This window comes from Heyndrickxia camelliae, from assembly GCF_002844575.1.
GTDB lineage: Bacteria > Bacillota > Bacilli > Bacillales > Bacillaceae_C > Margalitia > Margalitia camelliae.
This window is the reverse complement of record NZ_PIQO01000001.1, coordinates 1-57,671: the sequence shown is the minus strand read 5'-3', so window position 1 is coordinate 57,671 and position 57,671 is coordinate 1. Positions and strand designations below refer to the sequence as shown.

At 37.2% G+C, this 57,671-nt stretch carries 58 protein-coding genes, 1 tRNA gene and 2 riboswitches (1 of these 61 running past the window's edge); of the genes, 11 read left to right on the top strand and 48 right to left on the bottom strand.

Going from position 1 to position 57,671, the window contains the following annotated elements; genetic code table 11:
- The 4 genes from CWO92_RS00295 to CWO92_RS00280 all read right to left on the bottom strand — a co-directional run.
- Window positions 1-654, bottom strand: the 5' portion of a protein-coding gene (locus tag CWO92_RS00295) for a metallophosphoesterase family protein (RefSeq protein ID WP_101352196.1). The gene continues 66 nt to the left of window position 1, outside the view; only the first 654 of its 720 coding nucleotides appear in the window; it begins with the start codon at window positions 652-654; its stop codon lies beyond the left edge, outside the window.
- A 273-nt stretch (window positions 655-927) separates the two neighbouring features.
- Window positions 928-1,491, bottom strand: coding sequence for a GNAT family N-acetyltransferase (locus tag CWO92_RS00290; protein ID WP_101352195.1), 564 nt, complete (start codon window positions 1,489-1,491; stop codon window positions 928-930).
- 666 nt (window positions 1,492-2,157) lie between these two features.
- Window positions 2,158-2,367, bottom strand: a complete 210-nt coding sequence (locus CWO92_RS00285; RefSeq protein WP_101352194.1) for a hypothetical protein — start codon at window positions 2,365-2,367, stop codon at window positions 2,158-2,160.
- 138 nt (window positions 2,368-2,505) lie between these two features.
- A complete protein-coding gene (locus CWO92_RS00280) occupies window positions 2,506-2,883 on the bottom strand; it encodes an SET domain-containing protein (RefSeq protein ID WP_101352193.1) in 378 nt (125 codons plus the stop codon).
- A 298-nt stretch (window positions 2,884-3,181) separates the two neighbouring features.
- Between CWO92_RS00280 and CWO92_RS00275 the strand changes: the two genes are divergently transcribed.
- Window positions 3,182-3,391 (top strand): cold-shock protein, encoded by a 210-nt coding sequence (locus CWO92_RS00275; protein ID WP_101352192.1) that lies wholly within the window; start codon window positions 3,182-3,184, stop codon window positions 3,389-3,391.
- Window positions 3,392-3,650: 259 nt separating this feature from the next.
- On the opposite strand, the gene yhbH is transcribed toward CWO92_RS00275, so the two are convergent.
- From yhbH to CWO92_RS00200, 14 genes are all read right to left on the bottom strand, one after another.
- Window positions 3,651-4,817, bottom strand: a complete 1,167-nt coding sequence (gene yhbH, locus CWO92_RS00270) for a sporulation protein YhbH (RefSeq protein ID WP_101352191.1) — start codon at window positions 4,815-4,817, stop codon at window positions 3,651-3,653.
- Between the two features lie 285 nt (window positions 4,818-5,102).
- Complete coding sequence (locus CWO92_RS00265; RefSeq protein ID WP_101352190.1) at window positions 5,103-6,998, bottom strand: PrkA family serine protein kinase; 1,896 nt, start codon at window positions 6,996-6,998, stop codon at window positions 5,103-5,105.
- A 539-nt stretch (window positions 6,999-7,537) separates the two neighbouring features.
- Window positions 7,538-8,011, bottom strand: a complete 474-nt coding sequence (gene trmL, locus CWO92_RS00260; RefSeq protein ID WP_101352189.1) for a tRNA (uridine(34)/cytosine(34)/5-carboxymethylaminomethyluridine(34)-2'-O)-methyltransferase TrmL — start codon at window positions 8,009-8,011, stop codon at window positions 7,538-7,540.
- A 27-nt stretch (window positions 8,012-8,038) separates the two neighbouring features.
- Window positions 8,039-8,551, bottom strand: coding sequence for a hypothetical protein (locus CWO92_RS00255; protein ID WP_101352188.1), 513 nt, complete (start codon window positions 8,549-8,551; stop codon window positions 8,039-8,041).
- A 13-nt stretch (window positions 8,552-8,564) separates the two neighbouring features.
- Window positions 8,565-8,825, bottom strand: a complete 261-nt coding sequence (locus tag CWO92_RS00250) for a hypothetical protein (RefSeq protein WP_101352187.1) — start codon at window positions 8,823-8,825, stop codon at window positions 8,565-8,567.
- Entirely contained in the window at window positions 8,804-9,085 is a 282-nt protein-coding gene (locus CWO92_RS00245; protein WP_101352186.1) for a hypothetical protein, read from the bottom strand. The genes CWO92_RS00250 and CWO92_RS00245 overlap by 22 nt, the downstream gene beginning before the upstream one ends.
- Window positions 9,064-9,747 (bottom strand): hypothetical protein, encoded by a 684-nt coding sequence (locus CWO92_RS00240; protein ID WP_101352185.1) that lies wholly within the window; start codon window positions 9,745-9,747, stop codon window positions 9,064-9,066. The genes CWO92_RS00245 and CWO92_RS00240 overlap by 22 nt, the downstream gene beginning before the upstream one ends.
- Window positions 9,748-10,020: 273 nt before the next feature.
- Window positions 10,021-10,887 carry an amidase domain-containing protein gene (locus tag CWO92_RS00230; protein WP_101352183.1) on the bottom strand — a complete coding sequence of 289 codons (867 nt, stop codon included), beginning with the start codon at window positions 10,885-10,887 and terminating at the stop codon, window positions 10,021-10,023.
- Between the two features lie 611 nt (window positions 10,888-11,498).
- On the bottom strand, window positions 11,499-11,945 hold the full coding sequence (locus CWO92_RS00225) for an SgcJ/EcaC family oxidoreductase (RefSeq protein ID WP_101352182.1): 447 nt from the start codon (window positions 11,943-11,945) through the stop codon (window positions 11,499-11,501).
- A 22-nt stretch (window positions 11,946-11,967) separates the two neighbouring features.
- Window positions 11,968-12,537, bottom strand: a complete 570-nt coding sequence (locus CWO92_RS00220) for a PadR family transcriptional regulator (protein WP_101352181.1) — start codon at window positions 12,535-12,537, stop codon at window positions 11,968-11,970.
- Between the two features lie 404 nt (window positions 12,538-12,941).
- Entirely contained in the window at window positions 12,942-14,084 is a 1,143-nt protein-coding gene (queG, locus tag CWO92_RS00215; protein ID WP_158176849.1) for a tRNA epoxyqueuosine(34) reductase QueG, read from the bottom strand.
- 105 nt (window positions 14,085-14,189) lie between these two features.
- A tRNA-Gly gene (locus CWO92_RS00210) sits at window positions 14,190-14,263 on the bottom strand.
- A 298-nt stretch (window positions 14,264-14,561) separates the two neighbouring features.
- Window positions 14,562-15,311, bottom strand: coding sequence for a GTP cyclohydrolase II (locus tag CWO92_RS00205; protein ID WP_101352179.1), 750 nt, complete (start codon window positions 15,309-15,311; stop codon window positions 14,562-14,564).
- Window positions 15,312-15,480: 169 nt separating this feature from the next.
- A complete protein-coding gene (locus tag CWO92_RS00200; RefSeq protein ID WP_101352178.1) occupies window positions 15,481-15,780 on the bottom strand; it encodes an iron-sulfur cluster biosynthesis family protein in 300 nt (99 codons plus the stop codon).
- 213 nt (window positions 15,781-15,993) lie between these two features.
- Between CWO92_RS00200 and CWO92_RS00195 the strand changes: the two genes are divergently transcribed.
- Window positions 15,994-16,323, top strand: coding sequence for a hypothetical protein (locus CWO92_RS00195; RefSeq protein ID WP_133120508.1), 330 nt, complete (start codon window positions 15,994-15,996; stop codon window positions 16,321-16,323).
- Window positions 16,324-16,362: 39 nt separating this feature from the next.
- Here the strand turns inward: CWO92_RS00195 and CWO92_RS00190 are convergent, their stop codons facing one another.
- From CWO92_RS00190 to CWO92_RS00170, 5 genes are all read right to left on the bottom strand, one after another.
- Window positions 16,363-17,343: an ABC transporter permease gene (locus tag CWO92_RS00190; RefSeq protein WP_101352176.1), complete on the bottom strand. Its 981-nt coding sequence runs from the start codon at window positions 17,341-17,343 to the stop codon at window positions 16,363-16,365.
- Window positions 17,336-18,250 carry an ABC transporter ATP-binding protein gene (locus tag CWO92_RS00185; protein ID WP_101352175.1) on the bottom strand — a complete coding sequence of 305 codons (915 nt, stop codon included), beginning with the start codon at window positions 18,248-18,250 and terminating at the stop codon, window positions 17,336-17,338. The genes CWO92_RS00190 and CWO92_RS00185 overlap by 8 nt, the downstream gene beginning before the upstream one ends.
- Window positions 18,247-19,050 (bottom strand): SGNH/GDSL hydrolase family protein, encoded by an 804-nt coding sequence (locus CWO92_RS00180; RefSeq protein ID WP_101352174.1) that lies wholly within the window; start codon window positions 19,048-19,050, stop codon window positions 18,247-18,249. Before CWO92_RS00180 ends, CWO92_RS00185 begins: the two co-directional genes overlap by 4 nt.
- 320 nt (window positions 19,051-19,370) lie before the next feature.
- Window positions 19,371-20,636, bottom strand: coding sequence for a glycosyl hydrolase family 18 protein (locus CWO92_RS00175; protein WP_101352173.1), 1,266 nt, complete (start codon window positions 20,634-20,636; stop codon window positions 19,371-19,373).
- Between the two features lie 122 nt (window positions 20,637-20,758).
- Window positions 20,759-21,946: a sensor domain-containing diguanylate cyclase gene (locus CWO92_RS00170; protein WP_101352172.1), complete on the bottom strand. Its 1,188-nt coding sequence runs from the start codon at window positions 21,944-21,946 to the stop codon at window positions 20,759-20,761.
- 251 nt (window positions 21,947-22,197) lie between these two features.
- On the opposite strand from CWO92_RS00170, the gene CWO92_RS00165 reads away from it, so the two are divergent.
- Window positions 22,198-22,989: an ABC transporter ATP-binding protein gene (locus tag CWO92_RS00165; protein WP_207767775.1), complete on the top strand. Its 792-nt coding sequence runs from the start codon at window positions 22,198-22,200 to the stop codon at window positions 22,987-22,989.
- A 41-nt stretch (window positions 22,990-23,030) separates the two neighbouring features.
- On the opposite strand, the gene CWO92_RS00160 is transcribed toward CWO92_RS00165, so the two are convergent.
- The 12 genes from CWO92_RS00160 to lepB form a co-directional block, all read right to left on the bottom strand.
- Window positions 23,031-24,029 carry a DUF3231 family protein gene (locus tag CWO92_RS00160; RefSeq protein WP_101352171.1) on the bottom strand — a complete coding sequence of 333 codons (999 nt, stop codon included), beginning with the start codon at window positions 24,027-24,029 and terminating at the stop codon, window positions 23,031-23,033.
- Window positions 24,030-24,112: 83 nt separating this feature from the next.
- Window positions 24,113-25,150 carry a DUF3231 family protein gene (locus CWO92_RS00155; protein ID WP_101352170.1) on the bottom strand — a complete coding sequence of 346 codons (1,038 nt, stop codon included), beginning with the start codon at window positions 25,148-25,150 and terminating at the stop codon, window positions 24,113-24,115.
- A 161-nt stretch (window positions 25,151-25,311) separates the two neighbouring features.
- Window positions 25,312-26,337: a Gfo/Idh/MocA family protein gene (locus CWO92_RS00150; RefSeq protein WP_101352169.1), complete on the bottom strand. Its 1,026-nt coding sequence runs from the start codon at window positions 26,335-26,337 to the stop codon at window positions 25,312-25,314.
- Between the two features lie 29 nt (window positions 26,338-26,366).
- The gene (locus tag CWO92_RS00145) at window positions 26,367-27,125 is read right to left on the bottom strand and encodes a sugar phosphate isomerase/epimerase family protein (protein WP_101352168.1); all 759 of its coding nucleotides are present in this window, start codon (window positions 27,123-27,125) and stop codon (window positions 26,367-26,369) included.
- A 19-nt stretch (window positions 27,126-27,144) separates the two neighbouring features.
- Window positions 27,145-28,479 carry a GH1 family beta-glucosidase gene (locus CWO92_RS00140; RefSeq protein WP_101352755.1) on the bottom strand — a complete coding sequence of 445 codons (1,335 nt, stop codon included), beginning with the start codon at window positions 28,477-28,479 and terminating at the stop codon, window positions 27,145-27,147.
- A 5-nt stretch (window positions 28,480-28,484) separates the two neighbouring features.
- Window positions 28,485-29,495: an ABC transporter ATP-binding protein gene (locus CWO92_RS00135; RefSeq protein ID WP_101352167.1), complete on the bottom strand. Its 1,011-nt coding sequence runs from the start codon at window positions 29,493-29,495 to the stop codon at window positions 28,485-28,487.
- A gap of 3 nt (window positions 29,496-29,498) precedes the next feature.
- Window positions 29,499-30,485, bottom strand: a complete 987-nt coding sequence (locus CWO92_RS00130; RefSeq protein ID WP_199256918.1) for an ABC transporter ATP-binding protein — start codon at window positions 30,483-30,485, stop codon at window positions 29,499-29,501.
- The gene (locus tag CWO92_RS25165; protein WP_165786581.1) at window positions 30,460-31,401 is read right to left on the bottom strand and encodes an ABC transporter permease; all 942 of its coding nucleotides are present in this window, start codon (window positions 31,399-31,401) and stop codon (window positions 30,460-30,462) included. The genes CWO92_RS00130 and CWO92_RS25165 overlap by 26 nt, the downstream gene beginning before the upstream one ends.
- 6 nt (window positions 31,402-31,407) lie before the next feature.
- Window positions 31,408-32,391: an ABC transporter permease gene (locus CWO92_RS00125; protein ID WP_101352166.1), complete on the bottom strand. Its 984-nt coding sequence runs from the start codon at window positions 32,389-32,391 to the stop codon at window positions 31,408-31,410.
- 153 nt (window positions 32,392-32,544) lie between these two features.
- Window positions 32,545-34,215 carry an ABC transporter substrate-binding protein gene (locus CWO92_RS00120; protein WP_101352165.1) on the bottom strand — a complete coding sequence of 557 codons (1,671 nt, stop codon included), beginning with the start codon at window positions 34,213-34,215 and terminating at the stop codon, window positions 32,545-32,547.
- A 127-nt stretch (window positions 34,216-34,342) separates the two neighbouring features.
- The gene (locus CWO92_RS00115) at window positions 34,343-35,362 is read right to left on the bottom strand and encodes a LacI family DNA-binding transcriptional regulator (protein ID WP_101352164.1); all 1,020 of its coding nucleotides are present in this window, start codon (window positions 35,360-35,362) and stop codon (window positions 34,343-34,345) included.
- A 185-nt stretch (window positions 35,363-35,547) separates the two neighbouring features.
- A complete protein-coding gene (gene lepB, locus CWO92_RS00110) occupies window positions 35,548-36,087 on the bottom strand; it encodes a signal peptidase I (RefSeq protein WP_101352753.1) in 540 nt (179 codons plus the stop codon).
- An 892-nt stretch (window positions 36,088-36,979) separates the two neighbouring features.
- Here lepB and CWO92_RS00105 point away from each other — a divergent pair.
- Window positions 36,980-37,489: a DUF3231 family protein gene (locus CWO92_RS00105; RefSeq protein WP_101352163.1), complete on the top strand. Its 510-nt coding sequence runs from the start codon at window positions 36,980-36,982 to the stop codon at window positions 37,487-37,489.
- Window positions 37,490-37,664: 175 nt separating this feature from the next.
- Window positions 37,665-37,850 carry a type Z 30S ribosomal protein S14 gene (locus CWO92_RS00100; RefSeq protein ID WP_101352162.1) on the top strand — a complete coding sequence of 62 codons (186 nt, stop codon included), beginning with the start codon at window positions 37,665-37,667 and terminating at the stop codon, window positions 37,848-37,850.
- 201 nt (window positions 37,851-38,051) lie between these two features.
- Here the strand turns inward: CWO92_RS00100 and CWO92_RS00095 are convergent, their stop codons facing one another.
- Window positions 38,052-39,725 (bottom strand): ribonuclease J, encoded by a 1,674-nt coding sequence (locus CWO92_RS00095; protein WP_101352161.1) that lies wholly within the window; start codon window positions 39,723-39,725, stop codon window positions 38,052-38,054.
- Between the two features lie 126 nt (window positions 39,726-39,851).
- Window positions 39,852-41,012, bottom strand: coding sequence for a DUF4317 domain-containing protein (locus CWO92_RS00090; protein ID WP_101352160.1), 1,161 nt, complete (start codon window positions 41,010-41,012; stop codon window positions 39,852-39,854).
- Between the two features lie 173 nt (window positions 41,013-41,185).
- On the opposite strand from CWO92_RS00090, the gene CWO92_RS00085 reads away from it, so the two are divergent.
- Window positions 41,186-41,359 carry a YjfB family protein gene (locus tag CWO92_RS00085; protein ID WP_101352159.1) on the top strand — a complete coding sequence of 58 codons (174 nt, stop codon included), beginning with the start codon at window positions 41,186-41,188 and terminating at the stop codon, window positions 41,357-41,359.
- 218 nt (window positions 41,360-41,577) lie between these two features.
- On the opposite strand, the gene CWO92_RS00080 is transcribed toward CWO92_RS00085, so the two are convergent.
- From CWO92_RS00080 to CWO92_RS00035, 10 genes are all read right to left on the bottom strand, one after another.
- A complete protein-coding gene (locus tag CWO92_RS00080) occupies window positions 41,578-42,015 on the bottom strand; it encodes a dUTP diphosphatase (RefSeq protein WP_101352158.1) in 438 nt (145 codons plus the stop codon).
- A gap of 63 nt (window positions 42,016-42,078) precedes the next feature.
- Window positions 42,079-43,035, bottom strand: coding sequence for a class 1b ribonucleoside-diphosphate reductase subunit beta (nrdF, locus tag CWO92_RS00075; RefSeq protein WP_101352157.1), 957 nt, complete (start codon window positions 43,033-43,035; stop codon window positions 42,079-42,081).
- Window positions 43,036-43,051: 16 nt separating this feature from the next.
- The gene (gene nrdE, locus CWO92_RS00070; RefSeq protein ID WP_101352156.1) at window positions 43,052-45,238 is read right to left on the bottom strand and encodes a class 1b ribonucleoside-diphosphate reductase subunit alpha; all 2,187 of its coding nucleotides are present in this window, start codon (window positions 45,236-45,238) and stop codon (window positions 43,052-43,054) included.
- Window positions 45,216-45,596, bottom strand: a complete 381-nt coding sequence (gene nrdI / locus CWO92_RS00065) for a class Ib ribonucleoside-diphosphate reductase assembly flavoprotein NrdI (protein WP_101352155.1) — start codon at window positions 45,594-45,596, stop codon at window positions 45,216-45,218. The genes nrdE and nrdI overlap by 23 nt, the downstream gene beginning before the upstream one ends.
- On the bottom strand, window positions 45,590-45,829 hold the full coding sequence (locus tag CWO92_RS00060) for a glutaredoxin domain-containing protein (protein ID WP_101352154.1): 240 nt from the start codon (window positions 45,827-45,829) through the stop codon (window positions 45,590-45,592). The genes nrdI and CWO92_RS00060 overlap by 7 nt, the downstream gene beginning before the upstream one ends.
- 349 nt (window positions 45,830-46,178) lie before the next feature.
- The gene (locus tag CWO92_RS00055; RefSeq protein WP_101352153.1) at window positions 46,179-47,828 is read right to left on the bottom strand and encodes a pyridoxal phosphate-dependent decarboxylase family protein; all 1,650 of its coding nucleotides are present in this window, start codon (window positions 47,826-47,828) and stop codon (window positions 46,179-46,181) included.
- A 38-nt stretch (window positions 47,829-47,866) separates the two neighbouring features.
- Window positions 47,867-49,234 (bottom strand): sodium-dependent transporter, encoded by a 1,368-nt coding sequence (locus tag CWO92_RS00050; protein ID WP_101352152.1) that lies wholly within the window; start codon window positions 49,232-49,234, stop codon window positions 47,867-47,869.
- A 114-nt stretch (window positions 49,235-49,348) separates the two neighbouring features.
- Window positions 49,349-49,432: riboswitch (cyclic di-GMP riboswitch) on the bottom strand.
- 167 nt (window positions 49,433-49,599) lie between these two features.
- On the bottom strand, window positions 49,600-50,754 hold the full coding sequence (locus tag CWO92_RS00045) for a methyl-accepting chemotaxis protein (RefSeq protein ID WP_101352151.1): 1,155 nt from the start codon (window positions 50,752-50,754) through the stop codon (window positions 49,600-49,602).
- 44 nt (window positions 50,755-50,798) lie between these two features.
- The gene (locus CWO92_RS00040; protein WP_101352150.1) at window positions 50,799-51,509 is read right to left on the bottom strand and encodes a hypothetical protein; all 711 of its coding nucleotides are present in this window, start codon (window positions 51,507-51,509) and stop codon (window positions 50,799-50,801) included.
- Between the two features lie 57 nt (window positions 51,510-51,566).
- A complete protein-coding gene (locus CWO92_RS00035) occupies window positions 51,567-51,935 on the bottom strand; it encodes a hypothetical protein (protein ID WP_101352149.1) in 369 nt (122 codons plus the stop codon).
- Window positions 51,936-52,073: 138 nt separating this feature from the next.
- Window positions 52,074-52,160, bottom strand: a riboswitch (cyclic di-GMP riboswitch).
- A gap of 290 nt (window positions 52,161-52,450) precedes the next feature.
- Here CWO92_RS00035 and CWO92_RS00030 point away from each other — a divergent pair.
- The 3 genes from CWO92_RS00030 to CWO92_RS00020 all read left to right on the top strand — a co-directional run bounded on the left by CWO92_RS00030 (window position 52,451) and on the right by CWO92_RS00020 (window position 54,404).
- Window positions 52,451-52,930 (top strand): GyrI-like domain-containing protein, encoded by a 480-nt coding sequence (locus tag CWO92_RS00030; RefSeq protein ID WP_101352148.1) that lies wholly within the window; start codon window positions 52,451-52,453, stop codon window positions 52,928-52,930.
- A gap of 324 nt (window positions 52,931-53,254) precedes the next feature.
- Entirely contained in the window at window positions 53,255-53,692 is a 438-nt protein-coding gene (locus CWO92_RS00025; RefSeq protein WP_437177486.1) for a DoxX family protein, read from the top strand.
- A gap of 292 nt (window positions 53,693-53,984) precedes the next feature.
- Window positions 53,985-54,404, top strand: a complete 420-nt coding sequence (locus tag CWO92_RS00020) for an HIT family protein (RefSeq protein WP_101352146.1) — start codon at window positions 53,985-53,987, stop codon at window positions 54,402-54,404.
- A 379-nt stretch (window positions 54,405-54,783) separates the two neighbouring features.
- On the opposite strand, the gene CWO92_RS00015 is transcribed toward CWO92_RS00020, so the two are convergent.
- Window positions 54,784-55,671 (bottom strand): LysR family transcriptional regulator, encoded by an 888-nt coding sequence (locus CWO92_RS00015; protein ID WP_101352145.1) that lies wholly within the window; start codon window positions 55,669-55,671, stop codon window positions 54,784-54,786.
- Window positions 55,672-55,835: 164 nt separating this feature from the next.
- Here CWO92_RS00015 and CWO92_RS00010 point away from each other — a divergent pair, with 164 nt between their 5' ends.
- Window positions 55,836-56,582, top strand: coding sequence for an acetoacetate decarboxylase (locus CWO92_RS00010; RefSeq protein ID WP_101352144.1), 747 nt, complete (start codon window positions 55,836-55,838; stop codon window positions 56,580-56,582).
- A 13-nt stretch (window positions 56,583-56,595) separates the two neighbouring features.
- Complete coding sequence (locus tag CWO92_RS00005; RefSeq protein WP_101352143.1) at window positions 56,596-57,627, top strand: ketopantoate reductase family protein; 1,032 nt, start codon at window positions 56,596-56,598, stop codon at window positions 57,625-57,627.
- The last annotated feature ends 44 nt before the right edge of the window (window positions 57,628-57,671 follow it).

Here is a 57,671-nt window from a genome sequence, read left to right as displayed (position 1 = left end):
TAGTTCCCTTGCAGCCCTAAGCTCTGCTTCTCTATCATAAGGAACACGTACAAAGTTAATCGAATTCGTTCCGTGCGAACCATCCACAATTACATATGTTGCATCAACTATATCTAACCCTATACTTCCTACATTGCAAAGTATCCCGATTTCATAACTTCTTAATAAAGTTAAGTGAATATCTCCATAAAATACAATGTCTGGAGTACGTTTCGAATGAAGAGATTCGGTTTCTTTACTATTCTCAAAAAGAGACAAACATTTTTCTATTGGGTGATATTCAGGTGCAATTCGCTCAAAAACACTTCTCGGTGATGCATGAAAACAACGAATTAGCTTGGAGTTTAACTCAAATTCAATATAGAAAGGTAAGGTGGCCAAGTAGTTAAAATCATCATCTGTTAGCTGGCTTTGCGTCCACTTAAGAATTTCATTATCTGTCTCCTCTCGGATAAATACATCCCAATTCCCACGAATGACCTTGTCACAATGTTTTCTTACAAGTTTAATACACTCCGAACCACGTGGCCCTTTCCCCACCAAATCTCCCAAACAAAATATCTGGTCCACATCACGTTTTTCAATATCCTTTAACACCGCTTCTAACGCAGTTAAATTACCATGAATATCTGAAATAATTGCTATCCTCGACAAACAGACATCCCCTTTTAAATAATATATGACCAAAAAGGATGACATGAGTGACATAGGAACAGGTTGAAAATTAGAATCAAATGTCCCTTTGTCGTCATGCCTCTATATGTAACCAAAATATCTAAAAATGAATTCCAAACCCTCTTTCAAAAATCAATTCTACATGTTCTGTCTTTAATCCTTCCTCCACTATTCTCCATTGTCAGCCGAAAAAAAAGCCACCTAATTGGCAGCTGGTCTAAAACTTATTAGGTTAAGTTAATGGTCACAATGTCACTTGATTATTGAATATAGACAAGTGTCCGTCAGATTGCAGCCATCAGCGGATAAATCATCATTTCTTAAAATTCCTTCTAACACAAACCCAAGTTTTTCTGGGATAGCACGACTCTTAACATTAGTTGATTCACATTTTATTTCCATTCTTCTAAATTTGATGTAATTTAACCCAAAGTGAGCTAATTCCTTTACTGCTTCTGTCATATACCCATTCCCGCTATATTTTGTATGAATCCAATATCCAATTTCACATTTAGGAATGTTCCAGTCAATCCCTTGAAGGCTCGCAGTTCCTATAAAATCATTGCCATCCTTACAGAAGATAAGAAAACGAAAACTGTGTCTCTTTAAAAAATGTATATGGGCATTTCTTAAATTTATTTCGGTTTCCTCAACAGTAGGAAGTTCTTGGGCAAATGGCAACCACGCTTTTAATTCATGAATGGAATCTCTAATTGCTTCGTTTACAATTTCTCCGTCTCCCTTTAGATGCGGTGCGCGAAGAACTAGTCTTTCTGTTTCTAGTTGTAAAGGAACATCTAACATGATTGGATTCATTTGTTTTTCCCCTTTCTTTGAACTTTTTGATTATAATTAGAAAAATAGAGCAAAAAAAACTCTCACCTCAAAGAAATAATTCTTGAGAACAAGCGTTGTATCTTCGCGGCCACCTCAGTTTATTGATACGTCATCATTCTTCAGGTACTTTAATACCTTATCATTCATCGGGTTGAACCATTTTACTATCCCAAAATCTCATTAGAGAATGCTGGTATGAATTTTCTTAAAATAATTGCCTTATATTTTTTTATAATTATAGTGTGTTATTGGATTTTTACAAGAAAATTATCAATAGGTCAGTGGTTAATGTTAATTGGGGGTAATCATAATTGGATAGGACATAAACTTAAGGTCTATTGCAATGCTGGTTAGGAATTATTTTATTGAAAGTCACTGTCTCTATAATTTACAAATCAATAGGTGTTAATTGAGTAAAGTTTCTCCTTCGTAAACACAAAAATTTTTGCTTTTTAAGCTAATCCCCCGTTAGAATCAGTACATTACTTCACATACTTTTCGGTGATTGTAAAAAAAAAGCAACAAAAAATCACCTCACAACTAATTAGACAATTGGCAGTAAAGTGATTTTAGTCATTTTTTTAAATACTCAAGCTTGAAAATTTCCTAAAATGAGATAAAGCAAGCTCGTATGGAGATATACGTTTAGCGCGATGCTTTTGGCGGTTGGCATACTTCACATTTACGTTGGTGATTATTTTTGAATTTCGTAAATGTTTTTTCAAAATTGCTGCCACATGCACATTTAAATAGTAACTTTTGAGAAAAACCGTGATATTCTGTCGTTAACAACTTACTATCCGAGTTGTTCTCAACAAATTCTTTAATTTTGTCGATTGTCCATCGTTTATTCATATCTCTTACACCTCCATATTTATCGCTAGACGGAGGCTCTTTACGCGCATCCGTTCAATTAAGAGCAAAAATCTTAATTATTCGAAATTCTAATTATAACTGATCTGGCACGCAATTAATTACATTGTTATTTTGATTTTAGTCCTGATCAAACCACAGTTGATCTTTGTCATCAACATCGCCATTATAATTGATAAAAATCTCATCCCCTGCTTTTATATCTGTGTAAGCATAGAAGTCAAATGTATGATTCTTAAAATTAATCTCATAATTTGCATTAGGTTCATAAGAATGGTTAAACAGCATTCCATAACCTAAAAGGATTGCAGAATGATTTATCCCATACTCAAAAGCGTAATCAGCGAGTATGGTTTGCTCAATGTATTGATGCTGGTCGTTCGGATAAGCAATGACAGGTGCTTCATGTATAAGCTGTCCTTTTTTAATATCACATGTAGCAAATACCCCTCTATTGAATTCTCCATTACTTATTGGAGATGTTTTTACCTCAATCATGTTGTTCACCTACTAAATTTTAAAATTTACTTTCTAACTGTAACATTAATTTTAACAATAAGCTCATTTTATTTAGAAAAAGGAATTTCCGAAATACTCAAACTTTGTTTCAGTTTCTCAACTAATTAACTAGGTTAGAAAGGTTTAACGATAGTATTGCTGCCTTTTTTATTTATGTTCTAATATAGAATTATTTTTGTTCGGTGTAAAGGAGCGTATTAGTATCGACTTTTCGTCTTGATGGTCACTTTGAGCAGAGATAGTACCACATAGTGTGATTACACACTAGGAGGCAACCATGGAACAAGGTACAACTAAATGGTTTCCCTCAGAAAAAGGCTTCGGCTTTATTAAACGTGAAAATGGAAATGCTGTTTTCGTACACTTTTCTGCTATTCAAAGTAAAGGGTACAAGTATTTAGACGAAAGTAAACAAGTAACAGAGAAGGGTCCTCGTGTGGATAAGCAATTAGCGTTCAAAAAGCTTAATTTAAAACAGACCTATTAAAATAAGGCGATGTGATTCCTTAGAATACTAATCCAACTTAGAGTTTTTAAATGTTTCTGGAAAAATCATGAATAAAAAAACCTACTCAACGAGCAAGTAGGTAATGAATACAAATACCGTAAAATGATTTATAGCTTAAAAGGTTGAATACAGTATAACACACTGATTAAATAATATGCTGAGTTTTTCAAAACAAATTCAGATATTATAATTCCTAATACACAAAAACTACAAGCCAACTATGACTTGTAGTTTTTTTCTAAATATATGCCTTATCTTGTTCCTTCTGAAAAAAGCTTCTCATCGCATAAAAGACATCAGATTTTTGTTTTAAAATATAATATCGGAACTTTTCATCTTTGACGTTTTTATAGGCGGTCATGAGAGTCGAATGCCTGTTATATTGATTTACCTCACCATAGCCAAACATATTGGATACCTTCATTAATTCTTCTACAAGCTTAACACAACGAGCATTATCAGATGTAAGGTTATCGCCGTCCGAAAAATGAAATGGGTAAATATTAAATCTTGCTGGATCATATTTTTCTTCGATCAACCCAAGAGCTTTGCGGTAAGCAGATGAACAAATCGTACCACCGCTTTCCCCTTTGGAAAAGAAATCTTCCTCCGATACTACCTTTGCTTCTGTATGATGGGCAATAAATTCGATATCAACGGATTGATATCTGGTTCTTAGGAAACGTGTCATCCAAAAGAAGAAGCTTCTTGCTATATATTTTTCCCAGACCCCCATGGATCCGCTTGTATCCATCATCGCCAAAACAACAGCCTTTGATTCTGGTTTTTCGACTTCGTTCCATGTCCTGAATTTTAAATCCTCTGGAACGATTGGATAAAAGCTTGGTTTGCCATGAATGGCGTTTCGTTTAAAGGCAGACATCATCGTTCTTTTCTTGTCGATATTTCCCATTAAACCAGTCTTACGGATATCATTAAATTCGATATCCTCGACGGTATTAAGATCCTGCTCCTTTCGTTGCAGGTTAGGTAGCTCCAGTTGCTTAAATAATGCCTCCTCCAGCTCCATTAAGGACACTTCCGCTTCGTAGTAGTCCTCACCTGGCTGGTCTCCAGCACCTTCGCCTTTGCCCGGACCTTTCTGCGGATTTCCGTCCCTTGCTACTACATCTCCCACTTTACTGTCGCCGTCCCCCTGGCCGACATGCTTGTTTTTGTCATAATTATAGCGAATTTTATATTCATCTAATGAACGAATCGGAATCTTGACCACATCACGGCCATCTGACATGATGATGCTTTCTTCTGTTATGAGATCTGGCAAATTATTTCGAATGGCTTCCTGTACTTTTTCCTGATGCCGTTTTTGATCATCATGTCCTTTTCGATGGAGGGACCAATCTTCATTTGAAATCACAAATTGTTGATGTTCTGATTGAGACATGGAAACTTTTCCCCTCCTATAAAAATTTTTTTTAAAAGTGTCACCAAATAAGTGTTTATGACATACAATATTTTGGTTACCAAAATCACGATAAAGAAAAATATTGATACTCTATCCTATGCAGAAATTTTTAATTATTTACAAGTAATTGCGAGAAATGTGTTGCTGCCTAACGATGGACAAGCTTATTTTTCGATAAAAGACAAAGGTAGGAATTACTCCTACCTTGTTTTTTGTACTGTTTAGATCCAACGACTCGATGAGTAGGTCGCTTTCACTTTATGTTTATCGATTCAATAGGCTTCCTACATATCGTAATAAATCATTAGCTGAAGTAGAATTATAGCCATGCTCATCAATGAGACGAGCGACCACTTCATTAATTTTCTTCAATTGTGTTTCATCCGGTGTTTTGGTGGATGTAGTAATTTTTACAACATCTTTTAAATCAGCGAATAGCTTTTTCTGAATTGCTTCACGGAGGCGATCGTGCGAATTGTAGTCGAATCGCTTACCTTTTCTTGCATATGCAGAAATTCGGATTAAAATTTCTTCTCTGAATGCTTTTTTTGCATTTTCAGAGATTCCAATTTGTTCTTCAATGGATCTCATTAATTTTTCATCTGGATTAATTTCTTCTCCTGTTAATGGGTCACGAAGCTTCACTTTATTGCAATATGCCTCCACATTGTCTAAATAATTATCCATAAGGGTTTTAGCTGATTCCTCGTACGAGTATACAAATGCTTTTTGAACTTCTTTCTTAGCCAATTCATCATATTCTTTACGAGCCAGGGAAATATAGTTTAAATACTTCTCCTTCAACTCGGATGTAATTGATGGATGCTGATCCAAGCCTTCTTTTAAGGAACGGAGAACATCAAGCGCATTGATGGATTGTACTTCCTTGCGAATAATCGTGGAGGAAATCCTGTTAATGACATAACGCGGATCAATGCCGCTCATTCCTTCTTCCGGATATTCTTTTTTCAGCTCTTCTACATCTGCAGAGTTAAATCCTTCGACATTTTCACCATCATATAATCTCATTTTCTTTAAAAGGTCAATGTCGCCGCGCTTTGGCTCTTTTAAACGGGTTAGGATTGTAAACATTGCAGCCACTTTTAAGGTATGTGGAGCAATATGAACATCTGCCACATCACTTTCATTAATCATCTTTTCGTAAATTTTTTCTTCTTGGGAAACTTTTAAATTATACGGAACAGGCATAACGATGATACGTGAATGCAAGGCTTCATTTTTCTTATTGGCAATAAAGGAGCGATATTCTGTTTCATTTGTGTGGGCAACAATTAATTCGTCTGCGCTGATTAAAGCAAATCTGCCTGCTTTAAAGTTCCCCTCTTGTGTTAATGATAACAGATGCCATAAGAACTTCTCATCACATTTTAGCATCTCTTGGAATTCCATTAATCCGCGGTTTGCTTTATTTAATTCCCCATCAAATCGGTAGGCACGCGGATCGGATTCAGAACCATATTCAGCAATAGTGGAAAAATCAATACTTCCGGTTAGATCAGCAATATCCTGTGACTTAGGATCAGAGGGGCTGAAGGTTCCGATTCCAACACGGCGATCCTCTGAGAAGAAGACACGCTCGATGATCACATCTTCAATTCTTCCACCATATTCCTGTTCCAGCCTCATTAAATTAAGCGGAGATAGATTTCCTTCAACACGAATACCATATTCTTCAAAGAAATCCTGTCTTAGATGACTTGGAATTAAATGCAGTGGATCCTCATGCATCGGGCATCCTTTGATAGCATATACTGCCCCTTTATCTGTACGTGAATAGGCCTCCAGCCCTCTTTTGAGCATAGTTACTAATGTTGATTTACCGCCACTGACTGGCCCCATTAATAGTAAAACCCGCTTTCGCACATCTAAACGTCTTGCTGCGGGGTGAAAATACTCTTCAACTAGTTTTTCCAGAGCTTCTTCTAAGCCAAATAATTGCCGGCTAAAAAACTCATATTTTTTCTTTCCATTTACTTCGCTTACCCCAGCATCCTTAATCATATTGTAAACACGGGAATGAGCCGACTGAGCAATCCATGGTCTTTCTTTTAATAACTCCAAATAATCAGCAAATGTCCCTTCCCAATATAACTTCTCTTCTTCTTCACGGTAATGTGAAAGTCGTTTTAAAATGTCCATATAGACCTCCCCTTGTCACTTGTTAAGAGACACGATTTATATACTTTATGCTTTTAGAGAAGTGAACATGAATGAAATAGACAAGAATAATCTGACAAAAATTATGGAAATATAGTGATAACCTATTCGGCAAGATTGTCAAACAATTGATACAAATGAAATGAAAGAGCATTCACATTTTCAAAAAATTGGGCTATAATAACTGGTAGACATGTAATTTGGGGCGAAGGAGGCGTACATATCAATGAAAACATTAATCATTTTGCTTGGAATTATAGCATTCCTAGCTGCGATCTTTACTGCGGGGTATGAAGATAAGCCGGGTGTTAACAAATAATTAGAAAAGTGCATGCGCCTTACTTATCAGTAGTATGGAATTCGGAGTCTTTGACCGGGATAGCGGAAGAGGTAGTTCACTGAACATTGCACCACAGTGTAATTTTACCTGATGTTGACTTATCGTAGGGAGAAGACGCAGAATCCGATTGGTGCAGGAACTAGATAATGAAATAAAAAAATCTTCCATCGGGAAGATTTTTTTATTTTAGATTTGGATATCCTTGTTGTCTTAATGCTTCGTACACTAGGATTGCTGCTGTATTTGACAGGTTCAAAGAACGGACATTATCATTCATTGGTATTCTTAAAAAATGATCTTTATTTTTTTCCAATAAATCCTTCGGTAATCCTGTCGTTTCTTTTCCGAACATAAAGTAATGCTCTTTCTTCACATCACTAAAATCGAAAGATGAGTGAGGCTTTTCACCATATGTTTCAATATAATAAAACTCTCCATTTTGATTTTTAGAAAAAAAGTCATCCAAAGAATCATAATAAGTTATATTTACAGCATGCCAATAGTCCAGTCCCGCTCTTTTTAACATTTTATCATCCGTTGAAAAACCAAGCGGGCGAATTAAATGCAGTTTTGTATCAGTTGCAGCACATGTACGAGCAATATTGCCAGTGTTTGCCGGAATTTCTGGTTGATATAATACAACGTGTATTGCCAAGAATGGTCACCTCTATCTTTATTTTCCTTACCCATTATAGCATACATAGATTTTTCTCAAGATTTCGGGCACGTGCCTTCCTCCATTGTGACCGTTCTCCTGATTTTCTCGCGACTTCGGGCACTTTCTTACCTCCATTGTGACCGTTCTCCTGATTTTCTCACGACTTCGGGCACTTTCCTTCCTCCATTGTGACCGTTCTCCTGATTTTCTCACAACTTCGGGCACTTTCCTTCCTCCATTGTGACCGTTCTCCTGATTTTCTCGCGACTTCGGGCACTTTCCTTCCTCCATTGTGACCGTTCTCCTGATTTTCTCACGACTTCGGGCACTTTCCTTCCTCCATTGTGACCGTTCTCCTGATTTTCTCACAACTTCGGGCACTTTCCTTCCTCCATTGTGACCGTTCTCCTGATTTTCTCGCGACTTCGGGCACTTTCCTTCCTCCATTGTGACCGTTCTCCTGATTTTCTCACGACTTCGGGCACTTTCCTTCCTCCATTGTGACCGTTCTCCTGATTTTCTCGCGACTTCGGGCACTTTCCTTCCTCCATTATGACCGTTCTCCTGATTTTCTCACGACTTCGGGCACTTTCCTTCCTCCATTATGACCGTTCTCCTGATTTTCTCGCGACTTCGGGCACTTTCCTTCCCCGAATGTGACCGTTCTTCTGATTTTTTCACCACTTCGGGCACTTTCCTTCCCCGAATGTGACCGTTCTTCTGATTTTTTCACCACTTCGGGCACTTTCCTTCCTTCAACGTGACCGTTCTCCTGATTTTCTCGTGACTTTAGGCACGTTCCTTCCTCCATTGTGACCGTTCTTCTGACTTTTTCACAACTTCGGGCACTTTCCTTCCTCCATTGTGACCGTTCTCCTGATTTTCTCGCGACTTCGGGCACTTTCCTTCCCCGAATGTGACCGTTCTTCTGATTTTTTCACCACTTCGGGCACTTTCCTTCCCCGAATGTGACCGTTCTTCTGATTTTTTCACCACTTCGGGCACTTTCCTTCCTTCAACGTGACCGTTCTCCTGATTTTCTCGTGACTTTAGGCACGTTCCTTCCTCCATTGTGACCGTTCTTCTGACTTTTTCACAACTTCGGGCACTTTCCTTCCTCCATTGTGACCGTTCTCCTGATTTTCTCGCGACTTCGGGCACTTTCCTTCCTCCATTGTGACCGTTCTTCTGATTTTTTCACAACTTCGGGCACTTTCCTTCCTCCATTGTGACCGTTCTCCTGATTTTCTCACAACTTCGGGCACTTTCCTTCCTCCATTGTGACCGTTCTCCTGATTTTCTCGCAACTTCGGGCACTTTCCTTCCTCCATTGTGACCGTTCTTCTGATTTTCTCGCAACTTCGGGCACTTTCCTTCCTCCATTGTGACCGTTCTTCTGATTTTCTCGCAACTTCGGGCACTTTCCTTCCTCCATTGTGACCGTTCTTCTGATTTTCTCGCAACTTCGGGCACTTTCCTTCCTCCATTGTGACCGTTCTCCTGATTTTCTCGCGACTTCGGGCACGTTCCTTCCTCCATTGTGACCGTTCTCCTGATTTTCTCGCGACTTTGGGCACTTTCTTACCTACAACGTGACCGTTCTTCTGATTTTCTCGTAACTTCGGGCACTTTCCTTCCTTCAACGTGACCGTTCTCCTGATTTTCTCGTAACTTCGGGCACTTTCCTTCCTCCATTGTGACCGTTCTTCTGATTTTCTCGCGACTTCGGGCACTTTCCTTCCTCCATTGTTACCGTTCTTCTGATTTTTTCACAACTTCGGGCACTTTCCTTCCTCCATTGTTACCGTTCTCCTGATTTTCTCGTAACTTCGGGCACTTTCCTTCCTTCAACGTGACCGTTCTCCTGATTTTCTCGTAACTTCGGGCACTTTCCTTCCTCCATTGTGACCATTCTTCTGATTTTTTCACAACTTCGGGTACGTTAACTTCCTTGATTGTGACCGTTCCCAATTAATATTAGCATTTAGGTCATCCGCCTATCCCTATTAACCATCCACAATCGTAAAAAACTTATACTGAATATTAGGTGTGTAGGCTGAAGAATCTTCATATGCCCAGTAACGGTTACGACTATTATACGTGTGGGCATTGACAAGCGGCATCCCATACGCATCCTTCGCCGTTACAATCGTATTATGGTCAAAACGGCCATCTCCCTGAAAATCCAGACATATAATATCTCCTAATTTCAATTCTAGCGGGGAACCAACTTGTTTGGCTCGTAATCCAGATTTTGAGGTACTTAAGTACTGCATTAAACCATGAGCTAATGCCCAACTATAACTATAATTATTATTTTGCATCCACCACCCCTGTCCTCTATTCGGATAGCCCCTCATTGGTCCGCCTCCTTCATGCAGGCATTGGGAGATAAAATTAGTGCAATCGTTGGTAAACTTTCGATATTTCGGATTATAACTATTCCACCACGTTTCAGCATACTGCACTGCTTTTAGACGGTCATAATAGTAACTCAGTCTTGCCTCATTAGCATTTGCTTCTGCCTCCAGATTTAGGGGTTGATTATCTGGAACATTCAAATCAATAAGGACTTCCTGATCACTGTATATTCTTTTACGATAAAAGGAGGCTTTGCGATTTTCGACTTCTTCCTCCATATACATTTTATCTTTTTGCTTGATTAAATACTTTAAATGCACCTGATAAAGAAGAATGGTCTGACCGTCTTCTTCCTGCCTATCCTTAACCGCTGCGCTAGCTTGCACCTTAACAATTTCTGCATTGCGCCGAGACATAAGATCCTTTTTTCTATTTATTTTTTCATCATCGCCAGAGTTATTGACCAATTGCTCTATACGTGATTCCAATTGTTTTTGAAGCTGAGATTTCATGTGAGCTCCCTCCTTCATATGGCCCTTTTCTTATAATTTGTTGCCTACGTGAAACGAAAATCCTCGCTAACAACCTAAATGTGGTTAACTATGAATAAGAAAAGATTCCCAGAACCATGACTGCTAAGGATGAATGACGAAAGGTAACGGTGGTTAACATATGCAGCCTTTATACAAAGATATGAAGGAAGAAAGAAAAACAAAACAAAATGGCCTATCCTAATTTGTAACAGGAAGTACAAGTGTATCTTTTTAATGTTAGAACACCGCGTGAAAGACGTGAATTCAATAATAGGTTGATAAAGAGGATAATAAAAGGGATCAATTACATTATTTGTACAGGTTGGTGACTACCAGAAAAAGCAAGTACATTTTGTTCCGTACCTTACTAGAGTAATACCAACTGCTAAAAAAAATTTAAAAGCGGAAGGGTATTGCAAATAGATATGTCTACATAACCGCGAAAATAAATATCAAATTTAAAACTCAACAAATAGAGCCACCATTTAAAAGCTTTCCTGAGCGAGAGGCAATTATTTATACTCTATGCATTGTAAAAAAAATAAAAACCATTGGTTCAATAACCAATGGCATACAATTATGGGAAAGAGTTATTTTTCGTGTTTTTTCATCATCCATCTTATAAAAAAATTCGGCTCTTTAATGCGGCAATTATGGAATGCAGAGATCTTCCAAAAACCATTTTGTTTCACTATTATATTCGTATTGATCGATTCTCTATTCTTCGAGTAATTTTTTTGCCGGGGCATTTTTGTATTACCAATACAGTGTACAATTGCTATATTCTCATTAAGAAAGCGGATGTTTGTTATTCTTCCTTGCATTTGTGAGCCTTTTAATACTCCTTTGAATAATTGTCGGTGAGACGTTTCCACTTCTTCTATACCTTTCAAATGTTGCCCAAAAAAAGTGATATAATCTACATCCTCGGTAAAGCAACCTGCAAAGGCTTTAGCATCACCTTGGCTCCAGGCTGAAAACAGTTGATTAAACAATGCTTCTATCCTTTCTTTTTCACTGCCCCATTCTTGTGTCATTTGATTATTCCTCTCCCTTATATTAATTTTTTATTCCATTTTTTACTTGTTCCATTAATTGAGAACACCATTTCTTCTCAAGTTCCCATTGGTTTTTTTGAAGCACCATTAAACTCCATATAGTTTTATAAAAAGGGGTCTCTTTCATCGGCTCTACTTGTTCAGGATTTTGATTAAATTCCAATTGCTGTTGCTTAATATGATGGATGGCTTGTTGACAATGTTTTAGATAATGATTAACCAAATATATTTGATCCTCATAGGTTAAAAATTCCAAAAAAATCACTTTAATATGAAAAATCTTCTGATAGTTACCGGGGTTTTTTTCAATGTCTAACATTAATTCATAGAAACGTTCCCTTCCTTTAGAAGTTATTTCAAAAGTTTTAGAAGATCTCTCTGTCGGAAAAGGTACTTCTTTAGAATCTGTTTCTTGGATAAGCCCTGTTCTATCTAGTTTGTTTAGAAGTGTGGAAAGCGTACCTCTGCTAACTTTTTCCCATGGACCTAATGTATCGTTGGCTATTTTCGAAATAAGATAGGCATGCAAAGGAAATTTCATTAAAAGGGAAAGAACAAAAAGTTCATACAATTTAAATATCCCTCCTTCATTTAGTTTTCATGAAATAGTTTTAATAAAACTGTATTCGATAATTTAATTTTTGTCAAAGAAAATTTTAAAAAGCTTTAAAAAATATTTAATCTGATGTGATATCAATGATTACTACTGGTTTCAGCTTTTTATGCGAACAATTGGAACACATCGACAATATAGCTGCTTGAGGCAATTGAATAGTTCGTATTCCTCCGAAATCACAAACATCAAAAAATATGTAGCAAAACAATAACAGCGATGAAAAAACTGTGGCAAAAGCGATTAAAAGGGGGTTATTCAACTTTGGTATGGTAGGTACCGCAAAATTATTTTCGTACAAAAAAAGGATAGGTCGGTGCAATACTTCTGCTCCTAACCTATCCTTTTTTTCATTTGATTATTTAAATATCTTCATTAATTAATTTAGATAGACCTTCTATAACTTCCTTTAAAACCTCTTCATCTGATTCATTTGCTTTCGCCTCAAGGAGTGCGTTCTTCGCTTCATCTCCGCCGATTTTTCCTAATGCCCATGCGGCTGTTCCACGCAATACTGGTCTTGGATCATTTTTTAACACTGTAATGATATCAGGTACTGCGGACGTTTCCTTAAAATGTGCAAGTGCAATTAAGGCATTTCTTTGGATCGGCTTTTTCCCTCTCCAAGATCCGGACATCTTTCCAAAGCTATCATTGAACTCGCGATTGCTAATAGATAGAAGGGGAGTCAGTTCCGGCTTTACTAGGTTTGGCTCAGGCTCCATTTCCTCATGAAAATGAAAATCTATTCCCTTATTTTTAGGGCAAACAGATTGACATGTATCACAGCCATATAAACGATTCCCTAATTTTACACGAAACTCTTCGGCTAGGAATCCTTTTGTCTGCGTTAAAAAAGCAATGCATTTTTGTGCGTTTAATTGTCCCCCTTGAACTAGAGCACCAGTTGGACAAGCGTCTAAACATTTTGTACAGCTGCCACATTGATCTTCCATCGGCGTGTCTGGTTCAAATGGAATATTGGTAATCATTTCTCCTAGATATACATATGATCCAAATTCCGGTGTGATAATGGAACAGTTTTTTCCGCTCCAACCAATCCCTGCCCGTTCGGCAACGGCACGATCGACAAGCTCCCCTGTATCCACCATTGATTTGCATCGAGCCTCAGGATTGTATTCCATAATGAATGCCTCTAGTTCCGAAAGTTTTCTTCTTAATATATGGTGGTAATCCTCTCCCCAGGATGCTTTGCAAAAAATCCCACGTCTTTCACCTACTTTTCCTTTCGGTGCATTTTCCATTTTCGAAGGATAGGCAAGTGCAATAGATATAATAGACTGAGGTTTATCGAAAATTAACGAAGGATTGGTTCTTTTGTCGATATCCTTCTCCTCAAATCCCGACTGATATTGAAGCTCCTGTTGTTTCAACAGTCGGTTCTTCATTTCAGTAAAAGGATCAGCGGTAGTAAATCCAATTTTGTCGATACCGATTGATTTACTATATTGTATAAGATCTTCTTTAAATTGTAGTAAGTCCATTATCATCACCTCGATTCTCTTTTTTACTCTCAAGACCAAAATATAAAAACGCAATATCCCGTTCTTCTGGCAAACGAAATACTGCGTTGATTCTAATGTTATGTATGGAGCGGGTGATGGGAATCGAACCCACGACAACAGCTTGGAAGGCTGTAGTTTTACCACTAAACTACACCCGCATTAGGTTTCAAATATTTTTCGACAACCTTTTGTCGACTTTTTTATTATACATGCCTTTAGGAGGATTTTCAAGTATTTTTATTAATTTTTTTCTGATGACTTTTTTTATGATTTAGAATGATTGCGTTTGTGCGGTTTCCTTGATGCAATTTCCTGTGTTTTTTTGTCCTAGCCCTTTTTTTACTTCCAAACGTAACGTTTCACCATTACCGCTTTAACTCGAGATGTATGCAATCCCCATCGCACCAAATAAAAAGTGTCCCTATCCAGTTAATCCGGATGGAACACTTCTTATCCTTATATACTTGTGCTACTTAATTTTTTTGCCGGGATATGTCCTGATTTATTTACCTTTGTTTCTAAATACCGTTTATTAAATTCGGAAACATCTCCCCAAAGTGGAATGTGGTTGTCTACTGATAAACCATGCTTTTTCAATGCTTCCAGTTTCTTTGGGTTATTGGTGATTAATGTTACAGGTTTAGAACGCAGGAATTCTAGAACTCTTATCGGTTCTTCATAACTGCGGATATCATCAGCAAATCCGATTGCGTGATTTGCTTCTACTGTATCCAACCCCTCTTGTTGAAGAAGATAGGCGAATGATTTCGTAAATAATCCAATTCCTCTTCCTTCATGGTTGGCAAGATAGAAAATAGCACCGGATTTATTTTCCACAATCATCCTCATTGATTGTCGTAATTGAAAACCGCAGTCGCAGCGTTTGCTTCCAAAAATATCCCCTGTATGGCATATGCTATGCATTCTAATTAAAGCATTTTCATCATGCTCAAAATCCCCGTAAACTAGTACAGAAGATTGTTGGGCGGAAGCAAGATTCAAAGATGGTAAAGCATTTAAAATAGCCTCTTTATCAGAGGAAATATTATCTAAAACCAACCAGGTATACCATTTAAAATGAAAAACCTGATCATCCAGTTGAATAGGTAAATTAATGGGACCCACTACACATATATCCTTTTGATCTGCTCTCGAAAGGATTGTCATTTTATCTGTAAGAAGTTCTTTTACTTCTGGTGAAATCATATTTATCTCCTCTTTTTGCTATACAGTTAAAATCTTCAACCGTATTATTTTGACGAGCGAGTGTATTATAGCATATTTTCGAAATGAATATGAATTTTTTGTTTTATCATTTTTACCCGTTTAAGCGGTTGAGCCTTTCATATTAGAAATTCATGATAAAAAGGCTCATTCATCCATTTAATATTTGTTGAGGACTTATTAAACGAAAACAATTGGCTTCATTTGAAAAGTCAATTTTCATTTTCTCATCATAGAAAACTGCCTTTGCTTTCTCTATATAAAGATTCCATTTATTTGTTTCAATTGCTATCTCATTGTCCTCTGTTTCCGGTGTAAACCATAGTTCGACTACACCATTTACAGCGCATCCACAACCATCCGTATTATACTTCAGTTTCAAAAAGCCTTTCTTTCCTTTTATCTTTTCCTCTATTTTAAGTACTGCTTGATCTGTTATTGTAATTTCCATTTATGAAACTCCTCTCTGTTACAGTGATGAGTATTTGTTTGCTTTTCATTTCTATTTCAGATTACTCCTTCATCTTTTATAAGTAAAATAAAGATAATAAAAAAGGAAGGATTTCTGTAAAATTTGCAGAATTATGAAATATATAAAAGGAGGTTGATTATTATGTTTACAAAAATCGATTCTTTCATGGTGACATTAAACTAAAACGAAAAGGTGGAGAATCACATAATAACATCCATTTATATTAATGTGAAGACGAACGAAGTATTTACGGAAAAAGAAAAAAGTATGATGCATTCCATGCTGCTGCATACTTGTGCATGGTCGGCGAATGGCGGCGTCTTTTTAAATCCTCCGCAACAAGAGGACGAGGAGCCAAGCTGTATTTTTGAATTAGACTTAGTGTTTGAGAAGGCAATCTCAATGGAAGACGGAGAGCAAATATTAAAGGTGCTTCCAATAAAAATAAATTCATTATTCAGAAATGCAAAGCTTGAGGAGCCAACGGTAGAATTAAAGGAACATATTGTATCGGTTAAATAAGTGCAAAGAGGAAGAAGTACAAACCTCCTTCCTCTTTTTTTAATATACATCCCTTCTATTAAACACTGTAAATGCAACAATTAACGATGCTATCATCCATACAAGAAGCACGGTAATGGAAAATCCCAGTGTCATTCCCTCAATTGGCGGTTTTGTACCGTTCACATAATCTGTCAGCTGCAAATTCACCATAAATAAGTATTTGGCGCTTTGCCAGGAAGAAACCATGTTCACTAAAATGGCACCCGCAATTAAGGCAGCAAGCATGATGCCCATGACTGCTGCAGTAGATCGAATGAGAACAGACAGCATAAAGGTAAGGGTGCCCACTACCACACAAACAAACCAGACGAGCCCAAATTCCATCAGTATGTATTTCCATTGGGAAATCAGATGAACATGGGTAGTAATTAAATCTTCCCCTTTCGTGATAAACCCTGTCAGCATCGGCATATTCCAACCCTTATAGCCAAATACAATTCCTGAAATGGCATAAGAAAGAATGGCGACGCAAAGGATGATCAATGAAATAGCAAACAATAGAGCGATATACTTGCTTAATAATATTTTCCACCGTTTTACCGGTCTTGTCAGCAAGAGTTTGATGGTCCCTCCGCTCGCCTCCGAAGAAACTAAATCGGCCGCAACGACCATAACCAATAAAGGCAATAATAAATCAATCGCATTTTCCGCGAAAATTCTCATAAAAGTTGGGGCACCAGGAGAATTTGGATTGATATTATGATTCAAATAATATTGTTCCTGTGTTAATTCAATCTTTAAATACTGTGCAAAATCCTCTGGAAGTTGGCTGGAACTTAATCGGTTTTGTGTATCGACGATTGATTGTTGTAGTTGGACGCGCCAATCTTTGGTTCCTAATTTCTCTTCTGCTGTCTTGTCTTGTTTGTATTGAGCATATGTAATAATCGGTACGAGAATTGCAATGATCAACATAATTACAAATAAACGTTTCTTACGGAAAATCTTTAGTTGTTCATTATAAACAAGGTTAATCACGATGCGTTCCCCCTGTTAATTCAAGGAATAAATCTTCAAGAGCCGGTAATTTTGCCTCCATTTCCTTCACTTTAATGCCTGCATTTACCAGTTTCTTGTTCCAATCAGCAATTTGTTCTTCTATGTATGGTGTAATTAAAGTTTGATCTTCCCCTTCTTTTACATCTGTTTCTTCTTGTAAAAGCTTTTTTGCCGCTTGGATTGGCTCCACTTTCCAAATAACCCTCTCTTGTTCAGCAAGTAAAGACTCTACCGTATCAGTACGAATGATTTTGCCGTCTAATATAATAGCTACCCTGTCACATAGAAGCTGTATCTCACTTAATAAATGGGACGATACGAGAACACTTAATCCTTCATTTTTGGCAAGGAAGCGAATGAATTCCCGCATTTCTCTTATTCCTGCAGGATCAAGTCCATTTGTCGGTTCATCTAGAATCAGAAGATGGGGATTCCCCAATAAAGCCTGCGCAATACCTAGTCTTTGCCTCATTCCCAGCGAGTAAGTTCCTACTCGGTCATGAATACGATCCGTTAATCTCACCATTTTTGCCACTTCACCCAGTCGATCTTGTGTAATGGAAGGATCCATTCGTGCAAAATATTCAAGGTTTTCCCATCCTGAAAGATAGGGATATAATTCTGGATTTTCGACAATACATCCAAGTTTTTTCATTGCTTCTTTAAATTGTGTTTGCACATTTTTACCGGATATTAAAATCGTTCCAGATGTTGGCTTAATTAAACCAACAAGCATGCGAATCGTAGTCGTTTTCCCTGCACCATTCGGTCCGAGAAAACCGAAGACTTCTCCGCGATAAAGTGTAAAGGATAATCCTTTAATAATTTCCCTTTTTCGAATCGTTTTACGTAAATCCCTTACTTCCAATGCCGGAACTTCCTTCATTTTGTTCCCCCCTCGCTAAAGGTGATTAATGAAGCGACACGTTCACCTATTAATTTATATCCGGCAGCATTCGGATGAAATTTATCGCTAAATAAATAATCGTTTACATGTAATTCAAATAAATCAAAGGTTGGTACATATATAATTTTTTTATAATTTGCAGCTAGATTTGCGGAATCATAATTCCACGTACGGACAATCGATGATGTTAGTTTGGACTTTTCTAAGTCAATAAAAGGATTGTATAGGCCCACATGGAATACAGTAGCGTCGGGATTAATAGAGCGTATCGTAGAATAGATTTTTTTTAAATTTGCAAGATATGGTTTTTCCGCCTTTTTCATATAGGCGGTATCCAGATGGCCTAAAACCTCACCACCTTGAAAGAGGTCATTGCCTCCGATGGTTAACAGTATAATATCTGCGGATTGGAGCTGGCGCTTCATTTCCGGTCCTTTTAGTTGTGTGATTAATTGCGAAGATGTTTGTCCCTTTATCGCGCTGTTCGATACAAGGATTGATTTTTTTGTTTTTTTTCTTAAACTGTCTTTTAGATAACCGATATAACCCTTCCCCTCCGGATCCCCAGTACCTCTCGTCAAAGAATCACCCAAAGCAGCAATTTGCAGCTGACTTTTTGATTTTTTCATCGTATCAGACGGATTAGTCTGCCTCGTTACCGATTGTTTTCCCTTGCCATCTATTAATTGGTCTTTCAACACCCAGCCAAAACCGAAAAGAAATAGCAGAGTTGAGAAAATAGAAATAATAGAGACAATAGTAATCGTATATTTTTTCATACTGCCATTCCTTTCATTTTTATAGTCGTTATCTTTTCTCCTTCATTTATAACCAATAGGTGATGATTTCAGTCTGTTAAAAGTAAAAATATATATTTCTATTTTCAACCATTGTAAGTGCTTTTACAAATAATTGAATTTGTCATCATAGTGAAAATTAAGGAATTAAAAAACGCAGGTTCTATGAACCCACGCCATTATTTATAGTTCTTTTTATCAAAATTGGGCATTTCAAATGTTGGTCCATTGATGAGGGACCCCGGGCCGTTGACCAGTAATTTCGAGCTATTTGCTTCCGTACCCTTTCAAAATGCTTCCGCCTAGATTTTGCTTACATTAATATTTCGCTGCACAAATGCCCAGTTTTGTGGGGCAGAAAGACTAATTTGCCAATATGTTGCTCCAGCTATGCCATAGAGATCTATTAGTCTATATTTTGCTATATAGCTTCTGATATCCTCAAACCAAACAATACGTTCTTGCGCATTTTGAAAATAGCGATACCATGGAGAATATGCAGTTTGGTCAAATTGAATGGTGGATCCGGTGGTTATCGCTTGATTCTGCGAGCTCTGCACAGATAATGCTCGTGTTTGATTGTTTGTAACGGCTTTATCATATCCATATAAAGCCATCGCGATTTGTAATTTTGCAGGGTTCATTTGTGATACGGCGTAGCTAATCACTTGTTCCACCCACCATATAGGAGCAACTGGGTCTGGTGGGCCTCCTGGGTATCCATAATCTATTGTCATGACTGTCATATAATCCGCTATTTCTCCTATTGCTGCGTAATTATAGGCACCGACAATTCGATTGGTTGGCAAATCTGCTGCTTTAGCATGAACATTTACATGTAATAAAAGATTTCCCAATGAATTTTTCAAGGCCGATAGGAATGTTATAAAATCATTGCGGTGCTCTGGAGGAATAAATTCAAAGTCAATACTCACTCCGCTAAATCCTCTTTCTCGTGTTAGATTCACAATACTTGTTACAAGGTTTTGGCGATAAGCAGCATTGCCAAGCACGTCTCCCACCAAATCGGCACTAAATTGTTCGCTCATTAAATTTCTAATCATTAATAATGGTCTAATATTCAATTTATGACAAGTTTCAATAATAGCGGTATCGTCTGTTAGATTATAGGCATTGCCTTGTTCCCTAAAGGAATAGGCAACAATAGCTAAATAGGTTAACTGCTTGGATAAAGATGTAAGGATCGGGGTAATGGAACTGATAGATGAAGGAAAAATAAACCCAAGTGTCGTTATTTCTAATTTAATTGGTGAAGGAATGTTTATGATTTGCCCGATAGATAGCTGTTGCGGATGAACATTGGGATTCATGGAGAGTATGTAGGAAAGCTCTGTGTTAAATTTTTGGCTAAGAAGATTTAGCTGATCCCCTTTTTTAATACGGTAAGTACGGATTGGCAATAAATTATCTGGGGCATAAAGAGCCAGACCAGGGACTAGTGAAGTGGTTGTTAATCCATTCAGATTAATAAGCGTTTGCATATTAACACGATATTTATTTGCAATTCCCCATAAATTTTCACCATGCTTAACGACATGCACCGCCACTTTCATCCCCTCCTTTTTTATCATAATATGGGGTTTTTCTATGAATATACTTCTTATATAACAACCATGTAAAACAAAAAATCGCTCCCTTAAAATATAAGAGAACGTCAGGTTCTTTATTTTTATGTGGTAAAGACAATTTGGTTTCCGCCTTGTTTTTTTGCGGTATAAAGGGCAGTATCTGCAGATTTTTTTAATAAATCTACTGTATTCCCATGTTTCGGATATTCCGATACACCAGTACTAATAGAAACATATATTTGTTCTGATCCAATCGTAATGGGGTGATGTTCATAGTATTCCTTTATTTTCTCATACAATGGCATTATTTTCTGGGCTGACTTTACGATGACCATAAATTCATCACCTGCATAACGATATCCTTCTATGTTTTTATCGCAAATGGTTTTAATTCCATCTGCCAGTACTTTTAAATATCTGTCACCAATATCGTGTCCAAACCGGTCATTTACTCTTTTTAAGGAATCAGAATCAAGCATGATAAGCTGAATGATTTGATTACTTTGACTGATTAAAGAGGATAAATCTTCGTGAAAGGCACGATAATTCTTTAAGTCAGTAAGTTCATCCAGCTGTGAAATTTTATAAATATGTTCATATAGCCTTATAGAATCAATGGAACTAAAAACCTGTGTGCCTATGATTTGCAGCAATTCTTCATGCTCTTTACGGTAAGCAAACTCTGCATAGCTTTGTGCAGAAATAACCCCTTTTACTTGATTATCAATAATTACCGGGACAAAAAGGCAAGAGCTTGTTAAGCCTGCATCCTCGTCTCCCAAATAAACATCATATTCATCCCCCATTCTGGACTCTTTATGATGGATAATCTCTCTTGTTTTGATTGCCTGAGAAGTGTGATTTTCTCCTAGTCCAATGGTAACAGAAGGATATTTTTTCCCCCTGTCTATCATAAAAGGCACTTGAATTTCGGAATCCCCTTCATTATAGGTGGCTATATAGAAGGAATCAGTCGGCATTACTTGTGACACCATTTGATATGTTTCTTTAAAAAGAATCTCTTCGCTTAGTGTTTTACTGCAAATTTGTGCAAAATTATGCAGGATTCGATAGTGACTATTTAACCAATTTAAACGCTCCATCTGATCCTGTATTTCATCTAGTTGAGAGAAGATGTGTTCCATCAACTTATCACGATGATTCTCATTCCATTGATTTTTTATAGTGGAATAATCTTCTTTTGATTCACGTCCATGTTCCGTGCTAATTCTTTTTAACGACTCATACACGATTTCCAATGCAGCATTTCTAACGTCATAATTTACCATGCCAACACTTCCACAACATATTTTAATCTACTAATTCTAAAGTCCCTCTATCATATATTATATGTTTTTCAAAATATTCTTTCAAGTAGTGGTGCCTGGCACCACAGATGGACAAATGGGATATTTGTATTTCTGGGGTGGACAGTTCTTCTGTACTAACGTGGTAAAAAAGCTTGTCAAGGATAGAAAAAGTGTTATTATTGATGTATATTTCTGAAATATCAGTCAACTAATAGAAGGAGTTTTTGCAGATGATTATCGATATGAAGAATGTTTCATGGCAAAGAGGAGATCAGTGGATTCTAAATAATATTTCCTGGCAGGTGAAAGAGAAAGAGCATTGTTGTCTATTAGGACTGAATGGTTCCGGAAAAACAACATTGCTTAACATGATCAATGGGTATATTTGGCCAACAAAAGGGGAAATTCAAGTTTTAGGAAATACATTTGGACAGGTAAATCTTCGAGAGCTTCGCAAGTCAATAGGATGGGTCAGTTCCTCGCTCCAGCAACAACTGCGAGAAGATGAAAATATCCAGGACATTGTCGTCAGTGGCAAATTTGCGAGCATTGGGATATATGATAAGATATCTGCTGAGGATTATGAAAGAGCCAATGAAATATTAAATATGCTGGGCTGTGAGTATTTAAGCGAGAAAAGCTATCGAACCTTGTCACAAGGGGAGAAACAAAGGATTTTAATCGCGCGGGCTCTAATGGCGAATCCGAAATTGCTTATACTGGATGAACCTTGTACAGGCCTTGATATATTAGCACGTGAGCATTTATTGCAAATGATTTCAAGTTTAACGGAAAACCCCGAAGCCCCGACAATTATTTATGTTACCCACCATGTGGAAGAAATTCTTCCTTGCTTTCAAAAAGTATTATTACTACGTAAGGGAGAGATTTACAAAGAGGGATTAACAGGTCAAATGTTAACTTCGGATACAATGTCAGAGTTTTTCCAAGCCCCCATACATGTAGAGATAAAAAAGGAAAGGGCATGGCTCTCACTAAATGAGGTTGTCATTCAGCATTAAAATGTTCCAAGGGGGGAATTCCCCCCCTAAAAATGTTATGTTCAATCACTCAAATGACTGCGATCCACTGCTACGGGAGGACGTTCGAACCATTCCTGATCAATCATAATATTCGCCCCGTCTTCCACGTACATGGACACATCCGCTTGACATTTAGCATACATGATTCCAAGATCACGCCTGCCATTTAGAGAAGCTCCATTTGCATATTCTCTTATTTTCATCGCAAACATATCAATTTTATGCGCCACTTTCAGCCTGTCCGAAAATGGAGAAGTGGTAGATGTTGTTACTAAATGATCAAGAAGGGACGGAGCAGGCAAATCGCTATCTGTCAATTTTTTCGACATAATTTCAATATGTTTTTGATTAATTTTCTTTCCTCGTTCCAAATACTTTTTGACCTTCTCCATTTTCACTCCTTGAAGAAAGCCAGTGATTAGAGCTTTACTAGTAATATCATTATTCAGGTTTCCGTATAGATGAGCAATTTCCAGCCCATGAAGAGATCTTCTCTCCCCAAAATAACCGTCTAGAAAACTCTGTTTATGAATATATTCTATCTTCACCGGTGTCGGGATAGGCGGTGGATTCATGATGACACCCTTCATCTTCAAAACTTCATTCACACCATCCATTAATTTTACCGTTTCCCTTAAACAATCAATAAAAAAATTTCGGATATCTTTTCGGGTAACCAATGGTATGGCTACACTGTAGATACTCATACCTGCTTTTCCTAAATAATCCAAATAATGAAGGTAAAATTGATCTTGAAATAATCGCGGTGCATCTAAGTTGACATCATCTTTGGTATATCCAACGGGTATAGGGAATTTATGTTCATGAAAGATTTCTTGTATTCTCCGAATAAAGGTCTCACTTAAACTGTATGCATATTCTAAGATGCTCTTAATATCCTGGTCATCCACATGCCTAAGATAATAACTTAGTACACATTTCCCTAACGAATTACCCATATAGGAAGCCCAGAGCTTCCCCATTTCTGCCGCAGTTAAATGTTTGTCACCCATAACCATATAATATATCCCCTTTTGATCATTTAATTCTAGATAGTTTTACTTTTTTATGTATAGATATTTATAAATGCTTAACAAAACCATCACTTGGGTTGGTTTACAAGCGCTTGACGGTCGTCCGCTTGCGGAGGTTCTTCCAACCATCCATGTTTAATAACGATATTTGCTCCATCCTCAGCAAAGAGTGCAATTTCTGCTGAAAGACGAGTATATATAGCACTTAAATCCAAGCGCTCACACGTTCCTGCAGCCATTCCATAATTACCGATTCCTGTTGCGATCATTCCTGTCGTATGATACATCATTAACTTATCGGAAAAAGGAGTAACCGTACTGTCCAATACATGGGAATCCCATGACATTGGTGCAGGTAAATCACTATCCTCTAATAAAGTACTAAATTTTTTCATATGCTTAGTGGCTAAATTTTTTCCTTCCATAAAAAATTGCTTCACATCTTCGCCTTTACATACTTGGGCAAATCCAATCATCATCGCTTTTCCTAATGCATTTGTTTGGATATTAATATAAAGATGAGTTATTTCAATTGCTGTTAATGGACGTTTGGATTTTCCTAAAAAATCAAATAAAAACCGCTGCTTAGAAACAAACTGAACTTTATCAGAAGCTGTAATGTATGGTGGTCTGACATATGTCCCCTTTGATAAGGAAGTCTTTCTCGCCATATCATGCAACTCTTTGCTTTGAATAAGAATTTCTTGAAAAAATTTATTTATATCTTCACGAGTTGTTACACCAATTCCAATACCTGCTCCGGACATGCCAACCATCGCCATATTTTGAATATAATAAAGCATAAAGGTATCAGTAAATAATTTTGGTGCGTTAATATGTACATCTTCATCTGTAAAACCGACAGGCACCGGAATTTTTTCATTGGTAAAAATATCGCTGATTGTTTGGACATGCTCTTCTGAAAAATTTAGAGCTGTTTTAATAATAGGAAGTATTTCTTCATCCTCACATTTATTTGCGAAGTATTTTAAAACACATATCGCCATGGAGTCATTCTCATACTGAGTCCAAAGAAAGCCCATTTCAGATGCAGTCAGACGAATATTATGGTTGGTCATTACCTTCTTGTCATCATTATTCAACACGGATGTCCTCCTTACAGATGAATACAATAAGTTCAAGACAATATATCTTTATCATGGTAATGGGAAAGTAAAATTATTCATGTTGTACAAACCTTTACGAGCCTTTTGGTTAAAATAAAAAGCTGCCGACCCTCGACAGCTTCTACGTTTTATTCATTGATTTATTCCATTTTTATAAACTGCCCTTTCTCATTTGATTCAAGTGCAGCTAATATGACATCCAGCGATTTCATGCCTTCCTCACCTGTAATAAGTGGTGTTTTATTTTGTTGAACCGCATCTACAAAATGGTCTATTACATGAGAAGCAGTCTGCCCCCCGTCTTCATTGGTTTGAATTTTATCCAGCTGATAGCGGACTGTTTCGCCATTTTTATAATGGATGATAAGAGAATAAGTTGGATCATCTTCTAGACGGACTACTGCTTTTTCTGTATATATCACTGTTGAATTATCGCCACCGGCAACGTAGGACCAACTAGCCGTTAACGTCCCGATTGTTCCATTCTCCATTTTCACTATACAAACAGCGTTATCGTCCACTTCGGTGTTTTGCTTCGCACTTGTTTCCACAAATGCGCCTACTTCCTTCACTTCACCGAGAAGATAACGGATTAAGTCTGCTTTATGAACACCAAGATCCCCTAATGCTCCGATAAAAGCTTTCTCTTTATCAAAAAACCAGCTATTCCTGCCATCAATGCTCCAGCCTTCTGGACCACCATGGCTAAAAGTCGTTCTAAAGCTATAAACCTTTCCGAACTCCCCTTCCTCCAACATCTTCTTCACCTTCTGATGTGAAGCAACAAATCGCTGATTATGACCGATCATTAATATTTTCCCATTCTCTTTAGCAGCCTCAATCATTGCCAATGCTTCTTCATGGGAGGTAGCCATCGGTTTTTCACAGAGCACATGATTTCCAGCACGAAGAGCTGCTATGGAAACAGGTGCATGCAAATAATTGGGAAGGCAAACACTGATAACATCCGTTTCTATCGAGTTTAATAATTGCTCGTAATCCGTAAACGCTTCAGCACCATATTGTTCTGCTGTTGCTTTGGCACGCTCTTCCACTGCATCACAAACCGCTACAATTTCAACATTTGGATTCGCTGCATATTCCGGTAGGTGCCGATATTTAGCAATCGATCCGCAGCCAATAACCCCAACTTTTAGTTTCTCCATACTAGAATCCCCTTTCTTGCTTGGTTTCTTTATAAAATCCCTTTTTGCTTGAGATAACTGCTGCTTATTTCTACACTCTCAAGCGGCAAACGCCTGCTGTCATCTTGTTCGACAATCCACCATTTCACATCGCATTCATTCCCCAATGCAAGTATCGAGTCAATATCCACTCCGCCTGTACCCAGTTCCGCAAAAAATTGCTCTCCATCTGTAGTCATATCCTTCAAATGCACAAGCGGTGTTCTGCCTTTGTAACGTTTTAACCACTCTGTTGGTTGTTCTCCCGCTTTCGTCAGCCAGTATACATCAAATTCGGCTTTTACCCACTCTGGATTTGTTTCATGGAGAATCCACTCAAGGGGTTTCTTTCCATTTTCAAGTGTTACCAACTCAAAATCATGATTGTGATAGGAGAAAGTAATCCCTTCCTTGTGGCATATTTCCCCCACTTGATTCAAAGTAGAAATGAGCTCAGTATAGAAATCTTGATTCCGTTGATCAGGCATTAAAAATGGACAGACAATATGAGTATTTTCTATTGATTGCTGATACTGAATGACCTCTGATAACTGATTTTTCAACATATCAAGCGGGACATGACTGGAGGCTGCACGGAGTCCTAATTGATCCAATACCTTCTTTAACTCTGTTGCTTTCATCCCGCCATAACCAGCAAATTCAACGCCGGCGTAGCCTAGTTTTGCTACCTTTTCAAGTGTTCCGGTAAAATCTTTTTCACTCTCATTTCGAAGCGAATACATTTGAAGAGCAACTGGTATGTTTGTCATCATTGTTCCCCCTATTTTTTTAATCGATGGCATTCTTTTGAATAACCTTTTGATACCATTTATAGCTTTCTTTTGGTGTCCGCTCCAGTGTTTCAAAGTCCACATAAATAATGCCAAACCGCTTGGAGTAGCCATAGGACCATTCGTAGTTATCCATTAACGACCAAACATAGTATCCTTTTAAATTCCCACCTTCCTGTATAAACTGATGGGCAGCAGCAAAATGATCATGGAGGTAGTGAATACGTTTCAGATCCTCGATTCTTCCATCCTCTAATTGATCAGGAAATGCTGCTCCGTTCTCCGTGATATAAAGTGGAATGTCCGTATACTCCTCTTTAATGCGAGTTAGTAAATCGTATAAGGATGCTGGATGGATTCCCCACCCCATATCTGTTACATTTTCTGTTTCATTAATGACAGAGGATTTCAAAACATCATCTTTCTCGTCATCCTCTATAATATTGTGAGAATAATAGTTAATACCAAGGAAATCTATTTTTTCAGAGATAGTTTCAAGATCCCCTTCTTTTATAAAAGATAGCGGACCAAATCTATTTTCAAAGAGAGTCATCATATCTGCTGGATATTTTCCTTTAAAGACAGGATCGAGAAACCATCTGTTGGAAAATCCATCCGAACGCTTGGCTGCCGCAATATCTTTCTCAGCATCTGTTGCAGGAATCGTTGGTGATAAATTCAGTGTTATACCAATCTCCCCTTCGAGTCCCATAGAACGATATAATTCTACCGTTTTCCCATGCGATAACAATAAATGATGGGAGGCAATGAGAGCTTCATTCCAATCGCTATGACCAGGTGCATGAACACCAAATGCATAACCTAAAAAAGCAGCACACCAAGGCTCGTTATGCGTAATCCATGAGTAAATCCGATTTCCAAATTCCTCAAACAATACTTTTGCAAAGGTCACAAAATGGTCCGTAGTTTCCCGGTTGGTCCAACCTCCTTTATCTTGCAGCCATGTCGGCAAATCCCAATGATAGATGGTGGCAGCAGGGGCAATCCCTTTTGCCGCCAACTCATCCAATAACCGATGATAAAATGACAATCCTTCTGGATTAAATTTGCCTTCCTCAGGGAAAAGGCGCGGCCAAGAAAAGGAAAAACGATAGGATTTGATACCGAGATTCGCCATCAATCCAACATCTTCCGGATAGCGATGAAAATGATCACAAGCTATTTCCCCATTTTGCCCTTTATATACCTTCCCAGGCTGGCGGGCAAAACGATCCCAAATAGATTCCCCCCTTCCATCTTCATATGCACCACCCTCAATTTGATAGGAAGCAGTAGCTGCGCCCCAGATAAATCCTTGCGGAAATGTTTTCATTTTCATTACCTCTCCTTGGCGAAATTAAAATCAATCAATTGCTCCCTTTCATCTAAACGATGACAGGCAACAAAATGATTCTGAACAGCTTCTTTTAATGCAGGCATCTTTTCCCTGCATACATCTGTTGCTAATGGACAGCGATGTACAAAGGGACATCCTTGTCTACCGTCGGATAAATCTGGAGGATCATTTGTCATATTTGTAAGATCTATTTGCGACTCACTTCCTGGAGTAGCTGCTAAAAGTAAACGGGTATATGGATTTAACGGGTTTTTAATTAATTCCTTTGATTCCGCAATTTCCATAACTTTTCCGCCGTATAGAACCATAATGCGGTCTCCAAAATATCGCGCAGACGCTAAGTCATGCGTGATATATAAATAAGATAGGCCTAAATCCCTTTTTAACTCATTCATTAGCTGAAGGATTCCAGCACGAATCGATACGTCAAGCATGGAAGTCGGCTCATCTGCTACAATAAATTGCGGATTCACTGCAAGTGCACGCGCGATGGCAAGACGCTGTCTCTGTCCACCTGACAATTCATGAGGATGTTTTTTCCGTATTTCTTGAACAGGCGTTAAACCAACCTGAAGCAGTAAATCTCCCACCTTTTCTTCGAGTGCCTTCCCTTTATACCCTTGATGTTTTTTTAACGGAAACTTCAGGTGACCTTCGATTGTTTTTACCGGATTTAAGGACCCAAACGGATCTTGAAAAATCATCTGTGCTACTCGGCGATATTCTTTTAAATCCTTCCCTTTGATCTCATTTACTTTTTTTCCAAGAACCGTAATAGTACCTTCTGTCGGCTTTAATAAGCGCACTAATGCACGGCCAATCGTCGTTTTTCCACTACCCGATTCCCCTACTAAAGCAAGGACCTCACCTTTTTTTATATTCAAATTGACCTTATCAACAGGCGTAATATATTTCCTTTTCCGATCACCGCGAACAGGAAACTTGATGACAAGATCTTCAACCTCTACTAAAACAGTTGATGGATCACTCAAGAATTAAACACCTCCCTGAACTGTTTCATATAAATGACACTCCATATCTCTGCCATCCACCTTTCGAATTTGCGGTCGTTCTTTTTTACATAAGTCAAAAGCAAACGGACAGCGAGGGTGATAAGCACATCCACTAGGAAGATCCACCAAATTAGGGGGATTTCCCGGTATGCCCTCTATTGTCACATCCTCTGCCGTGAGATGCGGAATGGCTCGCAGCAAACCTTGTGTATACGGATGATGTCTTTCTGATGGAATCAAAGATTTGGAATCGGTCACTTCAATAAAACGTCCTGCATACATAATCGCAACCTGGGAAGCAATCTCTGATACTAAGCTAAAGTCGTGACTGATAAATAAAATGGCGTATTTTTTCACCCGTTGAATTTCTTTGATCTTATCGAGAATTGATCGTTGTACCACTACATCTAAAGCGGTTGTAGGCTCATCCATAATGACAAGCTTCGGATCGAGCGCTATTGCAATGGCAATGACGACTCTCTGCCGCATGCCTCCAGAAAGCTCATGCGGATAACTTCTTAAATATCTTGGATCGATACTGACGATATCCATTAATTCCTTGGCCTTCATCTTTGCTTCGGTCTTGGACATGTTTTTATCATGACTAAGGAAAACATCCAAAATTTGTTCTTCAACGGTCAATACAGGATTTAAGGCATTCATCGCGCTTTGAAAAACCATAGACATTTGGCTCCAGCGGAATTTTCGTAATTCATTTTTGTTCAGGCTGTAGATATCTTTTCCCAACACCTTGATTGTTCCAGATGTAAGGACTGCATTATTTTTTAACAATCGCATAATGGCATTCCCTAATGTTGATTTCCCAGAGCCTGATTCTCCTATTAAACCAACGATAGTATTTTCATAGATTTTGAGAGTGACATCATTAACGGCTTGCACCATTCCAGCCGGAGAATCATATCCAACCGATACATTTTGTAATTCAAGCACTGGCTGCTTTTCTTCCACGATTCTTCCTCCTTTTTTGTGTCTTTAAACGAGGATTGGTGATTTGATCGATAGCAAAGTTCATTAATACTAGACTTAAACCGACCAAAGCAATTCCTATACCAGGAGGTACAAACCACCACCATGCGCCTCTTAGCAATGCTGCATTGGAGCTTGCCCAGTAAAGCATAATCCCCCAGCTGGTAGAATTAATATCTTCTAGCCCTAGAAATGCTAGACCAGCTTCAGCAAGAATGGCTCCTAACGTTGCAAACATGATATTTCCTGCAATAATAGACATCATATTGGGGCAAATTTCCGTTATCATAATTCGAAGGGAGGACTTCCCAGACATTTTGGCAGCTAATATAAAATCTCTTCTTGCCAGTGTCATTGTTTGCGAACGAAAAACCCGCGCTCCCCATGCCCAACCTGTCATCGCAATAATTAAGCCATTTACAAAAGGAGTGGAAGCTTTTAAATATGCCTCAATCACAATCAGTAATGCAAGGCCAGGCATGACCAAGAATAGATTCGTAATAAAGCTGAGAATAGCATCTGTTAAACCGCCACGGTACCCTGCCACAACACCAAAGATTAAACCGATAATTGTGGAAAGAATTCCCGCACCAAATCCCACAATCATCGTATTCCGCGCACTGTATATGAATTGAGAATAAATATCTTGACCTGTGTTTGTGGTTCCAAACCAGTGATTAGCAGTTGGCGGCAAATTCGGATCATAAATGGCAGCACTTGGCGAATATGGTGCTATCAGCGGGGCGAAGATAGCAATGATGAGAAAGATAAGAAAGATGATAAATCCAGTTGCCGATTTTCCATTACTAAAAAACGGTCTCAACGGTTTTAGCACCTTCAAGAAATAGTTTTGCGATTTCCCATTGATTTGTGAAGTTGGTGTGAGTTCAGCCTTCATTTTACGCTACTCCCCTCCAGTCCGAATCCGCGGATCCAATCTGCTATACAATAAATCAACAATCAAGTTAGCAACGAGCACAGCGACAGCGATTAAAAGAAACGATGCTTGAATCATCGGAAAATCCTGTGATTGTACGGCTGATGTTAATTGATTTCCAATCCCTGGATAAGAAAAAACCTGTTCTGTTAAGATAGAGCCGCTAACCACATTTCCTATTGCAATCGCAAAACTAGTCAGCTGCGGTAAAATAGCATTCCTTGCCGCATAGGAAAACATCAGACGGGATGTCCTTACACCTTTTGCTTCGGCAAATGTGACGTAATCCTCGCCAAGCGTATACATCATGTTGTTGCGCATTCCGATAATCCATCCGCTTAAAGATCCAATTAATAATGTAAGTCCCGGCAGGAATGCATGATTTAAAATGCTAGTTAAATAGGTTGCATTGAATCCTGGAGAGATGGCCGGATCATACCCATGTGCCATCGGAAACCAGTTGAGCTTAAAGCCAAAAATAAAGACGAATAGTAACGCAACCCAAAAGTATGGCATCGCTTGGAAAATCATGGAAACAATAGGCAGAGTATTATCTAAAAACCCTTTCCTTTTCCAGGAAATATATACTCCTAAGGCTGTTCCTATAAAGACGGACAGCAATGTGGATATGCCCACTAAACCAATGGTCCAAGGCAAGCTGCCTCTTATCATATCACTTACAGGTGTTGGATATTGCATGAAGGATAGACCCCAATTAAACGTAAATAGACCGTGTAAATAATCAACATATTGCTGCCACAAAGTAGATTGTCCAATCCCATAGGCTTTCTTCATTGCATCTAACGCAGCAGGTGTCAGTTGGCCCTGAAATTTTGCAAACATGGCATCAGCAGGACTCCCCGGCATCATGCGCGGCAAAATAAAATTAATGGTAATGGCAGCCCATAATGACAGGATAAAAAAACCAAGGCGATTAAGGATGTATCGCATTTTTACCCCCCTGTTTCTATGAAATAGGGAAAAGGGAGTGAACCCTTTCCCTCGTACGTGCATATATCCACCTATCTATCCACATAAGCTTTCCAAATTACCTCCACCCACGTGGATAAAATAACCATAAATCAATGCCCTTGTAAAAGAGGTTTACTTAGTATTTGGTTTTAATTTCGATAAAACAATCGATGGTGCTGGCCAGTTAAATGGTGCTGGATTTGCATATGGATCATCCTCTGTTGGCCAACCTGTATAATTTTGTGTTCTGTATTCATACCAAACTGGTCCATTTACTAATGGAATGGTTGGCATTTCATTTACCATGACATTTTGCAGATAATTAATCGCCTCTTTCTGAACCGCTTTGTCCGTAGTTCCTTGGAATTTCTTCAATGCCGCATCTGTTTGCGGATCATTCCATTTTTCAAGATTCCAGTTTCCATGACTGTTTAACATATCTTGATATTGCTTATACGGATCGGATCCGGAATTGGTCCAAGAAATGGCTAAATCATAATTTCCGCCAGTAACATTTTTCGCATACGAAGCGTATTCTGGCTGTTGGACTTTCACGTCGATACCGATATCCTTTAATCCTTGGGAAATCAACTGTGCCATCGTGGTCCAATCAGTCCAGCCAGACACCGTCTGTAACGTGAAGGACAATTTCTTGCCATCCGGTGAAACAAAGATTCCGTCCTTACCCTTTTTATAACCTGCGTCTTCTAATGTCTTCACGGCTTCATCTTTATTAAATGCAAATTCTAATTTATCTTTTGGAATACTTGGGTCTACCCAATCTTGATCTCTAGGAAGAATTAAAGCTGTGGTGCTAGGTAATGGATCATACCCAGATGCTGCTTGTTCTGAAAGCTTCTTGCGGTCAATGCTTAAACTAATTGCTTTGCGTACATTGATGTCTTTCAAGAGGGGATTTGTTAAATTTGGATATAGCGTTACGTTATTACTTGGCGGGAACCAGTACTTGTTATGTTCTTTATCAATCGAGACATACACATTATCTGCATCAGGAATAAAAATACCTGCCCAATCTAGTTCTCCTTTTGTTAAGGCTAATTGTTCACTATCGTTACTGCTATATACTGGGAAATGCAATTCCTTCACAGCATATTCTCCACCATAGAAGTTTGGGTTCACCTTCATTTTATACAGTTGTGCTGTAAAGGAATCGAGCAAGTATGGACCTGTTCCGATTGCATACTTCTTTGTGATTTTCGCTTTAGATGGGGTGCCAAGATCCTTCCATATATGTTGAGGTACGATAACTACGCCTAAAACATAGGATTGAAAAGGAACATTCGCCTGGTCAAAATTGAATGCAACCTGATTATTTCCTTGTTTTTTAACAGATGTAACTTCCTTCCAAATACCAGAAGTATCAGCAGCTGGATCTTTTTTCAATAAATCAAAGGTAAAAACCACATCATCAGCAGTAAAGGCTTCTCCATCTGACCATTTGACATTGTCTCGAAGCGTTACAACGAGCGTTTTATTGTCATTAGTCCATTCGTATTTAGTTGCGAGCATTGGATTTTCCTTCCCGCTGACAGGGTCAAAATAGTAAAGTGGTTGGAAAATCAAACCGTTTGTTCCACCCATTGCCGTGTTGGAAAATGGATTAAAGTTTTCTTGCCATTGACCTGCAGGTGACAAGCCGATGACTAGCGGTTTTGCGGCACCATTACCTGTGTTCTTTGAACCCCCAGTCTTTGAAGTAGTTTTGTCCGTACATCCTGCAAGTACTGCGGCCAGAGCAAGAAAAATAACAAGCAGAAGCGATGACAGTCTTTTCATCTTCATTTTCGTTCCTCCTATTATTTGATAGCGAAAGCGGTTTCGTAGAAGACATTAAAATTAAAGCATTTACATAAAAAATTAACGGCTGTACTTCTAACCAACCACCACCTCCTTAAGTTTTTTCGTACAGCTATTTTCTTATATCTGCAACAGTATCGCGAATCACTAATTCCGTTTCTATCGTGATAGGACTTGCAGAGTAGTTTGGATCATGGATCAGCTTGAGTAATTCCTTCGCAGCTGTTTGTCCCATTTCTTCCTTCTTTTGCCTGATGGTGGTTAATCCGGGAGTTACATATTTTAGTAGAGATACATCATCAAAACCTATGAGAGATATATCTTTCCCAATCTTCAAACCCCTTTCTCTAATTGCTTCCATAGCCCCAATGGCCATCATATCACCGGCACAAAAAATAGCAGTAGGCAGATGATTGTTTTCTAATAATTGCTTAGTAGATAGATAGCCACCTTTTTCAGAGAAATCACCTGGCAGTATCCAATCTTCCACTATCGGCAGCTTATGTTTCTCCATCGCTTTTCTAAATCCAATTAATCTATCGTAACCGGGTTTTGTTACAAATATATCTGATATAAAAGCAATCTTGGTGTGTCCCTTATCTATCAGATGTTCAACTGCCATCATTGCTCCACCTATGTTATCAGAGCAAAGATAATTAGCATTGGGTCCAATTAAATCTAAATCAATGGACATACAAGGAATCCCACTTTGAGCAACTCCTGCAAGATTTGGATCTGTTCGGGGTACACTTAATAAAAACAGCCCATCCACATTCCTATTACGCGCTCGTGCCTCAAACGTTTCCGCTTGATTTTCTGGATGATTGTTGGCAAAAAAAATTAGATCATAGCCATTCTCCCCTATAACATCCTTAAAGCTTGCAAGTATATCCTGCAGAAAATGATGTCTAAGCCCAGTGTTTAAATGGTCTTGAAAAAAGACACCTACGGTTTTGGATATTTTCGTTGCAAGTCCTCTTGCTATGGAATTAGGCTGATACCCCAATTCATCAATGATTCTTTTTACAGTCTGAGCGGTATTTTTCCCTACATCCGTTCTTCCATTTAGTACTTTTGAAACAGTTGCCGCTGAAACACCTGCCTTTTTCGCAATATCATAAATTGTCAGCATGTATCTTACTCCTTCGAAACCGGTTACGTTGTCTATATTATTTATCAGAATAATCAAAATGTAAAGGTTTTCGTTCAAAATATTTAAAAATATTTTTATTGTGGCAAGCATATAATCTATTTTTAGGGGATATTTACTATAATATAGAAAGAAGGATTGTGTTTAGATAAACACAATCCTTCTTCCTATTTTACATTTCTAAAATCAGACACTGGATAAAAAACAAGCTCTCCTTTTCCTACGATTCTCTTTTTATCAATAAATCCTAAACCATTACGACTATCCTTACTCACTAATCGATTATCCCCCATTACAAAATACTTGTTCTTTGGAACCGTAATCGGGCCATAATCACCTGTTAAGCGGCTGCCCATTTGCTTTGCTATTTCCCTGTTTTTAGATAAATAAGGCTCTTTGCAAATGACTCCATTAACATGCAATACATCATTTTTCACTTCAATCCTGTCGCCAGGAAGACCAATAATTCTTTTTACATAATTTTTCGTTTTACCTTTAATAATGACAATTTCTCCTCTATCAAAATTTCCTGTAAAATTTAGTTTGTTCACAATCACTTTTTCTTGATCATGTAATGTCGGTTCCATGGATGCGCCTTCTACAATATAAGGAGAAATCAAAAAAGATCTGATAACAAATGCAATCCCCAAAGCAATAAGCAATGATTTCCCCCAGCTTTTTACTTCCTTTTTAATATTGGCTTTCATTTCCCCACCTCGCATTAATTTCTTTGGATACATTCATAAATAATACTTCGTGATGGTGTAAAAAAATCCTTCTAAAATTGGATTGATCTAAGGCAGACATAGAACCCGATATTTCTGTAAACTGTCCCTTGTTAATGGTCTTTGCGGATTAGGTTCCGTTAACCACGGAAATGCACTGTTTTAATGGGGGATATAGAGCAACCTGTATCCTCCATGCACGAGGACAAAGGCAAATTATAATATATTCTAATGGTTTGTTCCTAAAAAATGCAAAAAAATAGAGGGAAATGTTCAACTTATATTAAGTAGTTCGCTGTTAGATTGGCTAGAGCAAGTAGTTAATATTTTGGGAGTAACACATGAAGAAATTTCAACTAAGCTTATTTTAAATGAACTCTCTTTATAGTAATAATGCGGATTTCTTTTTATGATCAAGAATATGCGGGGTCTGCTTCCTCTTTAACATTATAGTTCATCATTCCTGCGTCAGTAAAAATATACATATGCGAAGTTTTAAATAGCAGCGGACGATATGAAAAAAATAAATAAGATTATCCAAGAGCATTTCTTCAAGAAATGATGCATACCGCAGAAAATTCTGAAAGAAATATCTGCTTCCGTGCAAGAATATTTGGATTTGCAGAGATTATCTCCAAATTTTCTGGACTCGGTAATATAAGAAAAGCAATAAATTTAAAGCATTGTGATGAGTACGAATACAGAGCGCTCTGATTTTTATTTTAGTTTTACCTTGAGTATGAAGAGTATGCGAATGTTTTTTATAAGTTCTTTTTAAAAAGGAAAAAATTTATCATCCTATTTAAAATTAGTTAGGAAAAGCTATCTTTGTGCCAACTAAAATGGTACTTAGTAAAACTCAAGGAGGATGACAATGGGAATTCTTAGCGGTAATCCAAAAGAAGAACCTCTTCACTATGGTGAAGTGTTTGATATATGGTCTACCTTATTAGTTGGAAATGGTGCAATCGCTGGATATCAGACTATGTTGAATCATACTGGTGACGAGGATTTAAAGAAGCTTTTGCAAGAATCCCTTGATATTTGCCAGCAACAGAAAAAGCAATTAGAAGAGATCTTAAAGGAAAATGGTGTAGCTTTGCCCCCTGCCCCTCCAGAACGTCCAGAAGCATGCTTAGAAGATATTCCGGCTGGTGCAAGGATTCAGGACCCAGAAATTGCAGCTAAGCTCTCCGGGGAAATCGCTGCAAGTTTGGTTGCATATAGCCAGGTTATCGGTAAATCTATTAGAGAGGATATTGCCATGTTGTATGATCAATTCCACACACAAAAAGTTGGTTTAGGTGCAAAGGTACTCCGACTTAATAAGGAAAAAGGCTGGATTGTCCCTCCTCCACTCCATTATTCAAGTAAAGAGTGCTAATAATTCCGTATTCCCCGGCGGTTTTCTCGCTGGGGAATTTATCGTTATGGTGCTCCGTGATTTGTTTCATACATATTGTTATAACTCCATAAATTACCTGTATACAATCGGGACAAGCGGGTGTATAATAGTTTAACTCTCCTACCTCCGACCAATATTAAAGGAGGAAATGATAATGGCAAAAAAAGCATTATTAATAAAACAAAGCAGAGAACAAAAACATGCTGTTAGACAATATACACGCTGTGAACGCTGCGGGCGTCCACACTCAGTCATAAGAAAATTTAAGCTATGCCGCATTTGCTTCCGTGAACTTGCTTATAAAGGGCAAATTCCTGGAGTAAAAAAGGCTAGTTGGTAATAATTGATTCCCCATTTGAGAAGATGGGGAATTTTTGTTTATAAATGTTCGATACGATTTTTTTTTCGAAAAAACTACTTTTAGGTTTGGCGATTCCCTTTTGAAATTAGAGGATTTTACATATTATTTAGGAAATGCTCCCAAAATAAAAACCAGCACGTTACGTTTTATCCTCGTAAAGGTGCTGGTTTCAGCCTGATTTTAAATTTCGATAATAATGGGAACAACCATTGGCTTTTTCTTCATTTTATTAAACACATGCTGCTGAATGGATTTTTTTATTTCTCGTTTCATTACTTTCCAATCGTTTCGATTTCCTTTTTGGATTCCATTAATAGCATTTGTAGTAAGTTGATTCACAGTTTTTCTGAATTCGGAGAAATCGCCGTCTATAAAACCGCGGGAAATAGTTTCCGGTTCCGAAAGCAGTTTTCCGTCGTATTTACTTATTGTTAACACAACGATGAGCATACCATCCTCCGAAAACTGTTTACGATCTCGCAATACAAATTCCCCTACATTCCCAACATCTCCACCGTCAACGTAAGTGTTCCCAACTGGTATCTCTCGTATTTGGCGGGCTATTCCATTTTCAATATCTACAACATCGCCATTATTAACTATAAACGTGTTTCCTGGTTGTACTCCGACGGATTCAGCTAGTAAACGATGATGGTGCAGCATTCTAAGTTCTCCGTGAATCGGAACAAAATATTTTGGTTTCATTAAGGTAAGCATTAGTTTTAAATCCTCTTGATAGCCATGACCAGAAACATGCATGCCCGATGTACTTCCTGATCCATAAATTACCTTGGCACCAAGGGCATAGAAATTGTCTACAATGGTTGTGATACTTCTTTCATTGCCAGGTATTGGGCCCGCTGCAAGAATGACCGTATCCTTTGGTAAAACTTCGACGCCACGAAAGTTTCCAGTCGACAAGCGGGCAAGTGCTGCCAAGGGTTCTCCTTGGCTACCTGTACATAAGATAGCTACCTTTTCAGGAGGCAGTTCATTCATTTCATTTTGGTCTATTAACATTCCATCCGGAACCCTTAAATAACCCCGTTCCATGGCAACTCCAACTACATTCACCATACTTCTTCCAAGCAACACAAGCTTCCGATTTGTTTTATATGCTGCATTCACAACCTGTTGAACACGACTAACATTGGAAGCAAAAGTGGAAACAATAATTTTACGTTCCGCATTCATAAAAGCCACTTCTAAATGATCCGCTACCATTTGTTCGGATGGGGTCAGGCCAGGGCGTTCGGCATTGGTACTCTCGGACAATAGAAGAAGGACCCCTTCATTTCCGATTTCCGCCATTTTATGAATTTCCGGACGTTCATCCCGATTTTCAGGTGTTAAATCAAACTTAAAGTCCCCTGTATGAACAACATTCCCTTCTGGTGTGCGGAAGACGATTCCCAGGCAATCAGGAATGCTATGAGTCACTTTGAAAAATTCTACACTTAATGTTCCAAACTCTAATTTTGAGTTTGCATGGATTTCAACAAGTTTGCTTTCTCTTAGAAATTTATGCTCTTTTAATTTGATTTCAATTAAGCCTAGGGTGAATCGCGTAGCATAAACGGGGACATTTAATTTTTTCAAAAAATACGGAATCCCTCCGATATGATCTTCATGACCATGTGTGACAATCAAAGCCTTTACCCTATCCTTATTTTCAAGTAAGTAATTGATATCAGGAATTATCAAATCAATTCCTAATAGACTCTCATCCGGAAACTTGTTGCCACAATCAATAATCACGATATCATTTGCATATTCAATTGCATACATATTTTTTCCGATTTCATTCAAGCCACCTAAAGCGAAGAAAGATAAGATATTTTCATTTGTATTCACCTTCATATCCTCCCACTCTGAATATAATCTTAGTATGTCCTGTGTAATTTCGTTCGAAACATAGGATTCAAATTCAAACAAAAAACACCCAAAAACATTGTTTGGGTGTTTTTATCCTAGGACTGTTTAAAGTGATTCTGTCTCCAATCGAAATCCTTCCACTACCACTTCTTCATCCACCTCTAATAATAGACATCTCTTTCCATTAAAAGTTATATACTTAATATTTTTGAGGTCTTTCGGGTTGATGGTTACATTAGCAATCTTTGTTTCGATTTTTATCGATTTCGGAATGACACTGCTTGCTTTGATTTCGTGTTTTTCGTCATAGACCACACTTTTAAAAGCATGTTCCACTTTATCTGTGTTGACATTTTCCACTCCACTAACTTCTAAGATTCGTTCAATGTCTTTGGAATCAAGTGTAGGTGGTTCACTTTCTTCATTTTCTTGATTTTCCTGTACCATTTTATCAATTTCCTCATAGACATTTGAAATAACTTTGGAATCAACTTCGTCGCCTACCACTATTTTTAATATTTGATCGAAGGTGTCCTTTTCTTCTATTGCTGTTATGATTTCTTCACATTGGAGCACATCCACGATAAACGTTTCACTTGGTTGATTCACTTTGCCGCCATTATAAAGAATGTGATTCACATCTGCTGCATTATCATTAAAGGCAGGAAACAGAAAACCGTTTAAAGGAGCCGCTAAATTTATAATAGGATCCACGGCATTATTGGACTTGAATTCTTTCTCAATATAATCGAATAGCAAGGCTTTTTTCGGCTGGTCGGTTTTATTTAGACTGCAAAGAACAAATTGACTGGAGTATACCTCATCATCTCCTCCTTCTTCGGATTCCAAATCACGCTTCCTTGTGGCCTTTTGATATTCTCCCCTGATAAAGGTAACCACCGTATCAAATTCATACTTTGTCTGCGCAAACATTTTCTCGACAATTCGGAGCATATTTTCTTTCCATTCTTCCGTTGATGGTGCATGTAATCCATTGAAAAGGATCATTTGGGTGCTTTCGTCCACATCACGACGAAATTTCAGTTCAAACAGTTTGGCATCAAGATTCCCAGTCAAAACTTTTTTAAAGTTGGTTAAAAACAATTCTTGTGCTTCCTGTTCTAGCATTTCAAACGGCTGGCTAATTTGATGATAAATCTCTCCTGATTCTTTCTTTACATATACATTAAATATTTCTCGGATTTTCATATATCGACTGTTTAATTTAAATTGATTTCGGATATTTGCGATGTCTTTTTTATTCATTTATCTCATCTCCTATCCCTGATTATACTGTTCTGATAAAAAAATTGTAATACTTGATATTTTTTCAGTTTTCCTACCTAGCAGGAATATTATTTTTTATAAGGAAAAGATTTCTGTTATATTACCCTATAAATTCCAAATACGAGTCCGATATATTAATAGAGGTGAAAAACATGGATATTGCAGCCTTATCAATCGGATTAAGTCAAGCATCATTGGGACAGAGTGTTGAAATTGCCTTAACAAAAAAAGCGATGGACGCAACTCAACAAAACAGCGCTGAAATCATTAAAATGCTTGAAGCACCACATCCAACATTAGGGAACACCATTGACTTAAAGGCATAACAAAGGGGTACATTCATGTTATCATGAATGTACTTTCTATTTTTTTGCAGATGTTAATCGCCTCATGTATGAGGAAATTTAAATCAGGCAGAAAATCCGTTAAATACAAAAACCCCGCTTCCATCTGAAGGGGGTATTCCGTCATTAAATAGGATGCTAATCTAACCAATCTACCATAAAGCTTACTCACACATTGAAAGGTTAGATATATTTATAGATTATTTTGTTCCAGTAGAACCATGTCCGCCGCGATTTTCATTTTCTAGCTTTTCAACTTCCACTAATTCAACCGGCGGCATTTTTTTCATGATTCTGAACTGACAAATACGATCGTTCATTTCAATTACAGTATCCCTTAATGCATATGCTGGGAAAAACCATTGATCTTCATCACCTTTATAAGATTCGTCAATAACTCCCATGGAATTCGTTTGGATAATTCCAAAATTCTTAAAAGTACTGGAACGAGGTACGACATGTGCTTCATACCCTTCAGGCAGCTCCATCGCAATGCCAAGCGGAATTAATTTGAATTCATCTTTTTTCAATTCGATTGTTTTTGCTGCACGTAAATCCAACCAGTCACCTTGTACAATTTTATCGATTCTTACTAAATTTTCGTTAAAATACTTAATCTTAATTTGTTGTGTCGACATTTTTTTCTCCTCTACTTCTAAAGAATAGCGATGAGGTGTACCATGCCCCCATCGCTAAACTGTTTAATAGTCATAATCTGATTCTTTCATATCCTCCACAACGGAAAGTAAATAGCCATTTCCCACCGTTGAGAAGAAATCATGATTCGTTGTTCCTGTAGATAATCCATTAATAACAATCGGATTCACATCGTCTGCTGTATCTGGAAATAGCGGTGATAATCCAAGATTCATTAATGCTTTATTCGCATTATAACGAAGGAAAACTTTTACATCTTCCGTCCAGCCTACTTCGTCATATAATGACTCTGTGTACTTCACTTCATTTTCATATAATTTATACAACAAAGAGTATGTCCATGATTTCATGGCTTCTTTTTCTGAATCTGTCAACTGCTCGAAGCCTATTTTAAACTTATATCCAATATAGGCTCCATGTGCAGATTCGTCTCTTATAATCAGTTTAATGACTTCTGCCACGTTTATTAATTTTGCCCTACCTAAATAATACAATGGCGTGTAAAAGCCAGAATAAAATAAAAATGATTCTAAAAAGACACTTGCCACTTTCTTTTCTAACGGAGTACCACTCTGGTATATTTCATCAATGATACGCGCTTTCGTTTGAAGAAAATCATCTTCTCTTGCCCATCTAAAAATATCTTCAATTTCTCTTTTTGTATTGAGCGTACTGAATATCGATGAATAGCTTCTGGCATGCTCTGATTCCATAAATTGAATATTATTAAGAACTGCTATTTCATGCTGTGTTTTTGCGTCCTTCCGCAATGCATCAATGCCATTCTCCGATTGAAGTGTATCCAGCATTGTTAGTCCGCCAAATACCTTTTCCACCAAACGTTTCTCAGGATCAGGAAGCTTTGTCCAGTCTGATTTATCTTTAGACACAGGCATACGTGTAGATAACCAGAATTGTTCTGTTAATTTTTCATATGTCATTTTATCCATAATGTCTTCAATATTATTCCAATTTATTGCATTATAATAATTCCAGTCCATACAGAGTCTATCCTCCTTAAATACTGCATGATTCACAATAGTTAGCACCTACTTCAGTTCCTTCATCCGTATAAGTTCTGATGTAATAAACTGACTTAATGCCTTTTTTCCATGCATAATTTCTCAAGATATTCAAATCTCTTGTTGTTTTCTTTGTAGGATAATCACTGCCCGCTTTCCATTCATACATCCCATCTGGTAATTCGGATCTCATAAACAGTGTCATACTTAAACCTTGATCAACATGTTTCTGTGCGGTTGCATACGTATCAATCACTTTTCGTTGATCAATATCATAGGCAGACTCATAGTAAGGAAGTGTTTCAGTAGTTAAATATGGTGCAGGATAATATACTTTTCCGCGCTTCCCTTCAGTACGTTCCTCAATTCGTTGTGTAATCGGATGTATGGAGGCTGTTGCCTCATTCACATAGGAAATGGATCCAGTTGGTGCAACTGCAAGCCGATAGGCATTATATATACCGTATTGCATAACCGATTCTTTTAATTTCTGCCAATCCTTATGGTGCGGTATAAAAATATCTTTAAATAATTCCTTCACTTTTTCATGTTTAAACTCAAAATCCGGTTCATTTAAATATTTGTCGAAATATTCACCAGTTGCATATTTTGACTTTTCAAACTCATAGAAGGTTTTACCCGTTTCTATTGAAATGGCATTACTTTCAACAAGAGTCCAATAGTTTAATAGCATAAAATAAATATCCGTAAATTCCAATGCTTCAGGGGACCCATAGTAAATTTTATTTTTGGCTAAAAATCCATGCAAATTCATTGCCCCTAAGCCAACTGAATGATACATGTCATTCCCATTTTTCACAGATGGTACTACATCAATACTAGAATGATCTGTTACGTATGTTAAAGCACGCAGCATGGTGCGTACTGATTTTCCAAAGTCAGGCGAACTCATTAGATTGGTGACATTGGTTGAACCTAAATTACAACTTACATCATTTCCCAAGATGGAGAATGTTTGGTCGTTGTTAATTAAGGAATCTCTCTGTACCTGAAATATTTCTGTACATAGATTAGACATGATGATCGTTCCATCAATTGGATTCGAACGATTTACCGTATCAATATTAATAATATATGGATAGCCACTTTCATTTTGAAGATTACTTATTTCCGTTTCTAAATCTCTCGCTTTGATTTTTGATTTACGAATATGAGGATTTTCAACCATATTGTCATATTCTTTTGTAATATCTATATAGGAAAATGGTTTTCCATAAATTTTTTCAACATCATGAGGAGAAAATAAATACATATAATCATTGTTTTTAATTAATTCATAGAATTTATCTGGTACGATAAGGCCAAGTGATAATGTCTTGATCCGCACTTTCTCGTCTGCATTTTCTTTACGAACGGATAAGAAATCAACGACGTCAGGGTGGAAAATATTTAAATACACGACTCCTGCACCATCTCTAGCTCCACCTTGATTGGCATAGGAAAAAGCATCCTCAAACATTTTCATAACAGGAACTACCCCATCTGCAAGTCCGTATACCCCTCTGATTGGATCATTGTTAGCACGGAGATTCGATAGGCTGATTCCAACCCCTCCGCCTAGCTTTGATAATTGCAAAGCAGAGTTGATACTTCTACCGATAGAATTCATATCATCAGAAACAGTCAAAAGGAAACATGAAACCATCTCCCCCGCCCTCTTTTTACCAATATTTAAAAACGTAGGGGTTGCTGGCTGATACCGCTGGTTGATTAACTCTTCAGCTAAGTCTAGTGCCAATTGTTCATTTCCATCAGCTAACGCGAGAGCATTAAAAGCTAGGCGATCTTCATATCTTTCTAAAAATCTATTTCCATCGTCCGTTTTCATTGCATACTGGGAATAAAACTTATATGCACCCATAAAGGAACGGAAACGAAATTTTTTATTATAGATACTTTTAAATACTTTTTTGACAAATTTGCGATCGTATTTATTTAGAAAATCGACTTTAATATAATCATTTTCTATTAGATAATCCAGCTTTTCATCTAAGGAATGAAAGAATACTGTATTAGGATTTACATATTCTAAAAAGTAAGCTTTCACAGCTTCCCTATCTTTATCTAATTGGATTTTTCCATCCTTAGGTAAATTCAATAGATTGTTTAGAGTAAAATACGTATCCTCTTTGACCTTTTTACTTAATTCCGGTGCTAGCAAGTTGATTCACTTCCTTCTTAAAATAATTAACATCCTCATCTGTGCCGCTAAATTCAAATGTAAAAAGCAATGGTTTATTATATTTTTGTGCTAAATCCCGAGCATTAAAGCAATAGTTATGATCAAAATTCATATTACCACTGCCAACAAAACCAATTAAATAGTCGAGATTATTTTTATAGTTAAGAAATGAACTAATGATATCTGTAATATCGTCATCATAGGACGGGGCAATCAATACGAATGATTCTTGAACCTCAAAAAGAGGATCCGAGTAGTTGATTTCAACAGATTCCAGCTCGGTCCTCTTAACAAAGCTCCTAACATTCCCAGTTAAGGAAAGAAAGACAATTAACATTTAACAGCTATTGCTTTCAATTTATCTGGTTGAAAACCAGTAAATGGTTCTTGCCCCTCCACTACCACTACTGGCATCTGACGTAAATTTAATGTATTAACAACGTAATCAAAAGCATTCTCATCTTCTTCTACATTGAACGTTTCAAACTCAATTCCTTCCCCATTTAAGACTACTTTTGTCATATCACATTGTGGACAACCATTTTTAGTATAAACTGTTACTTTCGACATCTTATTACCGCCAATCTACATTTTTTTCATTATTAATATATGATTATAGCAATTTATGACAAGAATTTCACCTTAAAAAGTTCCCATTTATTATTTAGTTAATTTTGATTGACAAATATCGAGAGAGATACCCTGAAATACTTGAAAGGACCCAAAGAGAAGGAAACAAATAGGAATGCGATGAAGACAAAGGAATAAAAAATATAGGGCAAAACGATTGGAAAAAAGTTTTGAAAGGAACTGTATCCCCAGGTTATATTTCTATTTTTCTTCTAAAAAAGACTGTAGTCATCCTCAATTTTTCACGAGTTTGACTACAGTTTCTAGTCTTTGATTAGGATTTAATTTCTTATATTTCTAGCATTAGATTATTACTGCTTTTCGTCTTAAGAAAAAATTCCAAGTGTTCTTTTAGAAATCCAACATAACGATCGACCTCTTCGATGGTTGTGTATGGAGAGATTGCAAAAAATTTATGCGCATAGACGGATATTCGCTTATTCGAGTTTGCTGCTTCGATGAGACGCTGCTTTTTAGTGTTTCCAAAGAAGACGGTATCTCGTTCGGCACCAATTACCTCTGCAAACTCATCATTAAATTGATTAATTTCCATGATTTCTTCTACCGTTAAATGTCCGTTTATTTCATCATTCCACTTTATTTTTTCTGGATAAAAACGGAATGTTGTAATCGGGGAAACCTCATTCGTAACCATCACATTCGTAATTTCCTTTGTTAACGTCTCTCTAAATGCAATATTGACACGAATATAGTTGGCTAAAAGCTCTTGGTAGCCTTCAATTCCAAATGCTAATAAAGACGCATAAATTGCTAATGCACTTCCCATTCTCGAACATTCGAGCGTATAGCCTGTATGATAGCTGCCATATCCGCGATTCCCAACATATGGCGTTTCCGCTGCATCTAAATCAACATACATAAGATTCTCTCTGTTTTTGATTAAAAATAAACTTGATATATATGGTGTTTGTCCAAGCTTATGGAAATCAAAAACCATACTATCTGCAAGCTTGATATGCTTAAACTTCTGTTGATACGATTTCAATACATCTTTAACACGGTCTTCGAATCGCAGTGGATTGCTTTCAAAGTCGTAATCATTAAAGAAAGTATACATGCCACCCATTGCAGAGTCTGCATGGATGTAGATTGAATTTATGCCATAGGTGCGTTCTAAATCTTCCGTAATCTGCTTAATCCCCTCAATATCATCAATTCCAAATGTATCAGTGGTTCCCATTGTGGCAAGGACATACAGAGGAACACCACCTTTTGCAATAACTTGCTCCATTTTTTCTCTTAAATCTTCTAGATTCATAGAATGATCATCATTCACTTTCACGCGAATCATGTTTTCGACACCAATCCCAGTTGCCTCCACAGATTTATAAAGACTGTAATGTGATAGCTCTGAACAGAAGCAATAGAGATTTTTCGGTATACCATGCTGATTAGAGGCTGGAGCGTAACGGGCAATGGCAAGACGTAAAGAGTTAAAGACCGCACCTTGCCCTCCCCAAGTTGTGTATCCTGCACTTATGCTTTCATCGTATCCAACGAGTTTTGATAGCATACTAGTGACTTCGATTTCTGCAGTTGCCGCTGCCTGTCCTTCCACATCCCAAAGACTATTCCCATTGACTAGCACCATTACTAAATTCCCAATGATACTTGCGATATTTGGAAGGGGAGCTGCATTTGCTACATAATTCCGGTTGACATAACGGTGTCCTTCTACTAATTTTAGAAGCTTCTGAATCACTTCCTCCATGGACACACCCTTATTCGGAACATTCGCCTTTTGAATAACACGATTATAATAATCCTCTGTATAGTCGGGCATCTCTCCCAACGTTAGTTTGTTAGGATCTTTTAATTCATCTATTTTCGTTAAAATCGTCTTAAAATATGATAATAATTCCTCTCTTTGAAAGTCATTTCCATCCATACTAGGAAATAATTTTTGAATCTCCTTCATTATTTTACCTCCCTGATGTTTTTACTGCAGCTGTAATCTTATTGAAAGAAATGTAGAATCCAATGGGATAGCCCTGCCGCATCTAAAAAAACGATGATAATGGCAATTGGAACGATATATTTTAAGAGAAAATAACAGATGGAAAATAATGCGTATCCTACATTCGATCCTTGTTTTAATTCGGTATACAAATCTTTTTTGGGAATTTTCCAAGATACATAAATTGCAATCAATAATGCACCTAAAGGCATTAAAATATTGCTAACTGTATAATCCATTAGGTCAAAGATTGTCTTATGAAAGAGTTGGACATCTGCCAGTGCACCATATGAAAGACAAGCTGGGATACCAACGATAAAAATAAGAATCCCAGTCACCCAGGTAACTTTCTTGCGCCTACGCGTATCATTTTTCGTAACTGCCGCCACAATAATTTCAATCATAGAAAAAGCTGAAGTTAAAGCAGCGAATAAGAATAATAATAGAAACGCTAAAAAGAAAAGCATTCCAAAAGGCATGTGGTCAAATACCGCCGGTAAAACAGAGAATATTAAGACCGGTCCTGCATTTGGCTTCAGCCCAAATGCAAAAACTCCTGGGAAAATCGCTAAGCCTGCTAATATAGCAATCACAATATTTAGGATAATAATAGATAAGGCCGATTGCGGTAAATTTTGCGTCTTAGGCAAATAAGAAGCATAAGTAAGCATGACGGAAACACCTAGTGACAGAGTAAAAAATGCTTGTCCAAGGGCAAATAGGATACTTCCCGATGTAAGCTTCGAAAAATCTGGCACTAGTAAAAATTTCACACCCTCGATCGCTCCATCCAAGCTCAAAGACCGAATGACTAAAAACAAAAATAACAGAAGCAATGCCGGCATCATGATTTTGCTTGCTACTTCAATCCCTTTTTGAACCCCTTGGGCCACAACAAGAATGGTGATGAGCATAAATGCAAGCTGTGCTGCAATAGTGGAGTATGGGTTCGAAATAATTTCACCAAATAATTGCCCATACTGATCCTGAGTTAATCCAACTAACCCGCCACTAAAAATTTTTATAATGTATAGAATAATCCAGCCACCTACGACACTATAGAACGAAAGAAGTATAAAGCATGTAAAAACACCAATTTTCCCTATAAAATTCCACTTATTATTGGCTGCTAATTTTCCATATGTTTGAATCGGATCACTTTGCCCCATTCTCCCTATCATAAATTCTGCTAATAATAATGGCATCCCTAAGACTAGGGTAAAAGCTAAAAATATTAAAAGGAAGGCACCCCCACCACCTGTTCCGGCCACATAAGGGAATTTCCATATAGCACCCAAACCAATTGCTGATCCAGCTGCTGCTAAAACAAATCCTATCTTTGATCTCCATTGCTCTTGTTGCGACATTACTATTTCCTTTCCTTTTGCATCCTATTCCTTCTTACAATGTTCAATAAAAAAGCCCACATAGGTGGACATAAAAAAGCAAAACATTGCCTTATAAAGTAAATATCCAACCTTTTCGGCAATCCGGCTGCCATAAAAATATTCTTTTGGCCCCCAGCTTTGCGCCTCCATTTTTCAATGGGTTTGCTATTATCGAAGGAATATGACAAAATACCATATTTTTTTCATTGATGCTTGGTAGAAATTGCAATTATAAAGTGCTTAACTTATATTCTTTTCTCCAAGTATCAATTTGCTTCCCACAAGTTAAATGAACCTATGAGAAGCAACCTATTTTTGTCGGCCAAGCAGCATCTACGCTCTACTTAAGCTTTAGCCATTTTAATTCTATCATTCCATGAAAGCAGCTTATCTACTTCATTTTTTATCTCTACTAGATCTTTTGCTTCCTGAACAAGTTTTTCCATAGTCTGGAGTTCATCATCGCTAATTTCTATTAGTTCCTCAAACATCTCCACAGATTCTCGAGAAATAGAAGCGATCTCTACAATTGCTGTCATGATTTGCTGAGTAGCAGATGATAATTCCTCTGTACTTGCAGAAGTATTTTCATTATTCTCCGCAATAATTTTTGTAGTAGAAACAATCTTTTCGAACATCGATCCAACTTCTACAATGGTTTTATTAGTAACGTTAAATTCTTCTGTTCCTTGTTGCATCGATTGAACCACTATCTCCGTTTCTTCTTGTATATTCTTTACAATATTGGAGACTTCAGAAGAAGACTGACGGGATTGCTCGGCCAATTTACGAACCTCATCAGCAACAACCGCAAATCCTTTCCCATGTTCACCCGCACGGGCAGCCTCTATTGCCGCATTCAATGCCAATAAATTAATTTGTTCGGAAATCCCTGTAATCACTTTTACAATCATGCCAATTTCGTGAGATTTTTCCCCAAGTTTATTGATTGCGTCAAAAGTTTTATGTATCGTTTGATTAAACTGCTCCATTTTTTCCAAGGAGTCTTTTAGCTTTACATTTCCTTCTTGCGTCAATGCTAAGGTTGTATTCGACTGTTCAGAAATTTGATTCGATCTCACGGATAAATCTTCGATAGCTTGTGCCATTTCTTCCATAGATGCAGCACTTTCTTCTGTAGCTACTAATTGCTTCTGTAAACCTCTACCTACCTCATCAATTGCGGCTCTGACAATATCTGCTTTTTCAGATGCATATTCACCAGTTTCAGCGATATTTTCACCTATTTCATGTACATTTTTTGAAAAAGAAAAGAACGTTTCCCTTACATGGCTAAAAAACTCAATCAATTTATTAAATACAGTATGATCTGAACTTTTTTCATTTACTTTGTTTGCGATATTACCTGCTGCTATTTCTTTCATACCATTTAGAATTTCTTTATTAATATGATGACGTTTTAGTGAAAAATATCGGTAAGCAAAATACACCGATACCACCAATAAAATAACAATAATCCCTAGCAAAATAGCTTCCATAATGAATAAATCCCCTAACTCCTTTTAATTATTGAATGATTATGTTAAAACTCTTTTAAAAGAATATACGTTCCATCCGCTATATTTTCAGGAATGCCATTCAACTTACTATTTTCCTGATATTTATGAACGATATAATTTCCTTCTAAATCTTTATATTTTTGTATATTATGATATTTTTCGAATACTCGTACCGACTTCGGATTTGTCGCTTCCACTAAAACACCTTTTAACCCTTGTGATATTGCCTTGTTGATTAATATATTTCCTAATTGCTGAATAATCTCGTGGCGGCCCTGTTCTGCAATAACTCCTAACATGAATAGGTGCAATAATTCTCCATCCTCAATTTCTTTTCCTGTTCGTTTTTGATAATCTTCCATGAACCGTTTATCGACATCTTCTAGTACACGAAGAATGACATTCATTTCATAAAAAGAACCTTCAAATACATCTTCACCGATAATCTCAGGTGCATTTGTATCTCCCGCAAGCACACCCACAACGTTATTATCGATATCCTTTGCAACTACACAATATCCCTGGTCGATAGTAGAATCTAAATAATCCTTAGTAAACTGATAGAAGTCTTCATAATTTAAATGTAATTCACCTACCATCGGTTCCTGAACCCATTTCCCTGAAACATCGACTCCAATAAATGTACGAGCTAAACACTCTGCTGCTTTCTGAATTAAATCTGGTTGTTCCGCTGTTAAAATTTCATATGTATATAATTCTTGTGTTGTTTGCACTGCTTACTCTTCCTTTCCAATTCTAAACTAAACATTCTCTTTCTATTACACCTAACATTACATAGAATGAGGTACTTTATCGATTAATGAACCTGTGAACACAATTCTTTCCAGCACATTCCTAATTTGTACTTGAGCAATTTTAGAGGAAGGTTTTACGACAAGGACCTCTTTAAAGCCTAAGGTTGTATAAAATTGCATAGCACCCTCCAACTGCGGTAAAACCTTCGATGGGACAGGTGTTTGGTGAGTTGCATCAACAACTAAGGTATATACATGTTTGGATACTTTATTAATCGTATTTTGTAAATCCATCATATAACCTTCTGCGTCTTCCTCTCTAATTAATCCATGCACCTGTACATGCACTTCCTTCGCGCCCTCATTAATGGCCATTTTGTATTTCTTTTTATCTACGACTAGCATCTTCTAATCTCCTTTCTTTAGTCTGTTATACTACTTTGTTAATATTTGCACATTTTTCTGCGTAGCAGGACAATAAAAAAGCTATCCCAGAGATAGAAGGATAGCCAAGTCATGTCGAATAATCACATGTATATTATTCTTGGCAACCCGACTATCATAATCCAGAAGGATTTTAGACTCGTAGCTTTGCGTCCTTACCTTTCGATAAGTTTGCCCTTAACATTTGCAGAAAAAGTAGTACTAATCTCATGCTAAAATTTTACTATACCATTATAATTTATTTGCAATATTTTGTCGAACTAGAAACATAGGGACGGTTCTTTTGTTCCGTTTTTCAGTTCCTACCACAAGAATAACATCGATTGTCTCTAACATTAATATAAAAACCTCCATTCAACTTTTTTCATCTGGCTCCTAAACAGTATCATTTTTTGACATGATTAAAGGTTATGATGTAATCATCAAGTGAAGACGAAAAGTCATTTGATAAATTTAAAAAAAGGAAGGTTTTGAATATGAAAAACTATACCGTAGTAGCAAAAGACAGCTTTACTGTGTTAGGTATTGGAACCGAGCTTAGGAGCGATTACACTGACTATGCTGGCATTACTAAAGAAAAGGCAGACTTTTGGGAGTCCATTAAACAAGATGGAAGGCTAGAAACATTAAAAGCTGTTGCCACAAATAATTACATTTTCGCCGTGAACGAAGCAGTGAATAATAAGATGATGCATTATGCGGGCGTCATGACAGAGGCATCCGTACCAGAGGCATCTAGACTCATCCAATTTCCTAAAGGAGAATACCTAGTTGTAAAAGGAGAAGCGCAAACGGCGGAAGAGTTGAGTAACAAACTAACTGGCATTGCCTTTGGTCAAGTCTTGTCAGAGGTAAAGGATGTTGCCTATGTTGGCGGGCCAAATGCAACGGTTGAGATGGGGCAGCAAAACGGCATATTATTTGGTGAAATGTGGATTCCGGTTGTTCGGAAATAAAGAGAACAGACGGAACAATCGAGGATTGTTTTTGTAATCCAAAGAGAAGATGAAAGTTGGAAATATCCCAAGAGGAAAAGTCTTGCATTTTTTATACTAAGTATTCGTTTTCCATCATTGAAATTAGTGAAAGCTATTTTCTCGCTATGATAAAAATAGCTTTCACTAGCTTGCAAACCCAATCAATGCGGAGATTTTTCCCTTTGGTACTTCAGGTATCCGCTTTTTAAACATATCTAATATATGTTCCGACAAAATCATGTAAAAAGTTGTAAGGATAGGGCGTTACTTATTAAATGAATGGTAAAGGAGAAGAGATCAAAAATGAAAACAAATGGAAAAATGATTGCTTACTGGACAGTCACATCCCTACTTGTATTTGCTATTATGTTAAGTGGTATCGGGCAACTCATGAAATATGGAGGAAACGTCGAGTTAGTGACGAATCTTGGTTACCCATTATATATTTTAACCATTCTCGGGATATGGAAACTACTCGGAGCCATCGCTCTCCTCATGCCAGGTTTTCCTCGTCTTAAAGAATGGGTTCACGCTGGTATCTTCTTCTTAATGACTGGCGCAGCTTTATCTCATGTCTTTTCTAACGATTATGGGGATTACGGGTTTAATATTATCCTTCCGCTTTCATATGCTGCACTCAACATCGCTTCTTGGGTACTGAGGCCACAAAGCAGAATCCTAGGGAGTTTGCCTATAAATACTGAAAGACATGCAAAAAAACAGAGTCTAGTATTCAAGTAAAATCCATGCATATGAGGTACTAAATGTAAAAATAACAGTGCAAATAGCAGTCAAGAACGCTTTGATACTAAATCGAGGCGTTCTATTTTTATACCATTTTTTCCTAACCTATTTCCCATTTGTTATTCACGAAATTTCCTATTTCTTGTTAGATTTCATTGCTATTTTCATTGAGCAGGATGAAGTGTCGATACCCCCGCTTATCTGTCCACAATATACGAAAAAAATTGTAAGAGAAAATGAAGGAAAAATATGTTCATAAATGAATTATTACGTATAAGGAGGGATAAAAATGGCTTGTTTCATTTGCGAAAAACATAAAGGTCAAATAAATCAACCCCCAGGCGGATATATATTAGAAGATGAGTACTGGTTAGTTTGTCATTTCCCTTTTCAGCAAGCTGTGCTTGGTCAACTAGTAGTAGAGTCTAAAAGACACTTCTTGGATTTTTCAGAAATGACTCTGGAGGAGGCACAATCTTATGGAGTACTAATGAAAAGGCTATATTCAGCTTTGAAACAATTGAAAGATTATGAAAGGATCTATTCACTAATGTTATTGGAGGGTATTCCACATTTTCATGTTCATTTGATTCCAAGAGATAGTAATATTAGAACTAAGGGAATAGAATTTCTTAGTCAAAATTATTCTTGCGATGAGGAAAAAGCTTGTGAATTTGCAATAAAAATGAGAAAGCTATTATGTAAGTAGAAAAATCTTTAGTCTACACATATAAGAAAAAAATTTGAACGTTGTCAATAGATAACGTCTTTTTTTGTTAAATGAAAAGGTGCAAAATTATAAATTTCAGCGGTCAATTCATTCAGCTTTTCTCCATGCACTATCAGTACAGTTTATTTGGATTAAAGATCCTGAAGGTAGACTGATTAAGCTATAGAAGAAATAACCCTTGTTTACGAATATCAACAATCTGACCAATATGATAGACATTATGGGTATAAATTTGAAATTTCACCCCAATATGGACACTCTGCGAGATAATTTTGTATTAGTTCACCTAACATACTATTAGGAATTTCCTTTAACGTCTTTAACCAATCTGTATAAACGTTTACAAAATTTTTATACTTCAATTAGCCTTAAACATTTCATCGTTATCCTTATAGTAAGAAATAATAAAGTCGCGAAAATTGCTTACTGAAGAAGATAACATCTTATGTCTCATCCAAGACAAGCCGACTGGATATGTAGCGGAGTCATCCGTAACTTTTATATAATTTAACCCCAATGTTTTACAAACAGAAATCGGAAGTAAAGCCACACCTTGATCAAGCTTTATTATCTCAACCAGTAAATTAGAATCTACCTCAAATGCAATATTAGGAATGAAGCCAGCTTTTTCACAAAGCATGGTTGTAAAACCACTGTACTCCTCATTATTAGCAAGAGTAATAAATGCTTCGTTGGCAACATGACTTAATGAAATTTCCGTTTTACCCAAAAATCTATGGTTCGAGGGTAAAACGAGTACAATATCTTCATTTACCAGCACACAACTCTCTATCTCTTCATCTTGAATGGGATGACCTGCTATTCCTAAATCAATATCCCCCTTTTTTAAACTTGTCATTATTTCGCTTCTATCTCCGAGTTCTTGAATAATTTTGGATTGAGGGAAATGGTTAATAAATCCGCTAATTAGTCCTGTAAGGAATCTTGGATTTGAAATTGAGATTCGTATCGTATTAGAAACTTCATGTTCCTCTGATTGAATTTCCATTTGAGCATTTTCAAGCTCAGTAAATATTCTATTTACGTGTCTTAAAAGAATTTTTCCTGATGCACTTAATTGAATATTTCTACCTTTCCTCTCAAATAGGTTTGTACCCAACTCATCCTCAAGTCTTTTAATAGTCAGACTTAAAGAAGGCTGGGCAATATTCAATTGTTTGGCTGCTTTAGAAATGTGTTCTGTATAGGCAACTGTCTGAAAGTATTTTAGCTGAAGTAATTCCATCTACAATTCCAATCCTCACTTATTTATTATAATAAATATGTATATACCTTATTATGTATTAGATTAAATGTAAATATAGATGTAAAATAATCAAGTAAATAAAAAACATACTAAAAAGCAAAATATTCTGCAGAACTTTACGTAAAAAAGGAAGGTGTCATTCCGTGAAAATCGATGTAAATAACATAGCAAAAAATTTTAATACACCATTAACAGCACCTGCGTACCCCGTACCAACCTATAAATTTGTCAATCGCGAATATCTTAACATTATTTACCGAACGGATGAGAAGGCTTTACGAGCGGCAGTGCCAGAACCTCTAGAATTTACTGAACCACTAGTGAAATTTGAAGTAATGTGGATGCCTGATGTTTCTGGACTTGGTGCATATACAGAGGCAGGACAAGTAATCCCTGTTCATTTTAATGGTGAAGAAGGGGATTATGTTCATTCCATGTATGTAGACAACTTTCCAGCGATTGCAAGTGGCCGTGAACTAACTGCATATCCAAAGAAATTAGGTTCACCTAAGCTGTATATAGATTCTGATACCCTTGTTGGTACACTTGATTACGGCAGTCTTCGTGTAGCAACTGCAACGATGGGGTTTAAGCATTTTGAAATGGATAAGGAAAAAGCTAAAAGTGAAATTTGTCGCCCCACTTTCATGGTGAAAATCGCAACTGATTATAATGATGATCTGAGAATTTGTGATTTAGTACGAACACAAATAACCAATATTGAAATTAAAGGGGCATGGACTGGCCCTGCTCGACTTCAATTATTCGAACATGCATTGGCGCCTCTGGCAGATTTGCCAGTATTAGAAGTCGTTTCCGCATCTCATATTCTTACGGATTTGACCTTAAATGCTGCACAGCCTGTATATAACTATCTAGAGGAAAAATAAGGAGGAATTTAAAATGAGAATAGCTGTTTTAGGAGCTGGTTCTTTAGGAACCATCGTTGGAGCATATCTTGCTGATGGTGGAATGGATGTCGAATTAATTGATACTTACCAAGAGCATGTTGATGCTTTAAATCAAACTGGTGCAAAAGTCATCGGAACAACGGAGTTTCATGCAAAGGTGAGAGCCATTACTCCTGAAAACAAGTCAGGAAAATATGATTTAGTCTTACTATTAACTAAACAATTATTTAACGACACCATCCTGCGAGAGTTACTTCCGTTTTTAAAGGACGATAGTGTGGTTTGTTCCTTGCAAAACGGTATACCTGAAGAAAAAGTTGCGTCCATTGTTGGTGTGGAACGTGTTATTGCAGGTTCTGTTGAATTTGGAGCTACTTTTATTGAACCGGGCGTATCCAGCCTTACAACCGAGTATACTCAATTTAAAAAGTACGCTTTTCAAATTGGTGAATTAAACGGTGCAACAACGGAAAGAATCCAGAGTATTAAATCGGTTTTAGACCTTGTGGGAGGAACTCATATTTCCGACAATTTAGTTGGAACGAAATGGTCAAAACTACTTATCAATAATGCGTTCAGTGGTTTATCTGCGGCATTAAACGGAGAATATGGAGACATTCTTGACAATGAAATTGGTATTCTTAGTGCGGTTTATATAGCAGATGAGACAATTAAGGTTGGACATGCAACTGGTGTTACATTTGCTAAAATGAATGGATTCGATATTTCCTCACTTGAATTACAAAGTGAAAAAGATATACCGAAACGAATTCAAACTTTACGGGTAGTAATGGAACCTTCTAGGCTATTAAGAGCAAGTATGCTTCAGGATCTTGAGAAGAAACGTAAGACTGAAATCGACTACATTAATGGCGTTATTGCAAGAATGGGAGAAGGAACAGGAATTTTAACACCTTTTAATGATTTGATTGTAAAACTAGTCAAATCGGCCGAAGAATATCAAACTGTGCCGAATTTTGATACAAATATAAAAGCATTTGAAGAGTTATTAAATACTTTATAGGTAAAGTAAGGAGGAGGCTGGGACATAACTAGCTTCAAATAGTG

Bases quoted from the DNA above. Each gene is read 5' to 3' on its own strand.
- CWO92_RS00080 (WP_101352158.1), bottom strand. From the start codon at position 42,015: ATGTCGACACAACAAATTAAGATTAAGTATTTTAACGAAAATTTAGTA.
- CWO92_RS00275 (WP_101352192.1), top strand. From the start codon at position 3,182: ATGGAACAAGGTACAACTAAATGGTTTCCCTCAGAAAAAGGCTTCGGC.
- yhbH (WP_101352191.1), bottom strand. From the start codon at position 4,817: ATGTCTCAATCAGAACATCAACAATTTGTGATTTCAAATGAAGATTGG.
- CWO92_RS00090 (WP_101352160.1), bottom strand. From the start codon at position 41,012: ATGAATAAAAAAGACATCGCAAATATCCGAAATCAATTTAAATTAAAC.
- CWO92_RS00230 (WP_101352183.1), bottom strand. From the start codon at position 10,887: ATGAAATCTCAGCTTCAAAAACAATTGGAATCACGTATAGAGCAATTG.
- CWO92_RS00225 (WP_101352182.1), bottom strand. From the start codon at position 11,945: ATGACACAAGAATGGGGCAGTGAAAAAGAAAGGATAGAAGCATTGTTT.
- CWO92_RS00055 (WP_101352153.1), bottom strand. From the start codon at position 47,828: ATGAAGGAGATTCAAAAATTATTTCCTAGTATGGATGGAAATGACTTT.
- CWO92_RS25165 (WP_165786581.1), bottom strand. From the start codon at position 31,401: ATGAAGGCTGAACTCACACCAACTTCACAAATCAATGGGAAATCGCAA.
- CWO92_RS00170 (WP_101352172.1), bottom strand. From the start codon at position 21,946: ATGGTAAATTATGACGTTAGAAATGCTGCATTGGAAATCGTGTATGAG.
- CWO92_RS00025 (WP_437177486.1), top strand. From the start codon at position 53,255: ATGAAAACAAATGGAAAAATGATTGCTTACTGGACAGTCACATCCCTA.
- CWO92_RS00125 (WP_101352166.1), bottom strand. From the start codon at position 32,391: ATGCGATACATCCTTAATCGCCTTGGTTTTTTTATCCTGTCATTATGG.
- CWO92_RS00165 (WP_207767775.1), top strand. From the start codon at position 22,198: ATGATTATCGATATGAAGAATGTTTCATGGCAAAGAGGAGATCAGTGG.
- CWO92_RS00245 (WP_101352186.1), bottom strand. From the start codon at position 9,085: ATGGAGGAAGGAACGTGCCTAAAGTCACGAGAAAATCAGGAGAACGGT.
- CWO92_RS00020 (WP_101352146.1), top strand. From the start codon at position 53,985: ATGGCTTGTTTCATTTGCGAAAAACATAAAGGTCAAATAAATCAACCC.
- nrdI (WP_101352155.1), bottom strand. From the start codon at position 45,596: ATGTTAATTGTCTTTCTTTCCTTAACTGGGAATGTTAGGAGCTTTGTT.
- CWO92_RS00105 (WP_101352163.1), top strand. From the start codon at position 36,980: ATGGGAATTCTTAGCGGTAATCCAAAAGAAGAACCTCTTCACTATGGT.
- CWO92_RS00100 (WP_101352162.1), top strand. From the start codon at position 37,665: ATGGCAAAAAAAGCATTATTAATAAAACAAAGCAGAGAACAAAAACAT.
- CWO92_RS00285 (WP_101352194.1), bottom strand. From the start codon at position 2,367: ATGAATAAACGATGGACAATCGACAAAATTAAAGAATTTGTTGAGAAC.
- CWO92_RS00280 (WP_101352193.1), bottom strand. From the start codon at position 2,883: ATGATTGAGGTAAAAACATCTCCAATAAGTAATGGAGAATTCAATAGA.
- CWO92_RS00205 (WP_101352179.1), bottom strand. From the start codon at position 15,311: ATGATTTCACCAGAAGTAAAAGAACTTCTTACAGATAAAATGACAATC.
- CWO92_RS00145 (WP_101352168.1), bottom strand. From the start codon at position 27,125: ATGACAAACATACCAGTTGCTCTTCAAATGTATTCGCTTCGAAATGAG.
- CWO92_RS00085 (WP_101352159.1), top strand. From the start codon at position 41,186: ATGGATATTGCAGCCTTATCAATCGGATTAAGTCAAGCATCATTGGGA.
- CWO92_RS00180 (WP_101352174.1), bottom strand. From the start codon at position 19,050: ATGAAAAAATATACGATTACTATTGTCTCTATTATTTCTATTTTCTCA.
- lepB (WP_101352753.1), bottom strand. From the start codon at position 36,087: ATGAAAGCCAATATTAAAAAGGAAGTAAAAAGCTGGGGGAAATCATTG.
- CWO92_RS00290 (WP_101352195.1), bottom strand. From the start codon at position 1,491: ATGAATCCAATCATGTTAGATGTTCCTTTACAACTAGAAACAGAAAGA.
- CWO92_RS00045 (WP_101352151.1), bottom strand. From the start codon at position 50,754: ATGGAAGCTATTTTGCTAGGGATTATTGTTATTTTATTGGTGGTATCG.
- nrdF (WP_101352157.1), bottom strand. From the start codon at position 43,035: ATGGACTGGAATTATTATAATGCAATAAATTGGAATAATATTGAAGAC.
- CWO92_RS00160 (WP_101352171.1), bottom strand. From the start codon at position 24,029: ATGGTTATGGGTGACAAACATTTAACTGCGGCAGAAATGGGGAAGCTC.
- CWO92_RS00030 (WP_101352148.1), top strand. From the start codon at position 52,451: ATGAAAAACTATACCGTAGTAGCAAAAGACAGCTTTACTGTGTTAGGT.
- CWO92_RS00200 (WP_101352178.1), bottom strand. From the start codon at position 15,780: ATGGAAATTACAATAACAGATCAAGCAGTACTTAAAATAGAGGAAAAG.
- CWO92_RS00120 (WP_101352165.1), bottom strand. From the start codon at position 34,215: ATGAAGATGAAAAGACTGTCATCGCTTCTGCTTGTTATTTTTCTTGCT.
- CWO92_RS00035 (WP_101352149.1), bottom strand. From the start codon at position 51,935: ATGCTAGTCGTAGATAAAAAGAAATACAAAATGGCCATTAATGAGGGC.
- CWO92_RS00060 (WP_101352154.1), bottom strand. From the start codon at position 45,829: ATGTCGAAAGTAACAGTTTATACTAAAAATGGTTGTCCACAATGTGAT.
- CWO92_RS00050 (WP_101352152.1), bottom strand. From the start codon at position 49,234: ATGTCGCAACAAGAGCAATGGAGATCAAAGATAGGATTTGTTTTAGCA.
- CWO92_RS00015 (WP_101352145.1), bottom strand. From the start codon at position 55,671: ATGGAATTACTTCAGCTAAAATACTTTCAGACAGTTGCCTATACAGAA.
- CWO92_RS00265 (WP_101352190.1), bottom strand. From the start codon at position 6,998: ATGGACATTTTAAAACGACTTTCACATTACCGTGAAGAAGAAGAGAAG.
- CWO92_RS00250 (WP_101352187.1), bottom strand. From the start codon at position 8,825: ATGGAGGAAGGAACGTGCCTAAAGTCACGAGAAAATCAGGAGAACGGT.
- CWO92_RS00185 (WP_101352175.1), bottom strand. From the start codon at position 18,250: ATGAAGGAAGTTCCGGCATTGGAAGTAAGGGATTTACGTAAAACGATT.
- CWO92_RS00115 (WP_101352164.1), bottom strand. From the start codon at position 35,362: ATGCTGACAATTTATGATATTGCGAAAAAGGCAGGTGTTTCAGCGGCA.
- queG (WP_158176849.1), bottom strand. From the start codon at position 14,084: ATGGACTTACTACAATTTAAAGAAGATCTTATACAATATAGTAAATCA.
- CWO92_RS00150 (WP_101352169.1), bottom strand. From the start codon at position 26,337: ATGGAGAAACTAAAAGTTGGGGTTATTGGCTGCGGATCGATTGCTAAA.
- CWO92_RS00005 (WP_101352143.1), top strand. From the start codon at position 56,596: ATGAGAATAGCTGTTTTAGGAGCTGGTTCTTTAGGAACCATCGTTGGA.
- CWO92_RS00140 (WP_101352755.1), bottom strand. From the start codon at position 28,479: ATGAAAACATTTCCGCAAGGATTTATCTGGGGCGCAGCTACTGCTTCC.